Annotated in this window: 62 protein-coding genes, 1 tRNA gene and 1 other RNA gene (1 of these 64 running past the window's edge); 7 read left to right on the forward strand and 57 right to left on the reverse strand. The window is 32.4% G+C overall.

Going from position 1 to position 57671, the window contains the following annotated elements; all coding sequences use genetic code 11:
* The 4 genes from hydF to trxB form a co-directional block, all read right to left on the reverse strand.
* Nucleotides 1–1172, reverse strand: a 1172-nt coding sequence (hydF, locus tag ACQRC6_RS02180; protein ID WP_427847531.1) for a [FeFe] hydrogenase H-cluster maturation GTPase HydF, incomplete at its 3' end; no start/stop codon positions are given.
* On the reverse strand, nt 1172–2593 hold the full coding sequence (hydG, locus tag ACQRC6_RS02185; protein WP_427847532.1) for a [FeFe] hydrogenase H-cluster radical SAM maturase HydG: 1422 nt from the start codon (nt 2591–2593) through the stop codon (nt 1172–1174). The genes hydG and hydF, both read right to left, overlap by 1 nt.
* Before the next feature lie 18 nt (nt 2594–2611).
* On the reverse strand, nt 2612–3652 hold the full coding sequence (hydE, locus tag ACQRC6_RS02190; RefSeq protein WP_427847533.1) for a [FeFe] hydrogenase H-cluster radical SAM maturase HydE: 1041 nt from the start codon (nt 3650–3652) through the stop codon (nt 2612–2614).
* 190 nt (nt 3653–3842) lie between these two features.
* Nucleotides 3843–4796: a thioredoxin-disulfide reductase gene (gene trxB, locus ACQRC6_RS02195; protein ID WP_427847534.1), complete on the reverse strand. Its 954-nt coding sequence runs from the start codon at nt 4794–4796 to the stop codon at nt 3843–3845.
* Nucleotides 4797–4864: 68 nt separating this feature from the next.
* On the opposite strand from trxB, the gene ACQRC6_RS02200 reads away from it, so the two are divergent.
* Complete coding sequence (locus ACQRC6_RS02200) at nt 4865–5767, forward strand: DUF2207 family protein (protein ID WP_427847535.1); 903 nt, start codon at nt 4865–4867, stop codon at nt 5765–5767.
* 95 nt (nt 5768–5862) lie between these two features.
* Here ACQRC6_RS02200 and ACQRC6_RS02205 read toward each other — a convergent pair whose 3' ends face one another.
* The 5 genes from ACQRC6_RS02205 to ACQRC6_RS02225 all read right to left on the reverse strand — a co-directional run bounded on the left by ACQRC6_RS02205 (nt 5863) and on the right by ACQRC6_RS02225 (nt 7661).
* The gene (locus tag ACQRC6_RS02205; RefSeq protein ID WP_427847536.1) at nt 5863–6009 is read right to left on the reverse strand and encodes a YvrJ family protein; all 147 of its coding nucleotides are present in this window, start codon (nt 6007–6009) and stop codon (nt 5863–5865) included.
* 2 nt (nt 6010–6011) lie between these two features.
* Nucleotides 6012–6227: a DUF2922 domain-containing protein gene (locus ACQRC6_RS02210; protein WP_427847537.1), complete on the reverse strand. Its 216-nt coding sequence runs from the start codon at nt 6225–6227 to the stop codon at nt 6012–6014.
* 31 nt (nt 6228–6258) lie between these two features.
* On the reverse strand, nt 6259–6483 hold the full coding sequence (locus ACQRC6_RS02215; protein ID WP_427847538.1) for a hypothetical protein: 225 nt from the start codon (nt 6481–6483) through the stop codon (nt 6259–6261).
* Between the two features lie 72 nt (nt 6484–6555).
* Nucleotides 6556–7032, reverse strand: a complete 477-nt coding sequence (locus ACQRC6_RS02220; RefSeq protein ID WP_427847539.1) for a peptidoglycan recognition protein family protein — start codon at nt 7030–7032, stop codon at nt 6556–6558.
* A 44-nt stretch (nt 7033–7076) separates the two neighbouring features.
* Nucleotides 7077–7661: a sigma-70 family RNA polymerase sigma factor gene (locus ACQRC6_RS02225; protein WP_427847540.1), complete on the reverse strand. Its 585-nt coding sequence runs from the start codon at nt 7659–7661 to the stop codon at nt 7077–7079.
* A 216-nt stretch (nt 7662–7877) separates the two neighbouring features.
* On the opposite strand from ACQRC6_RS02225, the gene ACQRC6_RS02230 reads away from it, so the two are divergent.
* The gene (locus ACQRC6_RS02230) at nt 7878–8126 is read left to right on the forward strand and encodes a type II toxin-antitoxin system RelB/DinJ family antitoxin (protein WP_427847541.1); all 249 of its coding nucleotides are present in this window, start codon (nt 7878–7880) and stop codon (nt 8124–8126) included.
* A 153-nt stretch (nt 8127–8279) separates the two neighbouring features.
* Here the strand turns inward: ACQRC6_RS02230 and ACQRC6_RS02235 are convergent, their stop codons facing one another.
* The 10 genes from ACQRC6_RS02235 to ACQRC6_RS02280 all read right to left on the reverse strand — a co-directional run bounded on the left by ACQRC6_RS02235 (nt 8280) and on the right by ACQRC6_RS02280 (nt 19460).
* The gene (locus ACQRC6_RS02235) at nt 8280–10865 is read right to left on the reverse strand and encodes an S-layer homology domain-containing protein (RefSeq protein ID WP_427847542.1); all 2586 of its coding nucleotides are present in this window, start codon (nt 10863–10865) and stop codon (nt 8280–8282) included.
* Between the two features lie 441 nt (nt 10866–11306).
* Nucleotides 11307–11786 (reverse strand): ferritin, encoded by a 480-nt coding sequence (locus ACQRC6_RS02240; RefSeq protein WP_427847543.1) that lies wholly within the window; start codon nt 11784–11786, stop codon nt 11307–11309.
* Nucleotides 11787–11890: 104 nt separating this feature from the next.
* The gene (locus tag ACQRC6_RS02245) at nt 11891–13888 is read right to left on the reverse strand and encodes an MFS transporter (RefSeq protein WP_427847544.1); all 1998 of its coding nucleotides are present in this window, start codon (nt 13886–13888) and stop codon (nt 11891–11893) included.
* Nucleotides 13889–14019: 131 nt separating this feature from the next.
* Complete coding sequence (locus ACQRC6_RS02250) at nt 14020–14913, reverse strand: PSP1 domain-containing protein (RefSeq protein ID WP_427847545.1); 894 nt, start codon at nt 14911–14913, stop codon at nt 14020–14022.
* On the reverse strand, nt 14910–15848 hold the full coding sequence (locus ACQRC6_RS02255; protein ID WP_427847546.1) for an ATP-binding protein: 939 nt from the start codon (nt 15846–15848) through the stop codon (nt 14910–14912). The genes ACQRC6_RS02250 and ACQRC6_RS02255 overlap by 4 nt, the downstream gene beginning before the upstream one ends.
* A complete protein-coding gene (locus ACQRC6_RS02260; RefSeq protein WP_293557135.1) occupies nt 15848–16132 on the reverse strand; it encodes a cyclic-di-AMP receptor in 285 nt (94 codons plus the stop codon). The genes ACQRC6_RS02255 and ACQRC6_RS02260 overlap by 1 nt, the downstream gene beginning before the upstream one ends.
* Nucleotides 16133–16140: 8 nt before the next feature.
* Nucleotides 16141–16467 (reverse strand): cyclic-di-AMP receptor, encoded by a 327-nt coding sequence (locus tag ACQRC6_RS02265; RefSeq protein ID WP_293557134.1) that lies wholly within the window; start codon nt 16465–16467, stop codon nt 16141–16143.
* A complete protein-coding gene (gene tmk / locus ACQRC6_RS02270; protein WP_427847547.1) occupies nt 16464–17072 on the reverse strand; it encodes a dTMP kinase in 609 nt (202 codons plus the stop codon). The genes ACQRC6_RS02265 and tmk overlap by 4 nt, the downstream gene beginning before the upstream one ends.
* Complete coding sequence (locus ACQRC6_RS02275; RefSeq protein ID WP_427847548.1) at nt 17069–18421, reverse strand: aminotransferase class I/II-fold pyridoxal phosphate-dependent enzyme; 1353 nt, start codon at nt 18419–18421, stop codon at nt 17069–17071. The genes tmk and ACQRC6_RS02275 overlap by 4 nt, the downstream gene beginning before the upstream one ends.
* Before the next feature lie 52 nt (nt 18422–18473).
* Nucleotides 18474–19460: a biotin--[acetyl-CoA-carboxylase] ligase gene (locus ACQRC6_RS02280; protein ID WP_427847549.1), complete on the reverse strand. Its 987-nt coding sequence runs from the start codon at nt 19458–19460 to the stop codon at nt 18474–18476.
* Between the two features lie 56 nt (nt 19461–19516).
* Between ACQRC6_RS02280 and ACQRC6_RS02285 the strand changes: the two genes are divergently transcribed.
* Both ACQRC6_RS02285 and ffs read left to right on the forward strand, forming a co-directional pair.
* Nucleotides 19517–19606, forward strand: a tRNA-Ser gene (locus ACQRC6_RS02285).
* Nucleotides 19607–19609: 3 nt separating this feature from the next.
* Nucleotides 19610–19874, forward strand: an RNA gene (gene ffs, locus ACQRC6_RS02290) — signal recognition particle sRNA large type.
* A gap of 7 nt (nt 19875–19881) precedes the next feature.
* Here ffs and ACQRC6_RS02295 read toward each other — a convergent pair.
* The 3 genes from ACQRC6_RS02295 to ACQRC6_RS02305 all read right to left on the reverse strand — a co-directional run bounded on the left by ACQRC6_RS02295 (nt 19882) and on the right by ACQRC6_RS02305 (nt 21874).
* Complete coding sequence (locus ACQRC6_RS02295; protein WP_427847550.1) at nt 19882–20625, reverse strand: hypothetical protein; 744 nt, start codon at nt 20623–20625, stop codon at nt 19882–19884.
* Nucleotides 20603–21448, reverse strand: coding sequence for a 4-(cytidine 5'-diphospho)-2-C-methyl-D-erythritol kinase (gene ispE / locus ACQRC6_RS02300; protein WP_427847551.1), 846 nt, complete (start codon nt 21446–21448; stop codon nt 20603–20605). The genes ACQRC6_RS02295 and ispE overlap by 23 nt, the downstream gene beginning before the upstream one ends.
* Nucleotides 21449–21607: 159 nt before the next feature.
* Nucleotides 21608–21874: a Veg family protein gene (locus ACQRC6_RS02305; protein ID WP_427847552.1), complete on the reverse strand. Its 267-nt coding sequence runs from the start codon at nt 21872–21874 to the stop codon at nt 21608–21610.
* 311 nt (nt 21875–22185) lie between these two features.
* On the opposite strand from ACQRC6_RS02305, the gene mnmA reads away from it, so the two are divergent.
* Both mnmA and ACQRC6_RS02315 read left to right on the forward strand, forming a co-directional pair.
* Entirely contained in the window at nt 22186–23247 is a 1062-nt protein-coding gene (gene mnmA, locus ACQRC6_RS02310; RefSeq protein WP_427847553.1) for a tRNA 2-thiouridine(34) synthase MnmA, read from the forward strand.
* Nucleotides 23248–23262: 15 nt separating this feature from the next.
* Nucleotides 23263–23889 (forward strand): 50S ribosomal protein L25, encoded by a 627-nt coding sequence (locus ACQRC6_RS02315; RefSeq protein ID WP_427847554.1) that lies wholly within the window; start codon nt 23263–23265, stop codon nt 23887–23889.
* 79 nt (nt 23890–23968) lie between these two features.
* Here the strand turns inward: ACQRC6_RS02315 and ACQRC6_RS02320 are convergent, their stop codons facing one another.
* The 5 genes from ACQRC6_RS02320 to ACQRC6_RS02340 all read right to left on the reverse strand — a co-directional run bounded on the left by ACQRC6_RS02320 (nt 23969) and on the right by ACQRC6_RS02340 (nt 27453).
* The gene (locus tag ACQRC6_RS02320) at nt 23969–24658 is read right to left on the reverse strand and encodes an HAD family hydrolase (RefSeq protein ID WP_427847555.1); all 690 of its coding nucleotides are present in this window, start codon (nt 24656–24658) and stop codon (nt 23969–23971) included.
* 137 nt (nt 24659–24795) lie between these two features.
* Entirely contained in the window at nt 24796–25338 is a 543-nt protein-coding gene (locus ACQRC6_RS02325; protein ID WP_427847664.1) for an aminotransferase class III-fold pyridoxal phosphate-dependent enzyme, read from the reverse strand.
* A 317-nt stretch (nt 25339–25655) separates the two neighbouring features.
* The gene (locus ACQRC6_RS02330; protein ID WP_427847556.1) at nt 25656–26411 is read right to left on the reverse strand and encodes a hypothetical protein; all 756 of its coding nucleotides are present in this window, start codon (nt 26409–26411) and stop codon (nt 25656–25658) included.
* Nucleotides 26411–27097 (reverse strand): ABC transporter ATP-binding protein, encoded by a 687-nt coding sequence (locus ACQRC6_RS02335; protein WP_427847557.1) that lies wholly within the window; start codon nt 27095–27097, stop codon nt 26411–26413. Before ACQRC6_RS02335 ends, ACQRC6_RS02330 begins: the two co-directional genes overlap by 1 nt.
* Complete coding sequence (locus ACQRC6_RS02340; protein ID WP_293559344.1) at nt 27094–27453, reverse strand: GntR family transcriptional regulator; 360 nt, start codon at nt 27451–27453, stop codon at nt 27094–27096. The genes ACQRC6_RS02335 and ACQRC6_RS02340 overlap by 4 nt, the downstream gene beginning before the upstream one ends.
* 357 nt (nt 27454–27810) lie before the next feature.
* Here ACQRC6_RS02340 and ACQRC6_RS02345 point away from each other — a divergent pair, with 357 nt between their 5' ends.
* Nucleotides 27811–28938 (forward strand): antiporter, encoded by a 1128-nt coding sequence (locus ACQRC6_RS02345; protein WP_427847558.1) that lies wholly within the window; start codon nt 27811–27813, stop codon nt 28936–28938.
* Nucleotides 28939–29024: 86 nt separating this feature from the next.
* Here ACQRC6_RS02345 and ACQRC6_RS02350 read toward each other — a convergent pair whose 3' ends face one another.
* From ACQRC6_RS02350 to uvrA, 30 genes are all read right to left on the reverse strand, one after another.
* Nucleotides 29025–29663, reverse strand: coding sequence for a V-type ATP synthase subunit D (locus ACQRC6_RS02350; RefSeq protein ID WP_293559348.1), 639 nt, complete (start codon nt 29661–29663; stop codon nt 29025–29027).
* Nucleotides 29653–31044, reverse strand: a complete 1392-nt coding sequence (locus ACQRC6_RS02355) for a V-type ATP synthase subunit B (RefSeq protein ID WP_293559350.1) — start codon at nt 31042–31044, stop codon at nt 29653–29655. The genes ACQRC6_RS02350 and ACQRC6_RS02355 overlap by 11 nt, the downstream gene beginning before the upstream one ends.
* The gene (locus ACQRC6_RS02360; RefSeq protein ID WP_427847559.1) at nt 31041–32813 is read right to left on the reverse strand and encodes a V-type ATP synthase subunit A; all 1773 of its coding nucleotides are present in this window, start codon (nt 32811–32813) and stop codon (nt 31041–31043) included. The genes ACQRC6_RS02355 and ACQRC6_RS02360 overlap by 4 nt, the downstream gene beginning before the upstream one ends.
* Complete coding sequence (locus ACQRC6_RS02365) at nt 32794–33435, reverse strand: hypothetical protein (protein WP_427847560.1); 642 nt, start codon at nt 33433–33435, stop codon at nt 32794–32796. The genes ACQRC6_RS02360 and ACQRC6_RS02365 overlap by 20 nt, the downstream gene beginning before the upstream one ends.
* Nucleotides 33436–33750 (reverse strand): V-type ATP synthase subunit F, encoded by a 315-nt coding sequence (locus ACQRC6_RS02370; protein WP_427847561.1) that lies wholly within the window; start codon nt 33748–33750, stop codon nt 33436–33438.
* On the reverse strand, nt 33750–34169 hold the full coding sequence (locus tag ACQRC6_RS02375; RefSeq protein ID WP_427847562.1) for an ATP synthase subunit C: 420 nt from the start codon (nt 34167–34169) through the stop codon (nt 33750–33752). The genes ACQRC6_RS02370 and ACQRC6_RS02375 overlap by 1 nt, the downstream gene beginning before the upstream one ends.
* A 14-nt stretch (nt 34170–34183) precedes the next feature.
* Nucleotides 34184–36097 (reverse strand): V-type ATP synthase subunit I, encoded by a 1914-nt coding sequence (locus ACQRC6_RS02380; RefSeq protein ID WP_427847563.1) that lies wholly within the window; start codon nt 36095–36097, stop codon nt 34184–34186.
* Nucleotides 36098–36101: 4 nt separating this feature from the next.
* A complete protein-coding gene (locus ACQRC6_RS02385; protein ID WP_427847564.1) occupies nt 36102–37109 on the reverse strand; it encodes a V0D/AC39 family V-type ATPase subunit in 1008 nt (335 codons plus the stop codon).
* Complete coding sequence (locus tag ACQRC6_RS02390) at nt 37102–37425, reverse strand: hypothetical protein (RefSeq protein WP_427847565.1); 324 nt, start codon at nt 37423–37425, stop codon at nt 37102–37104. The genes ACQRC6_RS02385 and ACQRC6_RS02390 overlap by 8 nt, the downstream gene beginning before the upstream one ends.
* A gap of 407 nt (nt 37426–37832) precedes the next feature.
* The gene (locus ACQRC6_RS02395; protein WP_427847566.1) at nt 37833–37979 is read right to left on the reverse strand and encodes a FeoB-associated Cys-rich membrane protein; all 147 of its coding nucleotides are present in this window, start codon (nt 37977–37979) and stop codon (nt 37833–37835) included.
* Nucleotides 37966–40125, reverse strand: a complete 2160-nt coding sequence (gene feoB / locus ACQRC6_RS02400; protein ID WP_427847567.1) for a ferrous iron transport protein B — start codon at nt 40123–40125, stop codon at nt 37966–37968. The genes ACQRC6_RS02395 and feoB overlap by 14 nt, the downstream gene beginning before the upstream one ends.
* The gene (locus ACQRC6_RS02405) at nt 40126–40368 is read right to left on the reverse strand and encodes a FeoA family protein (RefSeq protein WP_293559370.1); all 243 of its coding nucleotides are present in this window, start codon (nt 40366–40368) and stop codon (nt 40126–40128) included. It abuts the gene before it with no gap.
* A 2-nt stretch (nt 40369–40370) separates the two neighbouring features.
* A complete protein-coding gene (locus ACQRC6_RS02410; RefSeq protein WP_427847568.1) occupies nt 40371–40601 on the reverse strand; it encodes a FeoA family protein in 231 nt (76 codons plus the stop codon).
* A gap of 385 nt (nt 40602–40986) precedes the next feature.
* A complete protein-coding gene (locus ACQRC6_RS02415; protein ID WP_427847569.1) occupies nt 40987–41997 on the reverse strand; it encodes a zinc-ribbon domain-containing protein in 1011 nt (336 codons plus the stop codon).
* 10 nt (nt 41998–42007) lie between these two features.
* A complete protein-coding gene (locus ACQRC6_RS02420) occupies nt 42008–42559 on the reverse strand; it encodes an NYN domain-containing protein (RefSeq protein WP_293559376.1) in 552 nt (183 codons plus the stop codon).
* A 5-nt stretch (nt 42560–42564) separates the two neighbouring features.
* A complete protein-coding gene (gene rlmB, locus ACQRC6_RS02425) occupies nt 42565–43272 on the reverse strand; it encodes a 23S rRNA (guanosine(2251)-2'-O)-methyltransferase RlmB (RefSeq protein ID WP_427847570.1) in 708 nt (235 codons plus the stop codon).
* Nucleotides 43269–44030, reverse strand: a complete 762-nt coding sequence (thyX, locus tag ACQRC6_RS02430; protein WP_427847571.1) for an FAD-dependent thymidylate synthase — start codon at nt 44028–44030, stop codon at nt 43269–43271. Before thyX ends, rlmB begins: the two co-directional genes overlap by 4 nt.
* The gene (locus tag ACQRC6_RS02435; RefSeq protein WP_427847572.1) at nt 44027–44434 is read right to left on the reverse strand and encodes a Mini-ribonuclease 3; all 408 of its coding nucleotides are present in this window, start codon (nt 44432–44434) and stop codon (nt 44027–44029) included. The genes thyX and ACQRC6_RS02435 overlap by 4 nt, the downstream gene beginning before the upstream one ends.
* Nucleotides 44419–45816, reverse strand: a complete 1398-nt coding sequence (gene cysS, locus ACQRC6_RS02440; RefSeq protein WP_427847573.1) for a cysteine--tRNA ligase — start codon at nt 45814–45816, stop codon at nt 44419–44421. Before cysS ends, ACQRC6_RS02435 begins: the two co-directional genes overlap by 16 nt.
* 36 nt (nt 45817–45852) lie before the next feature.
* Nucleotides 45853–46347 carry an NUDIX hydrolase gene (locus ACQRC6_RS02445; RefSeq protein WP_427847574.1) on the reverse strand — a complete coding sequence of 165 codons (495 nt, stop codon included), beginning with the start codon at nt 46345–46347 and terminating at the stop codon, nt 45853–45855.
* A 196-nt stretch (nt 46348–46543) separates the two neighbouring features.
* Nucleotides 46544–47887: a methylaspartate mutase accessory protein GlmL gene (gene glmL, locus ACQRC6_RS02450; RefSeq protein ID WP_427847575.1), complete on the reverse strand. Its 1344-nt coding sequence runs from the start codon at nt 47885–47887 to the stop codon at nt 46544–46546.
* The gene (locus ACQRC6_RS02455) at nt 47884–48510 is read right to left on the reverse strand and encodes a cyclodeaminase/cyclohydrolase family protein (RefSeq protein ID WP_427847576.1); all 627 of its coding nucleotides are present in this window, start codon (nt 48508–48510) and stop codon (nt 47884–47886) included. The genes glmL and ACQRC6_RS02455 overlap by 4 nt, the downstream gene beginning before the upstream one ends.
* An 8-nt stretch (nt 48511–48518) precedes the next feature.
* The gene (locus ACQRC6_RS02460) at nt 48519–50198 is read right to left on the reverse strand and encodes a formate--tetrahydrofolate ligase (RefSeq protein ID WP_427847577.1); all 1680 of its coding nucleotides are present in this window, start codon (nt 50196–50198) and stop codon (nt 48519–48521) included.
* Between the two features lie 8 nt (nt 50199–50206).
* Entirely contained in the window at nt 50207–51100 is an 894-nt protein-coding gene (ftcD, locus tag ACQRC6_RS02465; protein WP_427847578.1) for a glutamate formimidoyltransferase, read from the reverse strand.
* A 70-nt stretch (nt 51101–51170) separates the two neighbouring features.
* The gene (gene hutH / locus ACQRC6_RS02470; RefSeq protein ID WP_427847579.1) at nt 51171–52709 is read right to left on the reverse strand and encodes a histidine ammonia-lyase; all 1539 of its coding nucleotides are present in this window, start codon (nt 52707–52709) and stop codon (nt 51171–51173) included.
* Between the two features lie 449 nt (nt 52710–53158).
* The gene (locus ACQRC6_RS02475; RefSeq protein ID WP_427847580.1) at nt 53159–53881 is read right to left on the reverse strand and encodes an amino acid ABC transporter ATP-binding protein; all 723 of its coding nucleotides are present in this window, start codon (nt 53879–53881) and stop codon (nt 53159–53161) included.
* Complete coding sequence (locus ACQRC6_RS02480) at nt 53874–54566, reverse strand: amino acid ABC transporter permease (protein ID WP_427847581.1); 693 nt, start codon at nt 54564–54566, stop codon at nt 53874–53876. Before ACQRC6_RS02480 ends, ACQRC6_RS02475 begins: the two co-directional genes overlap by 8 nt.
* 45 nt (nt 54567–54611) lie before the next feature.
* Nucleotides 54612–55466 carry a transporter substrate-binding domain-containing protein gene (locus ACQRC6_RS02485; RefSeq protein ID WP_427847582.1) on the reverse strand — a complete coding sequence of 285 codons (855 nt, stop codon included), beginning with the start codon at nt 55464–55466 and terminating at the stop codon, nt 54612–54614.
* 109 nt (nt 55467–55575) lie between these two features.
* Nucleotides 55576–56385, reverse strand: coding sequence for a L,D-transpeptidase (locus tag ACQRC6_RS02490; protein ID WP_427847583.1), 810 nt, complete (start codon nt 56383–56385; stop codon nt 55576–55578).
* A 1-nt stretch (nt 56386) separates the two neighbouring features.
* Nucleotides 56387–57671: the 3' portion of an excinuclease ABC subunit UvrA gene (uvrA, locus tag ACQRC6_RS02495; RefSeq protein ID WP_427847584.1), read on the reverse strand. 1532 nt of this gene lie beyond the right edge of the window; the window shows 1285 of its 2817 coding nt (coding positions 1533–2817); the start codon falls outside the window, past its right edge; its stop codon occupies nt 56387–56389.

The raw sequence follows: 57671 nt of genomic DNA on the forward strand, positions 1-57671 counted from the left end.
TAATCTATTTTATCGAGTATCCCCTTAAAATATGCAATGGCAATGCCATAATTTGTAATGGGGATACTTTTTTCTTTTGCACTTTTTATCCTATTTCTTATATTTTTTGCATTTAACATACAGCCGCCACACTGAATAATCAAATCATAATCTGAAATATTTTCAGGAAAAGCCGATCCACTACTTACGTCAACTTTTAAATTTTCTCCAACCTTTTTGCGAATCATATTTGGTATTTTTATCCTTCCAATGTCTTCTTCTGCTGGAGCATGAGTGCAACATTCGGCGATTAAAATCTTTGAATTTTCATCTAAAGATTTAAGAGCCTCTACTCCCCTTAAATACTCCTCGATGTCGCCCTTCAACTTTGCAAATAAAACTGAAAATGAAGTGAGTTTTACATCTTCCGGTTTCTTTTCATAAACTTCCAAGAAAACCGAAGAATCTGCAATGATTAAGTCCGGCTTTTTATTTAAAATTAAAAGTACATCGGAAAGTTCCTCTAGCTTTACCATCATTACAATCGCATTTCTGTCCAAAAGTTCACGAATTGATTGCACTTGTGGCAAAATCAATCTATTTTTTGGTGCTGCAATATCCTGAGGAATTACAAGTAAGACTAAATCTTTTTCCTTCACCCTTCCATCAAAAAGTTTTTCTTCTTTTTTGGGTTTGAATTTTAAAAGTTCTTCTAAAAATATATCAAAGCCAATTTTCGCAGTTGCAGAAACTTCCACCACGGGAAAATCCCTAAAATTTTCTCTAATTTTTTTAATTTCACCCTCACGCAAAATATCAATTTTATTTATCAATATAATAACGGGCATGTCCTTAAATTTTTTTATCAGCTCTTTTTCCCTTGAATTATCGGTATCAGCCACTACCACAACTGCTATATCAGTCTTTAAAATTACCTCTTCAGTCCTCTTTAGCCTTTTTTCTCCAAGCTCTGTTGTATCAGTTATGCCAGCTGTGTCCATTAAAAGGCAAGGCCCTAAAGATTTTATTTCCATAGATTTGTACACAGGATCAGTTGTAGTTCCCTCTTTATTTGACACAATAGATATATCTCTATTTGCAAAGGCATTTATTACAGAACTCTTCCCCGCATTTACTTTCCCAAAAAAACCAATGTGAATTCTATTTCCCGAATTAGTTTTGTTAAGCTCCATTAAAATCTAAAATCTCTCTTTCCCACAGTTTCCATTTCATTGATGTATTCTGTCGCCCTTTTCTTCACAACTTCATTGGGAATTTTTTTAAGCTCTTCCTCGATTAACTTCTCGCTAAGCCCTTTAGTCCTTTCATTTCCGTAATCTAGCATATATTCCTTTAAAGTCATAAGAGCATTAGGTTGACAACAATTTAAAATTTGACCTGACTTGCAAAGTTTCATAAATCTGTCGCCAGTCCTTCCCGCTCTATAACAAGCTGTACAAAAACTTGGAATGTAACCAAGTTCAATTAACCAGTCTATAACCTCCTCCAAAGTTCTATTGTCGGAAACATCAAACTGTTGTGAATTATCCTCTTCTTTTTCCTCTTCAACATAACCACCAACAGAAGTTTTTGAACCGCCAGAGATTTGACTTACCCCTAGTTGAAGCACACGCTCCCTTACCCTTTTTGACTCTCTTGTAGATATAATCATTCCAGTGTAGGGAACGGAAACCCTTATAAGTGCAACTATTTTTTCAAAAATATCATCGGAAAGTTGATTTTTAAACTCATGAGGGTCAATGTCGTCAGCTGGTTGTATCCTCGGCACAGAAATAGTATGAGGTCCCACTCCAAAAGTCGCTTCCAAATGTTCCGCATGCATTAAAAGTCCCACGAGTTCATATTTATAAGTTTCAAGCCCAAATAAAACTCCCATGCCAACATCGTCTATGCCAGCTTCCATAGCTCTATCCATTGCCTCAGTATGATAATCGTAATTGTGTTTAGGTCCCGTTGGGTGCAGCTCTTCGTAGGATTTTTTGTTGTAAGTTTCTTGGAACAAAATATAAGTTCCAATTCCAGCATCCTTAAGCTTCTTATAATTTTCCACAGTAGTCGCTGCAATATTGACATTGACTCTTCTTATTTGACCATTTTTATGCTTAATAGAATAAATAGTTTTTATAGAATCTAAAACATATTCTATGGGATTGTTCACAGGGTCTTCTCCAAGTTCAATGGCAAGTCTTTTGTGTCCCATGTCTTGAAGAGCAATTACTTCTTTTTTTATCTCTTCTTGAGTTAATTTTTTTCTTCTAATGTTTTTATTTTTTGAGTGGTAGGGACAATAAGTGCAACCATTTATGCAATAATTTGAAAGATAAAGTGGCGCAAAAAGTACAATTCTATTGCCATAATGGTCTTCCTTTATTTTCTTTGCCAATTTATAAATTTCATCTTGTATAGCATCATCTTCACTTAGAAGAAGGACAGCCGCCTCTCTATGACTTAACCCCTTTTCCTTTTTTGCCTTCTCTAGAATTTTTTCAAGCACCTCTCTATTGTTTTTATTTTCTTCAGCAAAAGCAATAGTGTCCATAATCTCATCGTGATTAATAAATTCTTCTGCAACTCTTGAATCTACCTTATACATTTCTGCCTTCTTTCTTTTCTACCTATAATCTCCCCTTGAAGAAGAGATCCTATAACCAATCCTCTTTAATTTATCCTCTAAACCTTTAAAATCATCAGAGTTTTCAACTTGTGTCCCAATTTTATTGTCATAAAGTTTATAATTTTTTCTGAGCTTTTCTGCCCCTACATTTGGCATCAAGACATTTGCCCCTGCTAGTATTCCCTTTTCTCTGCCAAAATCATCAATGCTTCCAAGAGCAGTAGTCGCTGGCAAAAGCAATTTTTCATCTGAAATTCTAATAATAGCGAGCATTTTTAAAACATCGGAAAGCTTTCCCCTTTCATAATTTCTAAAGGGAGTGTCCTGCTGTGGTATGAAAGGCCCAATACCAACCATTTGAGGTTTTAACTTTAAAATAAAATTTAAGTCGTCATATAAATTTTCTAAAATTTGAAAGGGCGAACCAATCATCATTCCACAACCCGTTTGAAATCCCAGTTCCTTTAATTTAAAAATAGAGCTAATCCTATTTTCAAAACTCATGGACTTTGGATGCAGCTTTTCATAATGACTTTTAGAAAAAGTTTCGTGACGAAGAAGATACCTATCAGCACCCATGTCCTTGAGTTCTTCAAAATCGCAAAAATCTCTCTCTCCAAGGGAAAGAGTAATTGCAACATCTCCAAACCTTTCCTTGATTTCTCCAATAATTTTCTTTAGATAGCTAAGAGTATAAAAATCATCCTCGCCACCTTGCATGACAATGGTCTTAATGCCAAGAGAAACAGAATGCTGTGCCAAATTTAAAATTTCTTCCTTGGACAATCTAATTCTCGTAGCATTTTTATTTGCATTTCTAAGACCACAATAAAAGCAATTATTTTTGCAATAAGTGCTTATCTCTATTAGACCTCTTATGTAGATTTCCCTGCCAAAGTTTTTTACTGCCAAATTTCTCGCAAAGGCGTAAAGCTCTTCTGCATCTTCATCCTTTAAATTCATCAAAAAAGAAAAATCATCAAAGGAAATATTTTTAGTTTTATAAAAGTTTTTGCAAATTTCTTGTATTTTTTCCATAATATCCTATCTTGGTTAAAAAGTTCACAATCTATTATAATACTTATAAAATTAATATCAAGTAAATAGCACAAATTTATTAAATTACATTTTTTTAATGCATTATAAAAAAATTTTGAAATAAAAAAATAAAAATTGCAAAGCATGGCATTAAAAAACATTGATTGACTTCAACCAATGTTTTTTTATTTTATTCACTTTCTTTAAAACCTTCGTATAAGTTTCCTTCTTCTTCGTCAATGTATTTTTGTGCATTCATAGCTGCAACTGCACCGTCGCCCGCAGCATTTATAACTTGACGGACACTTTTCTTTCTAATGTCGCCTGCTGCAAAAACTCCTCTAACATTTGTCCTCATCTCGTCGTCAGTCTTGATGTAGCCATCCTCAGTTATTTCAACCTTTCCCTTAAACATTTCAGTCTTAGGAATATATCCTATGAATACAAAAATTCCAAAGGGTTCATCAGATTTAATTGACCTTTCTTCGCCAGTTTTAGTGTCCTTTAAAATCATTTCAGTGACAATTTTGTCGCCCCTTATTTCCTTAACAGTTGAATTCCAAATAAAATCAATTTTTTCATTATTAAAAGCCTTTTCTTGAAGAGCCTTTGTCGCTCTAAGCTCATCCCTTCTGTGAATGATGTAAACTTTTTTTGCAAAATTAGTAATAAAAAGTGCCTCTTGAATAGCAGAGTCCCCTCCACCAACTACATAGACAGTTTCATCTTCATAAAAAGCAGCATCACAAGTAGAACAATAGCTTACGCCACGTCCCTTGTATTCTTTTTCGCCAGGCGCACCAATTTCTCGTGGAGAAGCACCTGTGGCAATAATAATTGCCTTTGCCTCATAAGTGTCGATGTAACCCTTAATCTTTTTAACTTCGCCTTCTAGTTCAATGTCTACAACCTCGTCCATGACAATTTTTGCACCAAACTTTTTAGCTTGGTCAGCCATTCTCTTTCCAAGTTCAACACCAGTAATAGAATCGATGCCCGGATAATTTTCCACATTAGTAGTTTCAGCTATTTGACCGCCTTCGATTCCCTTTTCTATAATTAAAGTTTTCTTTTTACTTCTCGCTGCATAAAGACCTGCAGATAAACCTGCTGGGCCTCCGCCAATTATAATAATATCGTACATTATATCCCTCCGTTAGATTTATTATACCCAAAATAATTTTTTTGTATATAATAGAAATAGGTGATCACATGGATTTTAAAATAAATTTATCAAATACATACTTTTTGACAATAAATATTTTACTAATACTTTTGTCCTTTATTATGAGTTATCTCCTCATGAAGAGAAAAAATGAAATGCCAAAAAATAAAAACATGGACCTTGAGTTTTACGAGAAGGGCTACCTATACAAAGGACCTAATTTTATTTACAACACAATTATCGCAATGATAGTAAAAGCTTGCGGAAGTGGCAATTTAGAAATCGAAAAAAATTTTTATAAAAATAAAAAAGGAGAAGAAAAAGTAGAATTTAAACTAAAAAATGTAAACTTCCCTGCCCTAGATTCCGCAGAAAAAAAACTTTTTGACATACTTTTATCCTTTGGCGAGGGCGAAGTTTCAACGAGAACTCTGGACAAACTTAGAAGAAAAGAACCCGATGATTACAACAAAAAATTTAACGACTTCTTGAGCTTTTTAGAAGATGAAATGGTGGCAAAAAAACTTTTTACAAGAGAAAAGAAAACCTTTAAAATTCTCCTTTCCTTTGTAATCTTCTCCCTATTATTTTTCTTTGGCGTAATCACAGTGTATAACGAAAACTTTTTTGGAATAGCAAGCATAATTCTATCCCTATTTTTTTACGCAACATTAATAATAAGCTTCTCCAAAATGACTGAACTAGGCAATAAAAAATTTAGAGAACTAGAAAAAGTAGAAAAGAAACTGCTAAATTGCAATGGAGATACAGAAGAAGAATTTCTCCTCGCCCTATGCTTTGGACTAAAAAAAGAAAATATAAAAATAATTTATGAAAACTTTATAGAAAAAACAAATACCAAAGACTACTGCCCAATATTTTTTGACCCTAACTTTTACAAAACCTTTAAGACAGCACTAGTTGGCGACCACCTATTAGTTAGAAATTAAATAAAATAGAAAGCCTTAATTTTGCACAAAAAAATAAGGCTTTCGCCTATGTAAAAAATTTAATCAAATAATTTAATTAAATTAATAAGCAAGACCTACTTGCTAAACTTTTCAATAGCATTACTTAACTTCACAATAACTTCCTTTAGTTCCTCCATCTTTTTCTCCAACCTCACTAAGAGATAACAAGAAATAGCAATGGGAAACCCAATATTTGAAATACTAGTCAAAAGATCTTCCATAATTAAAGTTCCTTTTCAGTTCTAGTAATTATAGAAGCGCCATTAAAAGTTTTCACAAAACCTTGCTTGCCATTGATGAGATTATTATTAGTAATAATATCTCCAACATTCTTTACATCCTCTTTTGTAACCCTTTCCCTAGGATTTAAAACAGAAATATTGTAAGGATTGCCACCCTCATCAGCAAAGGCAATTCTAAGTGTCATTGTACTTTTCATAAAAATTCTCCTTTCTTAATAAATCAAAAAATTAAACTTCCTCATTAAAAACTTCTTCAGTAATCTTAGAAGCAGAAGCAAATGTACCATCTACTAAAGAGCCAATACCCTTAGACAAGTTATAAAGAACATCATTAGTAGCTTCAGTATTAATATTTCTAACAGTGATACTTCTCTTCTTCATGCTGCCATCAGCATTAGTGTTAGTATTAACAGTCTTTAACATTGCTTTCTTTTCGCCAACCTTAACTGCCATTATTTTCACCTCCTACTATATATATAGAAAAAATAGTCAAAAGTTGCTATGACAAAATAAAAAAATTTTAAACTACAAACTTTCCTTAAACTCCCACCACTTTTTCCAATTATTATCACTCATAGAACGAGGACAAATCTTGTGGGAAGCATCAAAATGTCGCACGACATGATTCATGGGAATACCATAAAAATTCATGAGGAACCTAATGACAATGCGAGCATTCTCAAGAGCCTTTTCATAATTGCCATCACTATTCACGCAAATTTCCACACCAATGGAATTAGTATTAGTAATGCCATACTTGCCATGACCGTCGCCACAGTGCCACGAAACATTAGTAGTCTCCACAGTCTCCACAATCCTTTTGTCGTCCACAAAATAATGAGCAGAAGCATTTCTATTGCCACCATTAAAATATCTATAATGAGCCATTGCATCAGCACCAGCATTTTTATTACCAGTATCGTGTACCACAATATAGATAGGCTTAACCATGCCCCTTCTCTTAGAAAAATTAAACTTAATAAGTCGCTTCTCGATTAACATAAACACCTCCTAAAAATATTGTAATTGAAAACTAAAATTCTTCCTTACTTATAATAACAAGAGATATAATCACGCATATTTTTAATAGCATTCCTCTTAAGATTGACCACAGTCCACTTAGAAATACCAAGAAAATTAGCAATATCACAAAGACCAAGCCTCTCATAGAAAAAAAGCCTAATCACAGTCTCCTGCCTTGGAGTTAGAGAATCCATAGCCTTCTTCAAGATGCCAAGCCTCTCACGCTCCAAATAGTCGCCCTCAATGTCCACACCAGCGTCAATAGAATTGAAAACATCTAAATTATCTTCCTCATCATCCTTAGCCACCTCGTGAACATCACTATTCACATTCAAAAGATATTTATAAGTGTTGAGATAATAATATTTAAGAGATAATTTTACATACTTTAAAAAAGACCTCTTGTTGTCAAAATCTTCAATGCAGGAAAGCACAACTGCCCTCCCATCAGAATAAAGATCCTCAAACTCACTAAACACTGGGCAATAACTTTTGATAGAAGATCTAATTAGAGGCTCTAGCATATCTAATACCTTTACCTTTGACCTCTCTTCGCCTACAAGGGCAGACCTCAAAACTCTGTTAAAATCTTTATAATCATTCATCATAGCTCCCTCCTATTTGTTCTATGATGTAATTATAATTCTTTTGTTTTTCTTTGTCAAACATATATTTAAACTTATTTTTAAATTTCTTTATTTTTAAATAAAAATATTTTTTAAAAAAATAAATACAGGTAAATGCAAAGGGTTTATGTTAATAAAATGTGTAAAATATTGAAATTAATGTGTAATACTTGTATAATTGCATTGAGAGGTGATGAAATGAGCAAAGTTAATTTGACAATAAGCATTGACGATAAAGATAAAGAGTCCTTTAACAAATTAGTTGCAGAAATTGGGATAAATACATCTTCGGCAATAAATATGTTTATAAAACAATCTATAAGAGAACAAAGACTGCCCTTAAATTTATCGCTAAATGAGAAAGAGAAAAATTTTATAGACACAGAAAAAGTTTCTGAAAAAATTATGGATAAGTATGATTTTGCCTTTAAGGAATTAGCAAAATGAGTATAAGAGCAAACTACAATTCATTGTTTTATCCAAGACTATATCAATAAAGTTACAATAATATTAGACCCTACCTAAATAATAAAAATATGTAAAAAAAGAAAAACCCGAAGTTTCCTTCGAGTTTTTTCTTTTATTTAACATTTAGACTAATTATTTAAAAATAACTGTATAAGTGTCAGTTGTTTTAACATCACCTTTTTCAAGATAAACAGTAATATCTACTTTTTTACCCTTTGCATCTTTAAGTGTAAAATCAGTATTTCCTGCAATTAGTTCTTGACCAAAGTTAGCAGCAACGATAGTTTTTAAATCATTTGTAGTTAAATCTTTTGTTGGTATTTTAGCTTGATCCCCAATTTTGAAAGCTACAAGATTGTGGTTATCTATTAAATCTTTTAAAGCAACCATAGCTCCTGTTCCCTTAATGTCTTTAATACCTTTTGTATCATCCTTAATTGTTACAGTAGCTGTTTTATCAGCAGCATTATATTCAACTGTTGCAACATCATTAGGTGCTGTTATATTAGCATCTTTAACAGCCTTAGCTACTTCATCTCTAAGAGCTTTTTCATCAACATTTTTCTTAGCTTTTTCAATTAAAAGTTGATCTTCATTGTTTAATTTAATATCAGTTGCAATGAATTCACCTTTGTAATTTCTTTCGAATACTTTGAAAGCAATTTTTTGACCTTCAAAACCTTTAAGAGCTTCTGCTTCTTCATTTGTAATTACATAAGTTGCATATCCATATCTGTCAGCTTCGTCAAATAGGTTGTAGTCTAATCTAACTAACATGTATTTTTCATTGCCTACTGTCTTAACGCTTTCTAATTTTCCAACTCTTTGAGATTTATCAGCTACTGGAAGAATTCCTACGATAGAATCTCTAGGTTTTACATCACCAAGAAGTGAAATAATTTCAGCAACATTGCTGTTTTTGTTTTCTACTTTAAATTGGATAGCATTGCCAACTTCAAGTTTACCATATCTCTTAGCAGAGAAAATGTCAGCATCTCTAATATCAAGAGTTGTTCTTGCACCATTTATATCTTCAATTCTGATGAATTTCTTATCAGAGTCAACTTCTATAATCTTAACGATTGGGAAATCTTTTGAAGAGTGGTCAATTAGAGTCTTGTAGAAAGATCCTGCTCTTACATCATCAAGTTCGATAACATCAAATTTATCGCCATATTCTAATGGGAATCTTGAAGTATCATTTACATTGTTTCTATCAATTATTGTACCGTCTGTTTTTTCAATAGTTGTTATAAAGTTAGAACCAGAAGTTTCAAGTACTCTGTATTTTTCACCTTTAAATGATTTATTTACAAGGTTAAATACTACAACTTTTGCAGTGTTTCTGTCAGCATCATCATATTTGATAGCTTTCCAGTTTCTGTCAAGTCCATCAGTATCAAATCCAGCGTATACATCAACGATTCTGTAGTTATCGTAGTTTTTATATCCAAGAAGTGCAAGTGCTTCATTTACATTAGCAACTTTCTTCATGATATTATTACCAGGGTTAGCTACATAGAATTCAGTTTTATCGTTAATTTTTAGTGTAACAGTGTTTGCATTATTCTTAGTTTTAACATTGTGGAAAGTAATCTTGTTAGCATCTACTCTGCTTTCGTTTTTGAAACCAATAGTAGCATAAGCTTCATTGTCTAATACAACTTGTTTGTCATTAGAAGGATTTTTAGCACCCTTAGCGTCAAACCATCTTGTTTCTACAGTGTTATCAGCAACACCTCTCCATACAGTGTTATTATATGAAACTGATGCTGGAGCATTGTTTCTAGCAAGTTCTGCTGGGTTACCAAGTTCAATAATGTGAGTTACTTCGTTTTTGTCATTAGTAAGAATTCTTACTAGAGAACCTAAATAGAAATCAGTAGCTTTTAGGTTAAGTGAGCTTAATTTTTGAATTTGTTGTCTATTTGCATCATTACCAGTTACAAATACTGTATCTCCAGTAACCTTGTATTCCATTTTAGAATCTTGGTTAAGTTGAAGAACGTCTTTAGTTAAATTAGAGATAATACCTCTAGTTTCGTTAGCAGGTACTCTCTTGAATTCTTGCATTTTGTATAGAGCATTGTAAACCATTGTGAATGCATCTGCTCTATTAGCTGCTTTGTTAGAATCAGCGATTGTTACATCGTCAAGAATTCCAAGTTCAGCTGCCCAAGTCATCCAAGAAGATGCCCATTTAGCATTTTTAACCATGTCAGCTGTTAGGTCTTTTTTAGCAAGAACTACTAACATTTTAGCTAATTCAGCATAAGTTACGTCGTTTTCAGGTTTGAATGATCCGTCAGGATATCCAGCTAGCATTGCAATTCCGTTAGCATCAGATGGTACAGTAGTTCCAACTGTGATAACTCCGTTTGCCCAGTGCTTAGCATCTACGTCAGAGTAGATTTTCATTGATCCTTGTAGTTGTTTAGATAATTCTTCATTACCATTAGCTAGTACAAGTAATCTTGTGATTTCGGATCTCTTGATATTTTTATCAAGTCCGTAAGTTCCATCTTCGTAGCCTTCAACAAGTTTTTTGTCGATAATGTATTGGATTTTATTATCTTTTCCAACTACTTTTTCAACTTTTTCTCCAGCTTCAGCTTTTTTAGCTTCTGGCTTTGTTGTTGTTTCAGCGGCGAAGACACTTGTGAATGTTCCTAGTACCATTACTAGTGCTAGTACTAGAGAAATAATTTTTTTGTTCATTTGTCTTTCGACCTCCTTAAAAATTTTGTAGATTCTACAAAAGTCTCAAACTTTTGTCGCCGAGACTGAACAATCTCGACTTAGAGGTGACAAATAAATATCGCCTTATTCCGACTTTATTAAATTGTCATGTTCCTCTTATGTTTCTATTATACACTAGAAATTTCCTTTGTAAAATTACAATTCCATTACATAAATCAAGTGCGTGATATTTTTTTGAAATATTTATGTAATATTGATTTTGCTTTAGTTATTTTTAGTGCTAATAGAAAAGGGTCTTGCGACCGTAAGTAAAATTATAACAAAAGGGCTGTTTTTTTGCAATTCATTTTTTGTCGTGGTGCATTTTGCCCGTTTTTTTAATATTTTCTTCTTTTATTTTTTATTTTATTTTGCATTTCATAAAAAAAGATACCCTAAGGTACCTTTTTTGATTTTAAATTATCTCTTGGCAAGTTCTCCGTCAAAGATATATAGTCCTGCCCAATTTTCATCTATTCTTTCTAGTCTTTCGATTATTCCTCTGAAGTTATCTTCTTCTTCAACTTGTTCGTCAATATACCATTGTAGAAGTGATGTTACTCTGCGGTCCTTTTCTTCTAGTGATAGGTCTACAAGTTCGTTTATTCTTCTTGTTACTTCTTGTTCATGTTCATAAGCTGCTTTAAATGTTTCTGTGAAGTTTCCAAATTCTACTTGTGGTTTTTCTATTCCTTCAAGTTCTGGTCTTGAGCCTATTTCAAATAAGAATTGTCTCAATTTTTCTGCGTGTGTAAATTCTTCTTCTGCTTGTTTGTTGAAGAAGTGAGCAAATCCGTCCATGCCCTTGTCTTTCATATAGTTTGCCATTGAATAGTAAATATATCCTGAGGATATTTCAAAGTTATATTGTTCGTTTATTTTTTTTATTAGTTTTCCCATAATAAAACCTCCCATGATTTTATTTTTGTAACTTTTGCTATGCTTATATTTAAAGCATCTTTACTCATACTTTTATGTTACCCTCATTTTTCCTTTTGAAACAACTAATTGGAAATTCCCAAGTTGTCTATTGATATTTTTGTGTTGTCTTTGATTTGAAATTCTATTTTATTTATTTCTTCTATATTTAACTTGTCATTTTTCTTTTTAAAGTCTTCCATTGGGATTAAAACTGTTTGGGGGCTGTATCTATCTACATAATCACCTGTGAGATAATCTGTTTTGTAGATAAAAGATTTTGTCATTGGCGTCAAGTTTTTATATTTTGATAAGTTTAGCGAAGCGGCATTGCCCCAAGTGTCTTGAATTTCTATATCTACTGAATCTGAATTGTCTATATAGTTTAAATTTTCTATGTCAAATTGCAAAAATTTTCCAGTTGGTATTTTTTCTGTAAATCTCATCCCATAACTTGATTTTTCTTTGCTATCTAAGAAAACTGCTGTGGTGTTGGAATAGCTTTCGCCATATTCGTGGCTGTCTTCATAAATGTCATTTAAGTTGTCAAAATTTATTATCCCGCCCTTTATCGATGTGGTTGTCAAGTCATAGTCTTCTTCAAAGTCTGCGATTTTCATAAAGGTTGAATCCATATATCTATTGTAGTAATTTGTCTTTGGCAAGTCGCCGTAATCTTTTGAACCTTCTCTAAAGATTTCTCTGTTGTAACTTTTTTCAAAGGCGTTTTCTAAAAAATTTAGAGTGTATATAGAAAGAATTTCTCTTTGGTCATCTCCGTCTAAAAGTTCTTTTCCATTTAAGAAAAATCCTTCCGCAGGGTCTATGTCGCTGTCGCCCCAAAGTGAATTAAAGTTGCCATGATTTGCATAGCCGAGATATATTGCCGATTTAAAGTTGTCCTTTTCTCCCGAAAAAAATACATTGTCGTAGAGCAACATCCCTTCGAAGCCATCTACGTCAGCATCGTCGCTGCCGCCAATTGTAAGATAATCTACGTCTTTTAAAACTATGCTCTTGTCTGATGGTTCGTATTGGTCGTAAGTTGGAGAAACTGTGATTATACCCTTGATGTTAAAGTTATATTTGTGAGAAATATTTCCATCGTCGGGATGAAAATTTAGTTGGTTAAAGTTGTAGGCGATTGCTGCCGCTTCTCCGCCACGAGAATGTCCAAGTAGTGCGATGTTTTGTGGGTCAAATCTATTGTATAGCAGGCTATCTTTTGTTTTATTTCTCCATAAAATATTTTTTATGTTTTCAAGTAAGAGGACTGCTCTTGCGTCATTTTCGTTGGAAAGTCCAAACTTAAAAAATCCATTTAACATATTTTGGTCCACAGATACTACTGCAATGCCCCTCTCTGCGAGGTAATGTCCCAGATAATCGTAGCCTAAATAATTTTTAGTTGTAAATCTGTGATTGCCATGGACTACAAATAAAAGTGGCGCTCTCGCCAAATTTTTTGGTGCGTAAATTCTGCCCTTAACTTCTGTTTCTTTTAAAGTTTTTCCAAATAACTTATCTCTAACTTTTTTTGTGTTGCCGCTATAATTTACGTAATCACGCAAATTTACGGGGTTTCCCTCGTAATCTATTACTTCAACTTTATATTTTGCTGGTTTTGATGCAATTTTATTTTTTTCGCCATTTAATTCATAGACTTCTCTGCTGTCAAATCCTGGGAAAAACATAAAATAAAGTGATGCAAGGATTATAATCATGCTTGGCATTAAAAATAATAGTGCTTTTTTCTTTTTATTTTTTGTAAAACTAATTAGGGACTTTGAAAAAGCAAGGATCACTAAAAAAGCTACTGCAATAAATATTATTTCAAAGTGTTCTAGGTCCACATAGTATAGACATTGGTCGTAAAAATATTTTATCCCCCAAATTAATATTGCATATAAAGCAAGATTTTTCGTCCTAATTCTTTTTAATAGGATAAATATAATTTTAAGTAAAAATTCCGCTAAATTGTAAAAAACAAAAAATAAAGAAGCAAATATTATAAAGGCTAGTGCCTTTGGTATGTTAAAGTCTTCTATGTAGTAATAGAAAAACATAGCTGAAAATAAAGACATTATAGCAATGACTATAAGTCTAAACCCTCTTGCTCTTCCAAAATGTTTTTTGAAAAAATTATTTATTTTGTTTGATATCTTTATTAAAAAATTATTTATTTTCATAATAATAGGATAAGCATCGCTTATCCTTAATCCCTCTCTAATTCTACAAGTTCACTTTCGTCGTATTCTTCTACATTAAGTGATACTGATTCATTTATAAAAGTTTTGTTAAACTCGCGAGTTCGTTTTATTTCATCGAGTTCTAAATAGGTTGTTTCTTTTTCGTCTTCAAATTCATACATAACTTTCACAAGTTCTTGTATTGTGTAAGTGGAAACTACTGTCGCCTTGCCTCTACTTGTCTTTACAATTTCGCCTGCTCTTGGCATTTTCTTGTTAATACATTCGTAACCTTCTTGTTCGTATTTTAGGCAACACATAAGCCTGCCGCAAATTCCAGAAATTTTGGTAGGGTTCAAACTTAAATTTTGGTCCTTTGCCATTTTTATTGAAACTGGCGAAAATTCGCTTAAAAATGTGGAGCAACAAGTTGGTCTGCCACAACATCCAAGTCCACCGACGAATTTTGCTTGGTCACGAACTCCAATTTGTCTAAGTTCAATTCTAGTTTTAAAAATTGAGGCGAGATCTCTTACTAATTCTCTAAAGTCCACTCTGCCCTCTGATGTGAAGTAAAACAATAATTTTGAGCGGTCAAAGGTGTATTCGCAGGAAATTAATTTCATATCGAGTCCATGTTCTGCTACCTTTTGTTCACATATTATAATTGCTTCTTTTGCTTTATTTCTATTTTCCACATTGATATTTTTATCTTCTTGATTTGCAACTCGTATTACTGGTTTAAGTTCGCCCTTAATGCTTTCTTCTTCTACTTTTTTTAAAAGTTTTACTGCGCCAAATTCGAGTCCACGCACAGTTTCTACTATTACATAATCGCCAATTTTTAAATCTATATCAATGGGATCAAAATAATAGATTTTGCCAGTTCTTTTAAATCTAATTCCAGCTATTTCTATCATCTAATTCCCCCTAATTCAATTAAAAGTGTTTCTACATTTAAGTCAAAATTTATATTCTTCTCTTGACGCTCAAGTGCCTTTATAATTGCGTCATAGGATTTTATTACTTGCGATACACTGACGTCTTCTAATTTTAATAAATCTATTTTGTCTATGTTTGCAATTTTTTCTTCTCTGCCATTTTTTATATATATTAAGTCCATATACCATGTGAGCATAAAGTTCAAAATATTTTCAAAATCTTCTTTATTGTCCTTGAAAAAATTTATCTCGTCAAAAATAAATTCTGTCTTCCTTATAATTTTGTCAATTAATTTTATTACATCTTCTCTCTTTGACAGAAGTTCAGGATCTTCGTAATATCTAAGGGCAAGGCTCACACTCCCATTGGAAAGTCGTGAAAAAAGTTTTGCATTTTTTTCTGTAATATTTTTTTTAATTAAAAAGTCTTCTATTCTATCTCTTGTAACATCAGCAAATTTTAAAATCCTACACCTTGATATGATTGTGGGAAGAATTTTTTTTATGGTGCTTGATATTAATATTAAAATCAAATAATCCTCAGGTTCTTCCAAGGTTTTTAAAAGTGTATTTTGTCCTTCTACTGTAACTTTGTCAAAATCGTCTATGATTACAATTTTGTGGCTACTGTTATAGGGTTTTGAGAAAGAATTTTCGATTATTTCTTCAATTTCTTCTTTTTTTATTATGCTTTTGCCCTTTACTATAAAAAGGTCGGAGTCTTCATATTCTTTTATTCCGCTAAAAAATCTAAGGGCTTCGCTATTGTCCTTTAATATTGCTCTTGCAAAATTTTTCGCATGAGAAAACTTTCCTATTCCCTTTGAGCCGCAAAAAAGATATGCGTGGCTATAAGATTTGTTTTGTAAATCTCTTTCTAAGCTATTTATTATTTCTGAGTTTTCTAAAAACATTAAATTCTCTTTGAATCTTCCAAGTCAACTACAAATATTGTGGCTCCAGAAACTTTGAAGTCCCCTTCTTTAATGTGAATGTCTTCGGGTTCAGTTAGCTCTTTAAAAATTGCGTAAATCCTATCGAGTTCACTTTCTTCACAACCTAACAAAAGTGTGGTATTGCCCGATTTGAAGAAACCGCCTGTTGAACTTAGTCTTGTAACATATATGTCTTCGTCTAAAAATTTATCTATTAGTGCATCTGTGTATTTCTCTTGCACTATTGCTATAATCATTTTCATAATATCACCTAAAACTTTTTAAAATCAAATACATCGACTACAAAAATTGTCGCTCCACCAACTTTTACGCTTATTGGCACTGGAATCATAGCTTGACCTGGAATATTAATTGGTTGGATAGTTCTTTTTACTTCTCTTGTCTTTGAATTTTCTTCTAAAATTTTCATAAACTTATCCTTGTCTTCGTCGTCAATCCCTGAAATAATTGTAACATTCCCAGATTTTAAAAATCCGCCAGTGGAACTTACTTTTGTAACTTTAAAATTATTCTTGTTAAGAGTTTTTATTAAATTTTCGCTATCTTCATCTTGAACTATTGCGATTACAAGTTTCACACAACCATCCTCTCTTTTAGAACTTTCATGCAGTCGCAAAAAACTTCTTCTATACTTTTATTTACATCTATAAAATAATAATTGTCCTCTTTTTCTAAATTGTTGTAGTAGTCGCGAACTTTTTTATGAAATTCGTCGGGTTCTCTCTCTAATCTGTCATAGCAGGATTTGTCTTTTCTGTGAAGAGTTACTCCCCTACTTCTAAATATAAATACAATGTCGGGTTTTATCCTTCCCGTTGCAAAATTATTTATGCTTAAAATGTCTTCTAGTTTTTGTCCCCTTGCGTATCCTTGATAGGCTAGGGATGAAAGGACATATCTTTCGCAGAGAACTGTAATTCCGCTTTTTAAGGCGGGAATTATTTTTTCGTAAGTGTGTTGGGCTCGTGATGCAGAATATAAAAGTGCCTCTGTCCTCATGTCCATTTCACTTAAATCTTTGTCTAAAATAATTTCTCTTATTTTTTCAGAAATTCTAGTGCCGCCTGGTTCTCTAGTCTTTATTGTTTTTACTTTGTTCTTTAAAAGTTCTTCATAAATTAAATTGCAAATTGTTGATTTTCCAGACCCGTCTGGCCCTTCAAATGTAATAAATGTGCTCATTTAACTACCTCAATTTTATCTTCGTGAAGTCCTATTATTTCAATTCCTTCGTTTAAATATCTGTCTATACTTTCTATAATTTTAGGGTCAATGACCTCGCCAAAACTCACTAATGGTACTCCTGGTGGATAGGCTGCTATTATCTCTTTAGAAATTCTGCCCTTTGCCTCTTTATATGAAAGGTATTCGCCTCTCGCTAAAAATGCTTCCCTTGGCATCATTTTTCTCTTTGGAATTTCAAATTTTAGTGGCAAAATCTCTTTAAAGTCATTGTTATCGTAACTTAAAATTGCATCTCTTAATTTTTCTATTTCACCTTTAGAATTTATTGGAGAAATTAGGGCAAGGGCGTAGTATAAATCGCCCATTTCAAGTCTAATGTTTTTGTTTTTTAAAAAGTCTTTTAGGATTTCTTCGCCGCTCATATTTCCAATTCTAAATAAAAATTTCATTGGGTCTAATGCTATTATAGAGTCGTGGCTTAGATCTAAATTATAATTTATTTCTCTTTTTAGATTTTTAATATCTTCTATTCTATTTTTTAGTTCAATTCTTCCAACTTCGTCCATGTATTTTAATCCTGCTTCAATGGAAAGCATAAATAAATAGGATGGCGAAGTGCTGTTATAAATATTTATAAATTTTAAAAGTTCATCGTGAGAAAATCTATCTGTCCCTCTGTGAATTAGTGCAGTCTGTGTAAGCGAAGGTATCATCTTGTGCGTTGAATTTACAACTAAGTCAGCGCCTGCATCTATTGCAGAATATTTTTTTAAGTCTGAAAAGTATAAATGTGCTCCATGGGCTTCGTCTACAATCACTGCGATATTATTGTCGTGCAAAATTTTTATTATTTCTTTTAATTTTAAAATTCCGCCAAAATAATTTGGACTTACAAGGACGCAAGCTTTGATATTATTTTTTTTGATTTTATCCCTTAGTTCTTCTTGGTCTATTCCAAAATACATGGCACGCTTTTCGTCGTAAATTGTATTTAAGTAAATTGGGTCTAAATCATTTAAAATAAGGGCGTTGTAAATGGACTTATGTGCATTTCTCTGTATTAAAATTTTATCTCCAGGAGATGTAGCCATAGAAATTGCAATGTGAAGTGCTCCAGTAGAACCATTTGTCGTCATAAAGGATTCTTTTGAGCCAAATAATTTTTTTATCTCTAAGTGCAAGTCCCTTATTGCTCCCTTTGGATTTAGGAGATTATCTGTGTATAATATCTCTGTCAAATCACTTTTTATGTTCAAGTCAAAAAAGTCCTTGCCCTTGTGGCCTGGCATGCCAAAAGAGATTGCATCTTTAATTTTGTCGATTTCATTTTTTAAAGGGCTTTTCATCTTTTCTCCTCAACTTTCCTTAATTATACTATAATTTTTAATCATTTAAAAGTTAGCCCTTTTTATAAAAATCTCCTTTAATGGAAACTTCGCCACTTGAAAGGGTAATTTTTTCTTCTCCAGTGTCTACTATTAAATTTCCCTTTTCGTTTATGTCGATTCCCCTTGCGGAATATTTTTTGCCATTTAATTCAAAGGATAGTTCTTTTCCAATTACTAGTGAATGTTTTTTGTAATAATCTATGACTTCTTCGTCTTTCTTTTTATAATTATTTTCATAAAAGGCGTTTAAGATGCTAGATAAAATTTCATTTCTTATGGCATCAGTTTCGATGTAGCCTGCAATGTCCTTTAAATCTTTGAAACTATTGTCCTTTGGTTTGTTTACATTTATTCCTATTCCAACAATTACTGATTTGACGCTTCTTGATTCAAAATCTGCATCGAGTTCTGATAAAATGCCACAAATCTTTTTTCCCTTCAAAAATAAATCATTGACCCATTTTATTTGAGGTTCTTTGTCCGTAGATTCTTTTATCCCTTGAAGAGCGGAAACTGCTGCTTTAACTGTAATTAAATCAAAGAAGGAAAAATCAAAAAATTCCTTTGGATGTAAAATTATGCTAAAGTAAATTCCACTTCCCTTTGGCGATTCAAAAGTTTTGCCCGTCCTTCCACGACCTCCCTTTTGCATATCTGATACAATTACAGTAAAATCCTTGACATCGCTGGAATATAATCTTCGCTTTGCTTCGGTGTTAGTTGAATCAATTTCGTCAAATACAATTATGTCTATGTCCTTTAATTCTTCACGAAGTCCCTTTCTTATTCCTTCTTCAGATAATTTGTCATCTGTTTCTAAAAGTTTGTAGCCAAGTTTCGTTTGGGATTCAATTTGAAATCCACTTTTCTTTAAATTATTTATTGCCTTCCAAATTGCTGTCCTTGAAATATTTAATTTTTCTGCCAATTCTTGACCAGAAATATAATTTGCTCTGTTTTTTTCTAATTCTCTTAATACAATATCCTTAGTTTTCAATATATCACCTTCTTGACATTTTTATAAATCTACTGTAAAATAACTTTCTAGGTTATGGAGAGATGTCCGAGTGGCTGAAGGAGCCCGCCTGGAAAGCGAGTATACATGAAAATGTATCGGGGGTTCGAATCCCCCTCTCTCCGCCATCGCCATGCTAAGCGGGAAATTAGCGATGTCCTGTACCTGCAATTCGCTACAGCAGGGCCGAATTCCCTATCTAGGATTTTAATTTTATCGCCTGCCCCATATAAGTGGTGTTGATGATTGGGTCCTGCGCAACAGAAACTTATGAACCGTGTCAGATCTTGATCGAAGCAGCACTAAGTAAGATCTTTTGTGTGCCGCAAGGGTCGCCTAATTTGAGCTAACTGTATGGGTAACGGATGAGGTTAACTTTCGACATAGGGTGCATGGCTACATATTAGTCCCATTTATTTGGGACTTTTTTTATTTTCCTTTTTAGTTTTGATACATTTAAGATTTCTCCATCCTTTAAAACATTTTTTTCTCTCAAATATTTTTCACTTCTTGAATAAAATTCTCTCTTTGAATTTGTTACATAAAAATAATCTCTTATGTAATTTTCCTTTTTATATTCATAATCCTCTAAAATAGCATCTGTATTTGAAAAAACTTCTATTCCATTAAAATATTTTTTGAAAAAATCCTTCTTCAGATGAAGTCCACTTGACGCCAAAAAAATTAAATCGTAGTCAGTAAAATCAAAATCTTGAAAATATTCTCCACAAATTTTTTTTACAATTTCATCTGCTATCCCATCATTTGAGGCATTTATAAGGAGGGGTACATTTAGGTACTTTACATAAGACTTCGTGAAATTATCTAAAGTTTTTTCTTCTGAAGTAAGTTTTGATGAAAGGCATAAGATTTTTCTGTCGATAAATTTATTTTTTAGAGATTTTTCTCCAAATTCTGCATTTTTAAAATCTTTAAAATAATTTATGGCGTCAAAATCCATGACATAAACCTTTTTGTCCTTTTTAAAAAATTTTTTTATATATTCAATTCTCTCATTTACAGCGTCCCTTTTGTAAAGCCCATAGTATTCAAACTTGTCGTCAATATAATAATTTAAAAAGTCGCGATGTTCTTGGTATAGACCTACAATGCCAGGTCCTGTGTCAAAAACTGCCAAAGCCTTCACCTACTCTCACTTTATATGTATATCTGTAAATTTTACTAAAATAAAAATATGCCTCTTCTAAAGATTTTTTGTCTTCAAATATTCCAAAGATGGTAGCACCGCTTCCACTCATTAGTGCCGCAGAGTTAAATTCAATTAATTTATTTTTAATCTCCAATAAATCTCTGTGCATATTAAAAACTACATCTTCCATTTTATTTCTTAGAAGAAAATTTAGTTTATCAATGTCTAATTTATAAATTGCATCTAAAATTTTGTGAAAATCAATTCGCTCATCATCTATCTTTATTTTGTTGTAGGCGTCCTTTGTTGAAATGCCATAACCTGGATTTATGATTAATATATTTTCAAGATATATTGGTCTTATATCTTCTAAAATATCACCAATGCCGCTGGCAATTTTTGTTCCACCAGTCATCATATATGTAAAATCTGCTCCAAGACTTTTTGACATCTCTATTAGCTCATCTTTAGAAAAATTTAAGTCATATAATTCGTTTAAGGCGTAAAAAGTAGCTGCACCATTGGATGTGCCGCCAGCAAGCCCTGCTGCGATTGGAATTTTTTTATTTATCTCAATTTTAAAGGGGATGTCATATCCAACTTTACTTTTTAAGGTTTCGTAAGCTTTGTAAATTAAATTGTCTTTTATATCAAAGTTAAAATCAGTTAATATTTCTACTTTATTGCTTTTTGAAAAACTCATCTCATCGTAAAGATCTGTCATTACCATTAGAGTTTTTATGTCGTGGTATCCATTTTCCCTTTTGCCAATTATGTCTAGTGATAAATTTAACTTTGCATAGGCATTCTTTTTAATCATAATACACCTCAAATTAATTATAATTCATAATTTATTTTTTTGCATCAATGTATATTAAGGCTTTTTGCTTTATTTAGATTTTATTATAAAATTTAATCTTCCTTTAAAATTTTCCCATAAATTTAGGCAAAAAAATAAGCTGCCTAAGCAGCTAATATTTTATGAAATCATCTTTGCGTCTTTATAACTTACATCTTCGTCTAAAACTGTAACTTTTACAGTTGATGTAAGTACGTCAGAATATGTGTAACTTGCAGTTACAAGTTCTTCTCCGTTAAAAACTTCAAGTACAAAAAGACTTGGATAAATTGCCTTTAAAACACCCTTGCGAGTAACAATTTTTTTTCTGCCCTTATTGGCACTTACAATAACTTTCTTTCCAATATGATTTTCAAGTTCTTTCTTGATTAATTGCATTTGATTCATTTGACACTCATTCCTTCCAAAGACTTTTAATACTAGATTATTATACTATAAAAATTTAATTCTGTCAAATAAATCTATAATTCTACTCCATATAGTTTTTTTTGTCAATAAAATTTTACCCTAATTTTCAAATATTTTTCACAAAGTTTTATCTTTGCCCTAATATTTTTTATCCAAATATTATTCCACAAAAAATTTTTTATTTTTTACTCAAAAAGCCTTAAGAACTTGTATTTTGTTAAATAAGTCTAGATTTTTCAAGTCAACTATTGTATAATTATGTATTGTTATTAAGTGGATTGGAGGTATTGATGCAAAAAAACAAAAAAGTCATTCTCGGAATGAGTGGCGGCGTGGATTCGTCTGTGTCTGCAATTCTCTTAAAAGAAGCTGGCTATGATGTTACAGCTGTTTTTATGAGAAACTGGGCTGAAGATGACGGAATGTGTACGGCAAGAGAAGATTACATTGATGTAGTTTCTGTCTGTTCACAACTTGACATAAAATACTTTACTGTCAATTTTGAAAAAGAATATAGAGATAGAGTTTTTTCTTACTTCCTTAGCGAATACAAAAAGGGCAGAACTCCCAATCCAGATGTAATGTGCAATACTGAGATTAAGTTCAAGGCATTCCTCGACTATGCAATGGATTTTGATGCTGATTATATTGCAATGGGTCATTATGCTAGGACAAAAAATGTCAATGGTAAAACTTATCTTTTAAAGGGAGTCGATCCTAATAAGGATCAGTCTTATTTTTTGTCAAGGGTTAGGTCTGATGCACTTGCAAAGACTCTCTTCCCCGTTGGCGATTTAACCAAGGATGAGGTAAGGCACATTGCTAAAAAATATAATCTCTCTACTGCTTCAAAAAAGGATTCTACTGGAATTTGTTTTATTGGCGAAAGAGATTTTAATGAATTTTTAGACCAATTTCTTTTTACTAAGCCTGGCAAAATTGTGGACGAAAAGGGCAATGTAATTGGAGAACATTCTGGTCTTATGCACTACACAATTGGTCAAAGACGTGGAATTGGCATAGGTGGCGTTGGAAGTGGTGAACCCTTCTTCGTTGCCGACAAAGATTTGAAAAATAATCTTTTAATTGTCGCACAGGGAATTAATAATCCAGCTCTCTATAAGGATGAATTTGAAATTGAAGATATTTTTTGGATTACAGAAATTCCTTCTCTTCCCATTGATTTATCTGTTAAAATAAGATATAGGGCAAGCGATGAAGATGCGACTCTTGAAAATAATAATGGTAAATATGTTGTTAAACTGAAAAAATCACTTAAGGGTGTTACACCTGGTCAAGTATGTGTTTTTTATCAAGGCGATGTATGTCTTGGTTCAGGTATTATAAAATAAATTTTGGAGGTATATATGAAATTAGTTTTAAACAAAAGAGATGCAAAGGGCAAAAACAAAGTTGATAAACTTAGAGCTAAGGGTGAAATTCCTGGAGTTCTTTATTCAAAGGGAGAGGAAGCAAAATTAGTATCTGGTCTTGAAAAAGATTTACTTAAAGCTTATTCTGAAGAAGGATATTCAAATATTTTTGAAATCGAAGTTGACGGAGAAACTACTTCTGTTCTTTTCAAAGAAGTTCAAATGCACCACATTAAAAATGCAATGGTTCACTTTGACCTATTTGAAGTTGATATGAACACTGAACTTACTGTTGAAGTTCCTGTTGTTCTTGAAGGTAGAGATGAAGTTAAAGTTCAACCATCTTCATTAATCCAAGTATTAAACGAAGTACAAGTAACTTGTCTTCCAAAATACCTTCCTTCTGAAGCTGTTGTAAATGTTGTTGAAATGCAAATTGGCGATGTTAAAACTGTTGCTGACCTTGACATATATGGCGATGAAAATATTAAAATCGACATCGACGCTGAAGAAACTGTTGCAACTCTTGTTGAACCAACAGAAGAAAAAGAACCTGAAGAAGGAGAAGAAGTTTCTGTAGAAGTTCCTACTGTTGCTGAAACTGAAGAAAAAGCTGAATAATAATTTGTATTTTAAAAGGGCTCTTGAAGCCCTTATTTTTTTATCAATTTTTAATTTTAATTTTGATTTTTATTTTACTCTATAAAAATTTTAAAACTCCTCTTGGGTCCTCTGAAATATTAGCAGTATATTTTTCTAACATCTCTCTGGAACCAGTGCCACATAGTACGCCTAATTTTATGGTGTCCCTTCCAAAAATCATATCCACCTTTGAATCTCCAACAACAATTATTTCATCGTCTTTAAGAGAATACTTCTCCTTAAAAATTTCTAGGCTTTCTGTACTTGGTTTCTTTTTATATAAATCTGCTGCAGCATAAAAATCAATAAATTTATCAAGTTCCAAATACTCCATAGAAAATTTCGCCTGCCTATAATTATCAGAAGTGAAAAGTCCAATAAGAATCCCCCTGCCTTTTAAGTCAGCAAATAAACTTTTTAGGTCGCAGGTTTCTTTTATTTCCTCTTTATTCTTTTTTAAAAATTCCAGTAGAAAATTATCAATGTCTTTGTAGATTTCCTCTTCACTTTCCTCCATGTATTCCGAAAAAATAATCGCCAAATCCTTTATAGTTTCGGATGAAAGAATAGAGTTTTCTTCTACTTCATTATTTTCCACTATGCCAATCTTTTTAAAAAGTTTTTTCTTTGAATCTTCGCTTAAATTTTTTCCCTTTAAAAATTCTAAAATTGAATCCACCCAAATTTCAGAAAATTTAAGTAGCGTCCCATCTTTATCAAATAAAATTGCCTTAATCATAATAATCATTAAATTCCTTTCAGTTTTATCCCTTTATATTATATTTAATTCTATATGAATTTTTTTATTGTGAAAAGCCTTTATGGCAATTTTATTTTAGTTCATCATGCTTTTAGCCTTTTTATGAGTTTATATTTTAAAAAATTTTATTTATTTTCAAACCATTCTTTCATAGTCCTCATAACTTTTCTAAGTTCTTCTTCATTAATTACATAGGGAACCATGGAGTAAATATACTTTATAAAGGGTCTCGCAAAAACTCCTCTTTCATAGGCAAATTCTTGGAAACCTTCAATGTCCTTTCCGTCTTTAACTTCAATACATACACAGCCACCCATTACTCTTACATCTTCTATTTTTTTATGAGTAAAGCCTTCCATTTCTTCTCTTTCAATTTCTTCTATTCTCTTAATCTTGTCCATAAATTTTTCTTCTTCAAAAATTTCTATTGCACGAAGTGAAACAGCACAGGCAAGAGGATTTCCCATAAAAGTAGGACCGTGCATAAGAGCGTGAGTTGGATCATCGTCATAAAAAGCATGGAAAACTTTTTTGTTTGCAACTGTTGCGGCATGGCCAATATATCCGCCAGTTAAGGCCTTGCCTAAAACTATTATATCTGGCAATACTAAATCTGCTACAAATCTGTTTCCAGTTCTTCCAAAACCAGTTGCAACTTCGTCAAATATTAAAAGTACAAGGTAACATCCCCTTTTTCTTGTTAGCTTTTTTTAATATGTTAACATTGCTTTTTTTGCATTTCTTATTTAAAATTTTAGAAATAGATATATTTAATTTTTTATAAATCGAGTAGGACTAATTTAATATCCATCTCACAACATAATAAATACACTTCTTCTTTCTTAGATGTCGCCTTGTAAAACTTGCAAATCGCTATGGATTCGTCGGCAAATGCACCTTAGGGATTTGCACCCCAGCATTGAAATATACTCATCGTACTAAAAAAAGCTCACGAGAAAATCCCATGAACTTTAAAAAATTATTATTAACTTACTGAAATTCTTTTTTTGTGAAAATAATACACTCCAAAGAGAAATAATATAGTTTCTACTGCTAATAGTGCTAAAAATCCTATGCCCTTAAAATTAACAAATACATCTCCATTGTTCATAAATAATTCCATTTTTGTGAAGAAATCAAAGGTATCTAACAATTTAGTTGCAAATCCTTCTAATATTCCTAGAATTATAAATACTATAACTGGACCGCCAAATCCAAATCTTCTTAGTTTCTTGCAACCTCCAAGACTTATTGAAAATACTATTCTCGCAATGCAATTAAATAGGAATATTATTGCTATGCCTGCTGCTATTAATAAATTTTTTGTTCCAATTTCATTTATTACACTTGATATTTCACTCCACGAAATTGTCGATACTTCTGTACCAGCTAATGTTAAGAATACAAAAATTGCTCCAAGATACAAGGTATAAATTGCAAACATCACAAAGTAATATATAAATCTCGAAAATGTCTTTGCTGAAGGACTAATAGGTATTGATTCATAAAATAATGCACTGTCTCCAAAAAACATATTGTAGTCGCCAACTATTACTGTTACTGCTGCTGCAAAATATCCAAAGGACAAGGCCGTAATGCCAATAATAAGTGAACGCACTGCTAAATTGTAATTAACACTACTAAATAGTAATCCAAACACTATAAGTGCAAGGGGTAAAACTGGTATGAACCAGTAGTTTTTAAAATGATTTTTTATTTGATGTCCTAATAATTTTCCCATTAAAATACCTCCGTAAAGTAATCTTCTATGCTCATATTTTTTTCACTTCTTATCTCGTCAACTTTTTTATTTATCATAATTTTGCCTTCGGATAAAAATAGCACTCTATCAAGAAGTGGCTCAATTTGATTTATTAAATGAGTTGACACAATTATTAAACTGTCTTCTTTAAAATTATTTAGTATAGTTTGGATTATCATCTTTCTAGCTGATGGATCGACGCCAGAAATTGGCTCGTCCAAGAGAAATATTTCTGCATCTCTTGAAAGGCTAAGGGCAATTTGCATTTTCTCTCTCATTCCCTTGCTCATTTCCTTTACCTTTGACTTATTTGGCAACTTAAATTCTTCGTAAATTTTATAAAACTTATCTTCGTCAAAATCTTTGAAGAACAATTTGTAAGTATTTACAACCTCTTTTACTGAAAGTTTATCGCTTAATGCAAATTTGTCCGGTTGGTAAGACAAGATGTCTGCAGTTTTATAGGATATTTCTTCTCCGTCTATTAATATACTTCCCTTATAAGTTTTTTCTAGTCCTGCAAGTATTCTAAGTAATGTAGATTTTCCAGTACCATTTGGACCAACTAGTCCAACTATTTGCCCCTTATCTAACTCCAAGTTCAAGTCGTCAAGGACTTTGCTTTTGTAGTTCATAGTTAAATTTTTTATTTCTAATTTGCTCATGACTCCCTCCAATATTCATCTAAAAGTGTAAGTGATTTTTCCTTTGTCAAGTTGAGTTCTTCGGCAACTTCAATTAAGTCGTCGCAGGATCTATAAAAAGCTCCCCTTGCAATTTCTTCTATCAAACTCTCGTCGTCAGTTATAAATCTTCCCGTAGTCCTATTTGATTTTGCTAGTCCTTCTCTTTCTAGGTCTTGAAGTGCTCTTTGCACTGTATTGGGATTTACGCCATAAGTTTTTGCTAAATTCCTTACAGTGTCCATCTTTTCTCCACTTTTCCACTGACCACTTGAAATTTTTAATTTAAAGTCTTCGAGAAGTTGTAGATAAATAGGTCTATTGTTATCAAATTCCATAAAACCCTCCTTATATGTAGAGTTATTGATTTTACTTTAGTCTTGACTACATTAAAATTCTTATTTTTAATCTTATAATTTTTAGTTTACTTAAATCAAAGATAAATCTTAAACTGCATAATATTAAAATAATTTTTGTACCGTTGTATCAACCCCTTAATACAATAGTTATTATATACGCCTTTTTATAAAAATGCAATAGATATTTAAAAAAAATTTACTTTTAAACATTTTTTATTATATATTCTTAATTTTCATTTAATATTAACAATCTTATAGTATAATAAATTGTTATTCTTTACTTATATAATACCTTTATGATAATATATAATTAACTTTTATATAGGAGGTACAGTTATGGAATTATTTACAATTTTTTTAATCATGTCGTTGGGTTATCTAATTGGCCGAATTAATTTTTTTGGAATTAAATTTGGAGCCTCAGCGATTTTGATTGTCGCATTATTCTTTGGACATTTTGGATTTGAAGTACCTGCTTTTTTATCTAAAATTGGTCTTGTTTTATTTTTAACGCCTATTGGTCTTATGGCTGGTCCCGATTTTGTAGAAAATATTAAGAAAAATGGAGTGTCTTTTCTTTTAATATCATTTATAGCTGCAGTAGTAGGAGGACTTACTGTTATAGCTGCTGTTAAGATATTTAAACTCCCTATTTCTCTTTCCCTTGGATTAGCAACAGGAGCTCTTACTTCAACTTCTATGTTGGGGACAGTAAATGAATTGACAGATTCTATTTTACCAGGCGTTGGTTATGGTATTGCTTATGTTTTTGGTGTTGTTGGCGTTGTACTTTTCGTTCAAATTGTTCCTAAAATTTTAGGTGCAGATAGAGAAGTTGAAAATGCAAAACTTGAAATTCATAGTTCTAAATCTTCCAATAGGAAAATCGTCGATGTTTCTAAACTCATCACAATTGAAAAAAGTGGACTTTTCTCAATTGCAATTGCAGCATTTCTTGGTATTTTAATTGGAATGATTAAAATTAAAGCTGGCTCTGCTAAAATTTCTCTTGGAAGTGGCGGAGGTTCTTTAATAGGTGGTCTTATTTTAGGACATATTGGAAATATTGGCAGAATAAATCTTCGTGCTGATAAGGGTATCTTATCTGCTATTCGTGATTTAGGACTTGCCTTTTTCCTTCTACCTTCCGGTTTAAAAGCTGGATCTGGATTTGTTGAAGTTGTAAGTCAGTATGGCATAAAATTATTCTTTGTGGGAGTTCTTATGACTCTTATTACTACAATCGTGTCCTTTTTACTTTCATACAAAGTATTTAAACTTCCTTTGTTTGGAGCATTGGGAGCAACTACTGGAGCTATGACAAGTGCTCCATCTCTAGGGGCTCTTTTAACAGTTACAGAAGATGACAGAGTATCTTCTTTCTATGCTGCAACTCAACCAACTGCAACAATTTTTCTGGTATTTTTACCACAAATAATTGCACTTTTAATTGGTATTGATTAAAAATAGTATAGCAAGCAAATATTTTATTGAACTCAAAAATTTTTGCAAACAAAAACTCCTAAAGTTTTAAGCTCTAGGAGTTTTCTTTATTTTACTTCTTCTTTATTTTTTCTATTCTTTTTATTCTTTACTTTTTTTAGTCTAAAGAAATCTTCTCTTTCCTTTTCTGCCAAAGTATCTTCAATTTCTTTGATAATATGATTGTACTTAGGTATTTGAATTTTATCAAGGGCATTTGCCCTCTTGGCAGTCTTTTTTATTTCATTTGCAAGTCTAAAGACTGATGTTTCTATTTCTGCAAGTTCATAAATAACTGGCAGAATTTCTGAAATATTTATCTTAGCCCTGTCAAAGGCTGCATTAGATTGATGAATGGAATAATCTGCCTTAACTACTTTCTTTTCATATTTTATTTTTGGAAGTTCAAGTCCCATGACTGAACGAGAGATTACTTCGTATTCCTTTTCCAAGGGAGCAGATTCTCCCATGTCTTTCAATGAAAGTGCACCCATGGAAATAGTTGCCATGACAAGTTCAGAATAAGAATCTGCAAATTTTTCTTCTATCTCAGATTGAAGCTTCTTTGCATTTTTATTTAAGTCCATCATTTCTTTAATTAGGACAGTTCTTTTTTTGTCTAGAAGGTCGTAGCCCTTTTCTGCGAGGACAAGTGCATTTTTAGATGCAATTAAATTTGCCTTAGTTGGAGTAACTTTAATTGCCATTCTTATCACCTAAATATTTTTCTTTTAACTTAGGATCAATTCTATCAATCATTTCAGGTGGAAGGATCTTTAATAATTCCCAACCTAAATTTAGTGTTTCTTCTATATCTCTATTTTCATTTTGATCTTGTGTCAAAAATCTCTTTTCAAATTCATCTCCAAATTTTAAAACTAATTTTTCGTCATCGGAAATGTCATCTTCGCCAATGATTTGTGCAAGAGCTCTAGTTTCTTGTACCTTTGAATAAGATGCAAAAAGTTGTGAAGATAAATCTGGATGGTCTTCTCTCGTGTAGCCTTCGCCAATGCCATCCTTCATAAGTCTTGAAAGTGATGGAAGTACATCTATTGGTGGATAAACTCCCTTTGAGAACAAATCACGGCTTACTACAATTTGACCTTCTGTGATGTAACCTGTAAGGTCAGGAATTGGATGTGTAATATCGTCATTTGGCATTGTTAAAATTGGTATAAGTGTTACAGAACCCTTGGAGTCCTTAATCATACCTGCTCTTTCATAAAGTGCAGCAAGGTCAGAATACAAGTGTCCTGGATATCCCTTTCTTGAAGGCACTTCTTCTCTTGATGATGAAACTTCTCTCAATGCTTCTGCATAGGATGTGATGTCAGTCATTATTACAAGAACTTGCATATTCTTTTCAAAAGCTAAATATTCGGCAGCTGTAAGAGCACATTTTGGTGCAATTAGCCTTTCCATAATTGGATCATCTGCATAATTTATATACATTACTACCTTGTCAATTACTCCAGAGTTTTTAAAACTTTCTCTAAAGAAATCGGCTTCGTCATGCTTTACGCCAATTGCTGCAAAGACAATGGCAAAGTTATTTTCTCCGCCTTCGTCGACAATTTTTGCTTGTCTAACTATTTGAGCAGCGACTTCGTTGTGTGGAAGTCCTGAACCAGAAAATATTGGCAACTTTTGACCTCTAATGAGGGTCATTAGCGCATCAATTGAAGATATACCTGTTTGGATAAAGTTCCTTGGATATTCTCTAGCTGATGGGTTAATTGGTCTACCATTTATGTTATATACGTCCTTGGAATAAATTGCACCACCCTTGTCAATAGGCTTTGCCGTTCCATTAAATACTCTTCCTAATATTTCTTCTGAAAGTGGAATTTCAAAGGGATGTGCAGAAAATTCTACCTTAGTATTTTTTGTCGAAACACCTAAGTTATTACCAAAAACTTGTACAATTGCCTTGTCGTCGTCAATTTTTATAACTTGACCAATTTCTGAACTTTTGCCATCTTTTGACATTATTCTTACAACTTCACCATAACTAACTCTGTGAAGATTTGAAAGTTCTAGCAATGATCCTTCAATTTTATCAAGTGTTAAATATTCTTTTTTCATTCTACATCACCATAAGTTGCGCTAAGCTCTAAATAAAAATCGTTAATTTCATTGTTTAAGCTTACAAATTTCTTTAAATCTTCATTTTCTATATCGTATTTCATGTTAATTACTTTTCCGTAAATAGCATCGTTTTTTATTACTGAAATTGGAATTTTTAGTTTTAAAGCTTCCTTGCCTCTTTCGTAAAGGTTATCTATTGTCTTTAACATTTCAAATTGTTTTTCAAGTGGCACAAAGGTGTCAATTGGATTAAAGGCGTTTTGTTGTAAAAATCCAACTTTTACAACACGACAAATTTCAAGTACGAGCCTTTCTTCGTCTGGAAGCACATCTTCCCCAACTAGCATTACAATTTCATTTAACTTTGCTTCTTTGTGAAGTAAATCTAAATATTTTATTCTAAGATCTGGCAAATCTCCATCAAGTCTCATGTCGTAGTAATTTTTTAGTAGTGGGATATAACCTGAATAGGAATTCATCCAATTGATTGCAGGATAGTGTCTTGAATAGGCAAGTTCTTTATCTAATGCCAAAAATACATTTACAAATCTCTTTGTATTTTCTGTAACTGGTTCAGAGAAATCTCCTCCAGCTGGTGAAACTGCACCAATAAGAGTTACAGAACCTTCGTTGCCTGATAAAGTCTTTACATAACCTGCTCTTTCGTAGAAACCTGCAATTCTTGATGGAAGGTAAGCAGGGTAACCTTCTTCTGCTGGCATTTCTTCAAGACGACCGGAAATTTCACGAAGTGCTTCTGCCCAACGAGATGTTGAGTCGCCCATTAATGCAACGTGGTATCCCATATCTCTAAAGTATTCAGCCATAGTTACGCCTGTGTAAATTGACGCTTCACGAGCTGCAACTGGCATATTAGATGTGTTGGCAATAAGAATTGTCCTATCCATAAGAGCCTTGCCAGTGTTTGGGTCAATTAGCTTTGGAAAATCTTCCAAAACTTCTGTCATTTCGTTACCTCTTTCACCACATCCAATGTATATGATGATATCGGCATCGCAATATTTTGCAATTTGGTGTTGCGTCATAGTTTTTCCAGTACCAAATCCTCCTGGAATTGCAGTTGTACCTCCCTTGGCAATTGGGAAAAATACGTCAAAGACTCTTTGTCCAGTTACAAGTAATTTATCAATTGGAAGTCTTTCCTTAACAGGTCTAGGAATTCTAACAGGCCAGTTTTGGTACATCTTAACTTCATTAATCTTTCCTAATTCATCCTTTACCTTCAATAAAACTGTTTCAATATTGTACTTACCATTTTCGAGAATTTCTACAACTTCTCCATTTATTCCCGGTGGAATCATAACTTTGTGAGTTATGATATCAGTTTCTGGAACTTCCGCAAAAATTTGTCCTTGATGAACTTTGTCGTGTAGTGAAACTTTAAAGGTTACGTCCCAAAGTTTTTCTTCATCAAGGGAAATAAGTCCAATGCCTTCTGGCATAAAGGATCCGTGTTCTTTTTTTATAACTTCAAGTGGTCTTTCAATACCATCGAAGATACCTCTAATCATTCCAGGTCCAAGTTTTACTGAAAGAGGCGCACCAGTGGAAATAATGTCTTCATCTCTTTTTAGTCCTTCAGTTTCTTCGTAAACTTGAACTGTGCCAAGGTCGCCATCAATTGAAATAACTTCGCCAATTAATTTTTTTTCGCCAACAAGAACCATTTCTCTGATTTTATAATCAGCCATGTTCCTTCCAATTACTACGGGTCCGTCAACTGATTTAATTATTGCCTTTTCCAATGACTTCACCTCTTTCTTTTAATTTTTCGTGTAACATTGAGCCGATTTCATATCTCATGTCTTCTAATTTATTTTTTAAAGACAAATTTATATTATAAGTTTGTTCTATATCAGAAATTATAAATCCGCCAATATGATATTCGAAAAGCTCGTCGATTTTTAGTTCAACGCCCTTTTCCTTTGCAATTTCTTTAAATTTTTCAATGAGTTTTTCATTTTCATTGTTTTTTACATAGAGATAAATGCTTTTTTCATCTATTTCTTCTAAAATATTTTTAAAATTTTCAGCTTCTATATTCACATATTCTTCTGTTTTTGTAAATTCTAAAAGTTTTTGTGAAAGTGTTTCAAGGAGTTCCTTTAATAGTTTTTCATCTTCTTCTAAGAATAAAACTCTCTTTTGCTCTTCAACAGAGGCAATGAGTTCATATCCTCTTCTATTTGCAAGAGTTACTCTTCTATCTATAAAAGCTTCTTCATCTTTTTTTAGAGATTCAATTTTTTCAGCTAAAATCTTTTCAGCCTTTTCTTTTTCTTCTCGAATTCTCTTTTCACACTCTTCCTTTTGCTTTAAAAAAACAATTTTGTTGAATATGGCAATTTTGTTTTCAAGTAAAATCATTTAATCACCTACAGCTTTCACACCGACAGCTTCTCTGACATATTTTAAAATAAAATCATCTTCCATTTTTCCGTCTAGATCAGGAATAGTTACCACTAGGGGAAGTTTCCCAGTAAGTTTAAATTCCAAGACTTCTTCCTTAATTTCTTTGAAAGAAGAGTATGTCAAAATAATTATTCCTATATCTTCAGTCTTTGTATATGTTTTAAAATTTTTTAATAGTTCAGGTCTGTCATTACATTTAACAGACCTTACACCTGCAAGGCGAAGGCCGTTAATAATATCTTCATTTGATGTTAAAAGAATTGATCTCATTATAGTCTTCCAAGAATCATAATTGAAATGATAAGACCATAAATAGCAATACCTTCTGCAAGTCCTAGGTAGATCATTGATTTACCAAGAATATTAGGATCTTCTGATACAGCTCCAATTGCTGCAGAACCTACATTTGATACAGCAACACCAGCACCAAGTGATGCAAGTCCAGTTGAAAGACCTGCTGCTAAAAATCCGAGTCCATTACCGCCTGTTGAAGCAGTTGCTGCAGATGCCATTTGTGGTACAAGAGATATTAATCCAAACACAAAAATTGGTGCAAAAACAAATAGGTTTAATTTCATAAAGGCGCGTGCAAACTTTTTATTTGCATCTGTTCCCTTGTAAATAAAATAAAAACCTGAAACTACCATTGAAAAAACTGTCAAAACTGCTAAAATAATAATTTTTTCCATCTTTAAACTCCTCTTTAATAAATTCTATCGGCTTCAAAAAGTACGCCGTCACCACTATAATACTTACTAAACATTTCATAATACTCAAGTCTTAGAGATTGAATAAATACAATTAGACCTTCAAGTCCTAAAATCAAAATATTGCCAAAAATTAAAACTGCAATATTTCCTCCACTTGAACCAACCATTTCTCCAAGGGTTTTAAATGCCAAGAACAAACCAACATGGTTTATTGCAAAGGCACCAACTCTTATAAAGGAAATAATTGAACTCATAGTAGATAATAAAGCCTCAAGTAGTCCAAAGGAAGACTCAATATAATAATCTGAGGCAGAACCCTCTCCTTCTTTATTAAATAAAATTTTGAGAATAGGTCTTTTCAGTAGCATAATTATTAGACTTATAACTAATATTCCTAAAGAAATATTCATAGGAATAAGAGATTTTGCTCCCATTACATTCATTCCAATATTAATCATCGCTACAAAAATTAGAACTCCCAAAAAACCTTCTTTAGAGAAAAAGGCTTCATCAGGTTTTCCACTTTTTAATCTATTGTAAATACCTATACCATAAGCTATGGCAAGTAGAATAATGCCAAAATATATTGCAATTACAAGAGTGTCGTTTATATTCTCAAAGGGTCTAAACCACATTGCCTGAATGATTTCTTCACTTCCAAAAACTGATCCATACATCAAACCAAAAAACATTGAGGATGCACCCATTCTAAGAAGAAGTCCGCCAAAATCCTTGTTCTTCTTTCTTAATATTAGTCCGGCAATTGCAAATACAGCCCCTTGACCCAAGTCGCCAAACATTGCTCCAAAAAGAATCATGTAGGTAATTCCAAAAATTACAGTTGGATCAAATTCGCCATAATTCGGCGTTCCGTACATATTTATTAATAGCTCAAAGGGCTTGAAAAAATTTGCATTTTTTAACTTTGTCGGTGTCTTCATGTTTTCGCTTTTTGGGTCGAAATACTTAATATCAATGTCCCTATATTTGGATAATTTTTTTTCTAATTTGCTCTTATCAGAGTCACCAATCCAGCCTGAAAGATAGAAGTACTTGTTTGATTTAAGCATGTATCTCTTAGCTTTTTCAATTCCTTCATAGCTAAGCATGTGAGCGAGGGTAGTCTTTAACTCCTCATTTCTACTTTCCAAAAGATTTTTCTTATACTCTTCTATTTCAAAAATCTTTCTCTTTACATTTTCCTCTTCTTCTTCAAGGTTCTTATAAATTAAGTTTGCAGTACCCTCTACATTTTCACCAAGAAGTTCCACTTCTGTAAAGTTTAAGCTATTTAGCAGTCTATCGACATCTTTTTCAGCTTCCCTTGGATAGATTACAAGGAAAAGTTCACGATTATCCACAGTACCTGTGTGATAAATCATGGCAAGGATATTGCCATAGTTTTTCTTTAATCTTTGTCTAGCATCTTTGTCCAAGAAACCAAATCTAGAGTTGAAATATTTTAAATCTGCAATGTCTTTTAAGTCAATATCAACATTTTTAAATAATTCATAATTCTCTTTTAAAGTATCAAGTATTTTTAAATTTTCCTTAGTCTTTTCGTACTCATTGATTTTATCACTGATGTTTTTTACGAAAGAATCTATGTCTTCCTTTACATTTACCTTTTCAAAGTAAGACTCATCAATCTTGTCAAAGCCTAAGAAATCCATAATTTCAGTGGCTTTCTTAGCTGTGGATTTATGGGATTGATCTTCTTCAATAGGAGAAATATAATTAAGTTCAAGATTTCTCTCTAAGTTTTCTTCATTGTCCAAACTAAAGGTGAATTTATTTTCTGCTATATTCGCTTCAGTGGACATAAATTGCATACATTTTAAATTCAAAATGTCTAGGACAACTGAATCCATATCACTAATATTGCCAATGATATTAGCGACCTTCATTTTTTCAACGGCCAATTTCTTCACTTCCCTCTCTATCAACAATCATGTATTTTAACTTTTCCTTTTTATTAAGACCAAATCTAGTGCCTTCAAGAATTCTTTCGATATTGGCAATTTCATAATCTAAAAGAACCAAAAAACTCATGAACTTACCTATACCATCGGTCCTTCTAAAATTTTTCCTTACAATAGAATACATAATCTTTTTAGCAGTTCTACCAGTAACAATAACTCTTCCCTGTGCAAAAAGGGCTCCATATTTTGAATTTCTTATTTCTTCTTCAAATTCCCTTTCATCTAAATAAGAAAGTTTAAGAAGTTTTTCTGAATTATAATTTCCACCAAAAATAGTGAAGTTGAAAATTTCTTCAGGCGAAATATTATAATATTTCTTTGCTCTATAAATCCAAATAATATTGAGCAAATCAATTTTTACGCCAAAAATTTTTTTAAACTCTTCTACATCCTCTTTGGAAAAAGATTTTGTTGTCTCAGTTAAATTTCTGTAATAAAATTTTTCTAAATTCATCTCAATAGAAAAAAGAGCATCTTCGTCCTTATATGACTTATAGTTTTTTAGATACTCATAATAATATGTGTCCTTTAAATTGTCTATAAAAGATTCAAAGGTTTCCTCTTTAAAGTTGATTTTTTTACCTAAAATGACAAGTTTATCAACCTTTGGTTCTTTATTCATCCTCAAAGACCTCAAAATCTTGACGATCTTTTCAATATTTATTCTCTCCAAGTAGGCCTTCAAAAAATCTGCATATCTCAGCGGCAAAAATCCACGAAGTTTTGCAATTTCACTTCTTCTGTACTCTTCCAAAAAGACTTCAATTTCATAAATATCTGAAAAAGAGTCTATATTAGGAAATTTCTTTTCTTTTAAATATGAAAGACAGAATCTAACATTGTCCCCTTCTGCCATCTTTTCAAAATCTTCATAATCTAAAAACTCTGAATACATTTTTGAAATTTTAGCATTTAAAGCCTTTAAACCGTCAAACATTTGATTTACTTCCAATCACTATGTCAAAGGCATTTTGAATGATTTTGTCAGAATTTTCATTGTAAAATTCTTCAATTTCTTTTAAATTCTTTTCATTTTCTTTTTTCAAATCTTCAGCTTTTTTTTCAAAACCAGCTAAAATTTCATCACTTTTTTCTTTTCCAATAGCCTTTGACTTTTCTATTGATTCATTTTCAATATCAGTCAACTTTTCTCTCAATTCTTTTTTAATACTTTCAATTTCTTTTTCAGTATTATCGACGAGCTCTCTAGTTTTTTTATCTATTGCTAAAATACTATCTATGCTTTCTTTCAAAAATATCACCACTCTTTTTATTTCCTTGTGCATTTCTCATTATATTACTTTGAAATTCTAATTCAAGGGATTTGCACTAGATTTGAAAATTTCACTAAAGTTTCACATTTCATATAATGAATGAAAATTTTATATAGTGAGAAATATTATTTATAAATCTTTTCCAATGATTTGAAAGAAAGATTTTCTACTAAAATAGAATTTATATTCAATCTTTTTTGCTTTATAATTTGTAATAATGAATTTATAAAAATATAAATTTTTATTAAAGTGAAACATTAAAACTCCATTAATCCCAGCTTTTATTATTTATAAATTTAAAAAATTTATAAAATTTATATAATGGTAGCTTTTAATTAAGAAAAATCGACAAAAAAAGAACACCTCCTAAGAGGTGTTCTCAAAATTTATTTTTTCCTTTCATCTATGGCACATGAACTGTGGCATGAATCACATCCACAATCGCATCCACCTTTTTTACTTATTACCCTTTTTGCCGCAAAGGCAATTGCTAAAATTATTACAAGGGCAACTATAATATTAATTGGATTCATACTTTACCACCTTGTCTTTTTTCTTTTTAATCTCTTCATCTTGTATTTTTGATCTATCTTTTCTAAATAAAAGATATACATATACTAATAACACAAGTATTGCAATTCCAGTCATTATATTAAAAGATCCGCCTTCTAATAATCTTCCAAATTGATAAATCATAAAAGCAACTGTGTAGGAAAATACAATTTGATAACCTATGGCAAGTCCAAACCACTTTTTATCGCCCATTTCTTCTTTTATTGCTCCCATTGCTGCAAAGCAAGGAACTGTAAGTTGATTGAAGAATACAAAGGCAAAAGCTGATGCAACAGTAAATTGTGAAGCTACAAGTGATATCATATTGCTATCATCTGCTCCAACTTCTCCAATTCCTGCTAAAACTCCATAAGTTCCAACCACAACTTCTTTTGCGACAAGTCCTAAAATTGTGGCAACACTTGCAATCCAGTTTCCAAACCCAAGTGGTGCAAATACTGGTGCAATAGCTTTACCTATTGCTGCAAGAATTGAGTCCCCTCCATCTGATTCAAAGTCCACAAATTCCCCTGTAACTGATATACTTTTTAGTATCCAAATTACAACTGTCGCAAGAAGTATTATTGTTCCAGCTTTTACAACGAAAGCTTTACATCTATGCCAAGTTGCTTTAAATACATTGTGTGCACTTGGCATATGATATTCAGGAAGTTCCATTACGAAAGGAGCAGGATCTCCTGAAAAATATTTTGTCTTCTTTAAAATTATTCCTGATATTATTACAGCCAAAATTCCACCAAAGTACCATAGAGGTGCATACCACCAAGTGCCACCTAAAAATCCTGCAAACATTGCAATTACGTCTAGCTTTGCACCACATGGCATAAAGGATGTTGTCATAATAGTCATTCTTCTGTCATTGTCTGACTCAATAGTTCTCGTTCCCATAATTGCAGGTACTGAACAACCAGTTCCCATTAGGATTGGAATGAAGGACTTACCAGATAAGCCAAATTTTCTAAAAATTCTATCTAGTATAAAGGCAATTCTTGCCATGTAACCAATGTCTTCTAAGATTGCTATAAATAAAAATAGTACAGCGATTACTGGTAAAAATCCTAATACTGCTCCAACTCCTCCTATGATTCCATCGACTAATAATGAAGTCAATATAGGTGATGTGCCAGCATTTTCTAAAAATCCCCTAAAGTTTTCGCCAATGATTTCTCCAAAGAAGTTATCATTAACCCAATCAGTAACTGGTCCTCCAACATAATTTATTGCCAAGATATAAACTAGGGTAATTACTCCAACGAAAATTGGAATTGCCAAAAATCTATTTGTAACAATTCTGTCGATTTTGTCAGAAGTAGTCATTCCCTTTCTACCTTTTTTAACAGAATCTTTTGTAACTTCTGATACAAAATTATATCTTTCATCTGTGATTATGCCTTCGCCATCGTCGTCGTATTTTTCTTCAGCTTCTTCTATAATTTCATTTAACCTTCTAATTTCCTTTCCATAGAGAGGAAATTCTTCTAGTATTTTTTCATCTTGTTCAAAAAATTTAACTGCTAGCCAACGCTTTGCAGGATTATCTTTTATGACGCTAAAGTTTTCAATTTCTGTAATATATTTTTCTATTTCATCGTTAAATTCATAACAACAATTTGTGTTTGTGTTAACAGCTTTCTTTGCTGTATCAATTAATTTATCAATATTTTCATTCTTTAGTGCAGAAATCTCAACAATTTTACATCCAAAATTTTTCTCTAGCAACTTAATGTCAATGAAGTCATTATTTTTTCTAACAACATCCATCATGTTAAGTGCAATTACAACTGGAATACCAAGTTCTACAAGTTGTGTAGATAAAAATAAGTTCCTTTCAATATTTGTACCGTCAACAACGTCAATTATTACATCAGGTCTTTCATTTATAAGGTAATCTCTTGATACAACTTCTTCCAAAGTGTAAGGAGAAAGAGAATAAATCCCTGGCAAATCTGTAAAGTGTACATCCTTATCTTTTTTATACTTACCAGTCTTTTTTTCAACAGTTACTCCAGGCCAGTTACCAACGTATTGATTTGAACCAGTTAAACTGTTAAATAAAGTGGACTTCCCACTATTGGGGTTTCCAGCAAGTGCAATAGTTATAGCCAATTAAATCTCCTCCTTTTCTATCTCTTCAATTGAAATTAACTCAGCATCTGCACGCCTTATGCTAAGTTCATAATTTCTAATATTAATTTGAACTGGGTCACCAAGAGGCGCCACCTTCCTTATGTAGATTTTCGAATTTTTTGTAATGCCCATGTCCATTATTCTTCTTTTTAAAGGACCAGAGCCATTTATTTTTTTTACAGTATAGTATCTACCAACAACTGCATCTTTTAATGTTTGCAATCCTACATCTCCTCTACCAAAATCTTTTTCGCAATGTCTTTTCCAATTGCAACCCTTGCATCTTTAATAGAAACAATTAAATTGCCATCGTTCTCGCTTATAACTTTAATTATCGCCCCTCTAACAAATCCAAGATTCGCAAGGTGCGATTCAGTAACGTCACTATTTTTTAAACTTTTAACTTTAAAAACCTTAAAGTTTACATTTAGAGGCGCCATTATTAAACTAAGCATCTTAACACCTACCTGCTTTTATAAATACTTTTCAATATTTGAATTTGATTATCAATTTCTGTATTAATTATACCATAGCAAATTGAAAAATTAAATCAATTTAATTATTTTTTTATTTTAATTATATTAAGATTAGTTTATTTAATTTCTTATTTTTGGTTTTATATTAATTAATGATTTTTAGCTTTCATCCTTTTAATTTTGTTCTTAACATCGACATTTTTTAAATTTTCATTCTTTAAATTTTGAGTCTAATTTTCATTCATCATTTTTTAATTAATTTAAAATTTCTAAAATTTTTCACCAATAAAAAGTCTTAACTTTTAATTTCAAGAGTATAAAAAAGACAGCCCTTGATAATATCAAAGTAAGCTGTCTTAAAATTTTATTTTATTTCGCCATTTAATGTTCTATAACTAATCCATCCATTTCCAATATTGCACCAAGTTCTTCCATTGGCTCTCCTAGTGTCGTATACGTAAACAGAGTCGCCCTTATAAAGAGTAAATTCAATTCCATAATCAAATCCCGGTCCACTTCTTACATTGGCTTTTCCCGCAGTTACAAATTGGTAAGTGTCGATTAAGCTTGATGCTTCCACTCTTTTCAATCTTGCAATTTGCGCTTCTAATTCATCAGCTCTAGCCTTTTCCTTTAAAGTTTCACTACTTTCTTCATCTTTTTTGTCGCTATTTTCCTTTTGTGAATTTACATCTTCAAGCATTTTTTTAAATTCGCCATTTTCAGGGTCAACTGCAATGTAAGAATTTAATCTATTAATTGCACTGCTAAAATTATTATTTCCCACTAATTGTGCAATTTCAGATCTAATTGCAGAATAATTCTTTTCAACAAGGGCATCTCTCTTTGACTTTAAATCTTCGTCATCACTTTCAAAATCCTTTAAAAAAGCAAGTGAAGCTTCGTAGTCCCTTCCTTCAAATTTTTGATTGGCTTTATTTATTAAATCTTTGGATTCCATGCTCTTGTCTATTTTATTTATTTCATCTAAATATTTTTTATCTGAGGACTTTTCATAAAGTTGGCTATATTTTTCTCTTGCCTCTTTATAATTTTTTGCTTCTAAATTCGCCTTTGCCGAATTTTCTAATTGCTTAAATTTATGTTTTCCAAATCCAAAATTAAATAAAAGAGAAAAAACAATAAGCCCAATTACCACAAAGGCAAAAATAATTCCCTTTTGTTTTAAGCCCATGGAATTGTCATTAAAGGAATTATTTTTTACAATTTTTTCTTCATCCTCGTAATCATAGTCAAAATCCCTCTCTACTTTTTGAGTTCTGGAAAAATCTAAATCTTCTCTCAAATCATGACCACATTCCATGCAAAATGAGGCGTCTTCTGAATTTTCTTTTCCACAATTTTTACATTTCATTTAAAACCTCCTAGCTATTTTTATTTTTCTTAGAGATATCTATTTTTATTTTTTTTAGCTGATGGATAATTTCTTCGTCAAGGGCACTGACTTTTTCTTCCTTTAGTTTTTTTGCCACGTGAATAACTTTGTTTTTTGAGTTTTCAACTTCAGCTTCAAGTTCTCTTGCAGAAATTCTAGTGCCACCTCGAGACAAAATAATTTGCTGCTCCACATTGTCGCTTGTGGCAACACGCACATTAGTGAGCTTTCCTATCTCGTCAAGCTGTCTTTCGATGTAGTGATCCGCTGTCTCAAATTCTTTAGTAAAAATAATATCAATCCCATCTCTGTGATAAGTCTTGCCACCTGATTTTTTCACCAAATAAGCATCAAAAACAAGTATTATGTGTTCCTTTGTGCTATGAGAAAATTCAATCATTGTGTCTATTAATTCATTTCTCGCATCTTCAAGAGAAATATTTTTTAATTTTATTAAATTTTGCCAGGAATTTATAATATTGTATCCATCTACAAAGAGATAATTTACATCCCTTTTGTACCTGTTCATGTGCCTTTTCATCTTTATTATCTAAACATTTCGTACATCACAATTGCCGCTGCAACTGATGCGTTGAGAGAATCAAAGTCAGAAAAGTTTGGAATAGTGATGATTTTGTCAGAATTTTTCAAAACATTTTTGGAAACGCCCTTGCCTTCGTTTCCTATAACTATGGCAACTTTACCTGAGAAGTCGCATTGTCTTATGTCTTCACCTTCTAAGTCCGTTGCGTAAATCCAAAATCCTGCATCCTTTAATTTTTCTATCGCTTGAGAAATATTTGTAACTTTTGAAACATCTATGTCGTAAATTGCGCCAGCAGATGCTTTTACAACAGTGTCATTAACTGTGGATGCTCTTCTATTTGGAAAAATAATGGCATCTACTCCAAAAAAGTTTGAACTTCTTGCAATTGCGCCAAAATTGTGTGGATCTTCAATTTTATCCAAGATGAAAATCTTCGCATTTTCTTTGCCCTTAAGTTTATTTATAAGCTCTTCAAGTTCAATGAATTCAAAATCACTTACTAAAGCCACAACTGCTTGGTGATTTTTTGTGCCAGCAAGTTCTTCCAATTTTTCATTATCACTTGTAACTGTGGCCACTTTTAAATCTCTTGCCATTCCAATAATTTTTTTTATGGAACCAGTGGCATTTTTCCCAATATAAACTTTTTCTACTTCTTCATTTTTTAAAGCCTCAATAACTGGGCCTCTTCCATAAATATATTTCATTTTAAATTCTTAAACTTCTCTCTAATTTCTCTTGCTTTGCCACAAGTCATTTTGCCTTCTGGGCATGGACCTGTAACACAAGCTGGACCTTCGTCTCTAAATAAAAGCGGTGCAACTTTCTTTACTTCTCTTAACATTTCTGTGGCAAGCTCTCTTATTTCCCATTGAGCTCTTTCACAACATCTAAGTGTAAAGAAGTGTTGAAGTGTTCTCACATTCATAGTTACAACAATTTTTGTTTCACAAGCATTTGGAAATACATATCTCGCATCTTCAATAGACATTTTTTCCACAGCCTTTTTTGCCTTTTCTTCATCCATTCCCTTTTCTATAAGAGGTTTTGCATTTTCATTTACGAGAATCTCTACTAATTTATCGTAATCTTCTTGGTCTCTTTTCATTGCTTCTATGAAAATCTTCTTTGCCTCTTCGTTTTTTTCAATTTGTGGTGGAATAATGTATTCAAAACTATCTAGCTTTACATACCTTTGTGATTGTTGTGAATAGGATGCAATTCTGTGTCTTACAAGTTGATGAGTAAGTGTCCTGGAAACACCTTCAATTGCAAAGGTAAAGCTAACGTGTTCAAGTGGTGAAAGGTGAGAAAAAGACATAAGCCTATTTAAAAATTTTTCTGTAGATTCTTCTGTCAAATTTTCTGTAATTTCTTCAACGCCAACTCTTGAATAGCAGAGTTTTGCTGCAGCAGCAATGGTTTTATCTGGGTCCATTGTGTGTGAAATAATTTTTACCTTCATTTAGTCATCTCCTTAAATATTTCCCTGATTCTTTCGTATTTCTTTAAAAGATAGAGATAACCAAAGAGCGCCTCAACTCCTGTTGCTATCCTATAATCTATTGGGTCAGCATTTTTGGGAATTGTATGAGATTTAGCATTTCTTCCTCTTTTAAAGACTTTAAATTCTTCCTCTGTAAGTTTGTCTTCTATATTTTTAAAAAGTTCTTTCTGTGATTTTGCACGAACAAATTTAATACTTTCTCTGTGAAGCTTCTTTGGATTTTTGCGGACATCGAGTATTTCACTTCTAACTAAAAGTTCAAAACAAGCATCGCCAATATATGCAAGTGCAAGGGGGCTAAGCTCTCGAACTTCGCCCTCTGTATAATTTTTAACTTCTAAAAAACTTAAATTCTCTTCCAAGTTGTTCCACTTCTCGTATCTTCTATTTCAATGCCCATTTTCTTTAACTTATCTCTAATTTCATCGGATTTGGCAAAATCTTTATTCTTTCTAGCTTCATTTCTTTCTTCAATTAGTTTTTCAATGTCCTCAGAAATTTCTTCTCTCTCGCCTTCCATAATTCCCAAAACTCTTGTAAGTTTCTTTAAAAGTTCTAAAGTTTTTTCTAGCATTTCCTTAGAATTATTTTCGTCAAGATTTAAGTTAATATCCTTTACTAAGTCGAAAATTGCAGTAATGGCATCAGCTGTGTTTAGGTCATCATCCATGGCATTTTCAAACTTTTCAACGTGCTTGTCAAAGGATTTATATAATTTTTCTTCTTCTGCTGAAATTTTTTCTACACTTGATTTTTCTATTGCATCTTCAAGTTTATACTTTGCATTGTATAGCCTCTTGCTTGAATTTTTTGTTTGTTCCATAACTTCTCTTGAAAAATTAATTGGTGAACGGTATTGAGTCGTCAAAAGGAAAAATCTCAAAACCTCAAGGTCAAATTCTTTTGAAACTTCTCTTACTGTAAAGAAATTGCCCTTAGATTTAGACATTTTTTCGTTGTCAACTGTAATCATTCCATTGTGTAGCCAATAATTTGCAAAAGGCACTCCATTGCAAGTTTCTGATTGTGCAATTTCATTTTCATGGTGTGGGAATTGTAAGTCTTCGCCACCAGTGTGGATGTCAATATTGTCGCCGATAAGATCCTTTGCCATTACTGAACATTCAATATGCCAACCAGGTCTACCTTCTCCCCAAGGTGCTTTCCAAAAAGGTTCCCCCTCTTTTTTGTTTTTCCAAAGTGCAAAGTCCATTGGATTTCTTTTGTTGTCGTTGATGTCAACTCTATGACCAGAAATTAAATCTTCAATATTTTTCTTTGAAAGCTTGCCATAATCCTTAGCATAGCTTATGTCAAAATAAACATCTCCATTGGATACATAGGCAGCTTTCTTGTCTATTAAAGTCTTAATAAAGGCAATAATTTCATTTATATGTTCTGTCGCCCTTGGATTTAGTGTTTCATAATCGTAAAGGTGAAGTCCATTTGCATCTTTTTTAAATTCTTTAATAAATCTCTCTGAAATGTCAGTTACTGTTACACCTTCGTCATTTGCCCTGTTTATAATTTTATCGTCAATATCTGTAAAATTAACAACAAATTTTACCTTTAAACCTTTATACTCAAAATATCTTCTCAAAGTATCGAATACAACAAGGGGTCTAGCATTGCCAACGTGAATAAAGTTATATACTGTTGGCCCGCAATTGTATATTCCAACTTCTCCTTCTTTAATTGGCACAAAATCCTCTTTTTTTCTCGTTAAAGTATTGTATAATTTCATAAGTCCTCCTATAAAAAAACGCCTCAATCGAGACGATTATTTAAAAATACCTTCAAAAAATTTTTCGTAGTAATCCAATCCTATAAAAGTTTTGTCTTCAACCATTTTCTTTATCTTTGCTGGATCCGCAATATCAACAGCCATTACCTCTTCAGCTTGAAGAGTAATATCATCTAGGGAAATATTTTTGTGTACCAGATAAATATAAAAAATTGTGTTTTTATCTATGATGATCCTCTTTAAGCGAAGTTCATCAGAATCTATGTCAATTCCAAGTTCTTCTTTAAACTCTCTAATCATGCCTTCCTTTGGCGTCTCTCCTGAAATAACAGATCCACCTGCAGAGCAGTACCACATTCCAGCAAAAGATTTTTTCTCGAGAGCTCTCCTTTGAATTATAAAATTACCATCATCTCTTAAAACCCAACCTTCAACAATAATATGATATTCGTTATTTTTTAACCGCTCGCCTTTTCTAATGACGCGTCTCTTCCATTTTCCCTTTTTATTATATACATCCCAATATTCCACGACAAAACTCCTTATGATTATTTTACACCATTTAGTAGTTTTTTAAAAGATGAAGAATGCTTTATTTAACCAAATCTTAGCTTTAAATAAAAATATTGCTAATTATTTTATATGCAGAATATCTATGCTTAGCCTTTACCTTTACAATATAAAACAAAAAAAAGTTGCCACATTTAGTTAGCAACTTCTTTTTGATTTATATTTCTTCTAAATATTTATTTAATAATTTGTAGGAAGCTTCTTCATCTACGGTACTAATTAGTCCAGCTGATGATAAAATATATCTTTTATCTAAATAATACTTTATCTTCCTATTGATTAGATATTTATCGTCTAAATCCTCTATTGCTGAGAGAATTTTTTTCGGCTCATTGGAATTAATGAGGGATCCACCAGTTCCGATAAACATTTCAGCCGGTCTTAAATCCTTCCCGTATTGTTCATAAATCGTCCTAGTAGGAGTTTTGACTTTTTTTATGTGACCAATATGTCTCATAAGTGAAGTGTGTGTAGCAATATAACATAGGACATTGTCAAAGAATAAATCTTCGTCATTATCTGGAATATAACTCGTGTGATTAAAACGATACTCTGTTTTTTCCTTTGCGTCCTTTATTCCAAAGGAAAGGAAAGGTTCTTCACCAACTGATTCATAAAGAGCAGTTGCTGAATATCTCATGCCCATATCGCCTTCCACAGTTCTCTTCTCAAAAGGTTCTTCAATTGGAGGTGAGATTACATTTTCTTCTCCATAATATGTTTTGCCAATTGAATGAATGTCTGTCGTTGCTCCTCCAATATCCACAGATAAAATAACTTTATCCAAATATTTCGCATAGACTGACATTGCTTTTTGAACTGCAACTGGAGTTGGCAAGAGTATTTCAAAATCTCTACTGAGCAAATCAATTCCCTTAGCGTGAGCAATTGTCTTTATAAAAAGGTCGCCAATTGTCTTTCTAAGGGGTCTATAATTTATTGTATTTGTAGTTGGCATTACATTTTCTGTGAAGTCACAAGGAACATTTCCCTTTTGGAAGATGTCCCTTATTTCTTCATGAGTGTCAATATTACCTGCCACTACAACAGGCGTCTTAATACATCCCTTTGCAAGTTTTTTTGTATTGAAAATGATATTTTCTTTATTTCCATGATCAGTGCCACCACATAAAACTATAATATCAGCACCAGAGTTTTTAATTTCATCTACATACTCGTCAGTAAGCTCATAAGAGTATACCTTTAAAATTCTTGCACCACTTGATAGCGATGCAAGCCTTGCTGCATCAGTGGTAAGATTTTTTGAAAATCCTATTGCTACAACTTTTAGTCCTCCAGATGCTGATGAGCAACCTAATACTTTATCATATTTTACTTCAGTAACTTCACTTAATTTTTTAAAGGCATTGTTAAAGCCTTCTCTGACATCAGTTTCTACAGTGGTGTAGCTAGATGCACTCCCGAGAATTTCATTTTTATCAGTATCCACTAAATTAAGCTTAGTATAAGTTGATCCAACATCGACTAAAAGATATTTCATGTTAATTTTTCATCTACAACTTTCATGATTTCAGCGTGGTTTTTTTCCACAACTTTTCTTGTATCAGCCATTTTTTCTTCTAATTCATGTCTGTAATCTTGATCTTTAAGTGAGTTTAAGTTGATGATTACATTTAAGAAAGCTCCGTGAACTGCGGCTTCAATATTCAATAAAGCTACTGCAACATCAGTGATTGCATTTGAATTTCCTTTTTCAGCTAATTCTCTCGCATAGTCATAAAGTTCTGTAACTTTAACCCCAAGTCCTAGAGGTACATCAATTGCATTTCTGTAACCTTCTTGAATTTTTTCAGATCTAGCTTTCTTTTCTTCTTCCGTTTCCTTTGGAAGCTTCATAGCGTCCATAACTCCGTTAAAAGAGTTAGCGTCTTTATCAATGCCATCGACAAATTCATCTTTATATTTTAATAATTCAGCTTGAATTTCTTCCATTCTATCAGAAACGTCCATATATTTTTTCTTTCCAATAGTTAAACCTGCAACCATTGCAAGAAGTGAAGCAGCCATTGATGCATTAAGTGCAGCAATAGATCCACCTCCTGGTGCTGGTGAATTTGAAGCAGTCTCATCTGCGAATTCTACTATAGTTAAATCTTTAAGCATTTTTCCTCCTAGAATAATCCAGTGATAACTCCGTCATTATCTATATCCATTTTATTGGCTGCTGGTACCTTTGGAAGTCCAGGCATTACCATAATGTTAGATGTTTGAACAACTATAAATCCTGCTCCTGCTGAAACTCTTACATCTTGTATTTCTATATCAAAGTCAGTAGGTGCTCCCATTATGTTTTTATCATCTGTAAATGAGAATTGTGTCTTAGCTACACAAATAGGAAGTTTATCAAGTCCAAGTTCTTCAAGTTTTTTAACTTGTTTTTTAGCGGCAGTAGTAAATTTAGCTTGTCTACCTCTATAAATTTCTTTAACAATTGTATTTACTTTGTCAACTATGCTGTCATTTTCATCGTAAATAGGTTTGAAATCAGCTTTTTCTTCGTCGATTAATTCAACAACTTGTTTAGCTAAATCTTCTGCTCCTTCTCCACCTTTTTCGAAACATTCGCAAAGTGAAATTCTAACTCCAAGTTCTTTACAAAGTTCTTCTAATTTTGCTATTTCAGCTTCTGTGTCATCAGCAAATTTGTTGATTGCAATAATAGCTGGTACGCCAAATTTTTTGACATTTTCAACATGACGTCTTAAATTAGCAAATCCCTTTTCAAGTGCTTCAATATTTTCAGTCTTTAGTTCTTTTTTGTCTACTCCACCGTGCATTTTAAGAGCTTTAATTGTAGCTACTATAACTACTGCATCTGGAGAAAGGCCAGACATTCTACATTTTATGTCCATGAATTTTTCTGCACCAAGGTCAGCACCGAAACCTGCTTCTGTAACAGCGTAATCACTTGTGTTTAGTGCAAGTTTTGTAGCTAATATTGAGTTACATCCATGAGCAATATTTGCGAAAGGTCCACCATGAATAAAGGCAGGTGTGTTTTCAAGAGTTTGAACTAGGTTTGGTTTTAATGCATCTTTAAGAAGCATTGCAACTGCTCCTTGGATTTCTAGATCTGCAACTGTAACAGGATCTCCATCAAGGTTGTATCCAATTATCATTTTTGCTATTCTATTTTTTAAGTCTTCTATGTTTTCTGAAAGACAAAGAACAGCCATTATTTCAGATGCAACGGTTATCATGAAGTGGTCTTCTCTAGGGAAACCATCAGCTTTCTTGCCAAGAGAAATAACTACATTTCTAAGAGATCTGTCGTTCATATCAAGAACTCTATTCCAAGTAATTTGTCTTGCATCAATTCTTAGAGCATTGCCTTGGTGAATATGGTTATCTATGCAAGCTGAAATAAGGTTATTTGCAGCTGTCATTGCATGAAGATCTCCAGTAAAGTGCAAGTTAATATCTTCCATTGGAACTACTTGTGAATATCCGCCACCTGCAGCTCCACCTTTAACTCCAAATACTGGTCCAAGGGATGGTTCTCTAAGTGCTACTGCAGATTTTTTTCCAATTCTATTAAGGCCTTGAGTAAGTCCAATAGAAACTGTTGATTTACCTTCGCCAGCTGGTGTTGGGCTAATTGCGGAAACTAAAATTAGTTTTCCGTATTCATTTTCTTTATCAATTCTTTTGATAGCTTCCCAAGATATTTTTGCTTTATATTTTCCATATTGTTCTAAATCGTCTTTTTCAAAACCAATTTTAGCAGCAACTTCTTCAATAGGAAGCATTGTTGCTTCATCAGCTATTTGTATGTCTGTTTTAAATGCCATATATTTAATTACTCCTCAATTAATAATGTTTCAAGAACTTGTTCTTGTTTGAATCCTTCAATTTGCATATAGTAAGCTGCTGAATCAACTAGAGCTTGTAGTGGAAGAAGTCCAATAAGTTCAGTGTTGACAACAGTTACGCCGTATCTCTTAGCTTCTGATTTTACCATTTCAAGAGCTTGATAAATTGCAGTTTTTTCAAAGTTTACTAGATTCATTGATACTTGAGTTTGACCTTTTTCTTCAAGTTCAAGTCCAATAGCCTTAACAAATCTAAGTCCTCCACCAATGTGACGAACAGTTTTTGCAATTTTATCAGCAATAGCTAAGTCACTAGTGTTTAAGTTAACGTTGAATGCAACTAAATGGAATCTTGCTGCAACAGCAGTAGCTCCTGATTTTACATTCATTTCTTGAGGGCCAAAGTCTGGTTTCCATTCTTCTTCCTTAATTTTTTCGAAGAATCCTTCGTATTGTCCTTTTCTAACTTTTGCTAGATTTTTTCTTTCTGGAGTGGAAGCTGCATCTTCATATAGATAAACAGGAATTCCCATATCGCCAATTGCTTTACCAACTTTTTTAGCATATTCAACACATTCTTCAGTAGTACATTCAGTTACAGGAACGAAAGGTACAACGTCAACAGCTCCCATTCTTGGGTGAGCTCCCTTGTGTTTTGACATATCAATAATTTCAGTAGCAACTTTTACAGATTCAATAACTGCATCTATAACTGCTTCTGGTTCTCCAATTACTTCAACAACTAGTCTATTGTGGTCAGCATCTGGTTGATAATCGATTAATTTAACATTTTCCTTTGCTCTAAAGCATTCTGTAATTTGTTCAACTTTCTTAAGGTCTCTACCTTCAGAATAGTTTGGAATACACATTACTCTTTTCAAATGATTTCCTCCTATATGTTATTTAAACTTTTTTCTTACCTTACATATTATATATGATGTTTCTTAATTATTAAAGTTCTACTACTTTTTCTACTTCCTCAAGAAGTTTTCCGGAATTAACTAATTCTTGAGCTTTTTCAAGTTCTTCGTAAATTTCAATCTTAGAATCTTCTTCGATAAATGCTACTTTATTTCTAATTACATCGTGAGCAACTTTTGTACCTTTACCAAGTTCAAATTTGTTATCTTCCATTTCCATTCTGAAGTCAAGAGCTTGAGCTGCTATCATAAGTTCAGTAGTTAAAATTCTTGCAGTATTTTTAACAACTTCTCTTGCTTTTCTTGAACCCCAATTACCCATAGAAACGAAATCTTCTTGGTTTTCACAAGATGTTATAGAGTCAACGCTTGCTGGGTGAGATAGTGTTTTGTTTTCAGATGCTAATGCAGCTGCAGCGTATTGAGTAATCATAAATCCGGAATTAAGTCCTGGGTGTTTAACTAGGAATGAAGGCATTCCAGAAAGTGTAGTGTTAACCATTCTTTCAATTCTTCTTTCAGAAATATTGCCAAGTTCAGAAACTGCAATTGCTAAGAAGTCAAATGGTTGAGCCATTAATTCTCCATGGAAATTACCGCCAGAAATTACTTTGCCATCGTGAGTGATAATTGGGTTGTCAGTTGCAGAGTTAAGTTCAATTTCAACTTTTTCTTTAACATATTCAAGAGTATCTTTAGAAGCTCCGTGAACTTGTGGCATACATCTAAATGTATAAGCATCTTGAACTCTAAGTTCAGCAGTGTGAGTTACATAAGTTGAACCTTCAAGAATATTTCTTAAATTTTCAGCAGTCTTTAATGAACCAGCGTGTGGTCTAATTGTGTGAAGTTCTTCCCAGAATGCGTCGATAATTCCTCTTGAAGATTCACAGGACATTGCTCCTGCGATGTCAGCAATCTTAGAAAGTTGAAGTGCATCGTAAAGTGCAAGTGCTCCAGTTGCAGTAAGAACTGTAGTACCATTGATTAGTGCAAGACCTTCTTTTGCTGCAAGTGCAATTGGCTCAAGACCAGCTTTTTGCATAGCTTCTTTGCCTGGAAGAAGTTCTCCCTCATAATATGCTTTGCCAAGTCCAAGCATTGGAAGAACCATGTGTGCAAGTGGTGCTAAGTCTCCAGATGCGCCAAGAGATCCTTTTTCAGGAATAAATGGAACAACATTTCTATTTAACATTTCAAGAAGTAATTCAATAGTAGAAAGTCTAATACCTGAAACTCCCTTTAACAATGAGTTAATTCTAATAAGCATAACTGCTCTTACTTCGTCTTCAGGAAGTGGATTGCCAAATCCAGAAGCGTGAGTTCTAATAATATTTTCTTGAAGTTGAGCTGAATCTTCTTTAGAGATGCTTACTCTTGAAAGAGAACCAAATCCTGTGTTGATTCCATATACTACTCTTTCTTCTTCTACAATTTCTTCTACGTATTTTCTTGATTTTTTTACATCGGCGATTGCCTTTTCATCAATTTCAGCCTTTACGTGATTTCTCGTCACGGCTACTAATTGTTCTAGGCCTAGATCATTACCTGTTAATACTACTTTGTTCATAATTGTACTCCCTTTCTTTAAATTCATTACATTTTACTTACTAATTCAAAAGAAAATATAAAGATGAAGATTATGTCATCCTTTGAAAAGCAGTTACTATAAAAAATTTCCTTCCACAAGCAAGTTTAATTACTTGCAAATGTTTTCTACCATGATTCTATTCCAAATATAAATCATTGTCAATAATTTTACATAAAATTAAACTCTTTTATCATAAAAAGTACAATGTTTTATCTCTTTTTTTAAGTAATATGCTCCTCTGATTTCTCGCTTGAAACAATACCCAATCAATATTTATAACGAAAATTTACATTTCAAAAAATAATTTTAAAAAATTTAAAATGCTTTATTTTCATTTATTTTTATCTATGAATTGTATTGGTTTAATTTTTTGAAAACTATTACAATAAAAAATGACTCAACAAACTGAGTCATTTTCATAAAAATTTTTAAAGCACCTTTGCTAAAAAATTTTGAGTTCTTTCATTTTTTGGATTGCCAAAAACTTCTTCCGGGCTTCCTTCTTCGACAATGTAACCATCGTCCATGAATAAAATTCTATCGCCGACTTCTCTCGCAAATCCCATTTCGTGAGTTACAACTACCATGGTCATCCCTTTTTTTGCAAGGTCTTTCATTATGTCAAGAACTTCTCCTACCATTTCTGGATCAAGGGCAGATGTGGGTTCGTCAAAAAGCATTACTTTTGGATTCATCGCAAGTGCTCTTGCAATTGCAATTCTTTGTTTTTGTCCTCCAGATAAGGACTTTGGGTAAGAATCTCTTTTATCTGGAAGTCCAACACTTTCTAAGAGTTCCATTGCCTTTTTTTCTGCTTCCTCTTTTTCAATTTTCTTTACGAGAGTTGGTGCAAGAGTTATGTTGTCAATTATGTTTAAATTGTTGAATAAATTAAAGGATTGGAATACCATTCCCATTTCTTCACGAACTTTATTTATATCAATATTCTTTGAAGTGATTTCTTCATGGTCAACAAAAATTTTGCCACTTGTTGGCTCTTCTAAAAGATTTAAACATCTAAGAAAAGTTGATTTGCCTGAACCTGATGGTCCTATCACAACTACTACTTCGCCATCTTCTATTACTTGATTTATTCCCTTTAGGACTTCAAGTTTTCCAAAAGATTTAGTCAAATTTTCTACCTTAATCATTTGCAAGTCTCCTTTCCAAAAGTCCCATTGCCTTAGACAAGCTAAAGGTCATTATAAAGTAAATGCAAGCTGCAAATATAAAAGGTCTTACAAGTTCAAACGTAGCTGAAGATATGCTCTTCCCTGCGTACATCAATTCTCCAACTCCAACTGTGTAAGTTATTGAAGACTCCTTAATAAGCGTTATAAATTCATTTACGAGTGCAGGCAATATATTTTTTATTGCTTGTGGCATTATTACTTTTATCATCGCTTGTTTTTTATTTAGTCCAAGTGATCTTGCCGCTTCCATTTGTCCAGAGTCAACTGAAGATATACCAGATCTTATAATTTCTGCAACATAGGCAGCTGAGTTTAAACTTATTGATAATGAACATAAAAACATCGGTGCAGTTAAAAGTGTAAATTGTTCTGGTATTATTTTTTTTAGTCCAAAATATACAATCATAATTTGTACTAGCATTGGCGTTCCTCTTACGATTTCTATATAGATACTCGAAAGTATATTTAATATTTTTATTTTTGATATCTTCATTAGTGCAAGTATTATTCCAATGGTAAAACCTAAGAGAACTCCAATTATTGAAAGTTTAATTGTGGTTACTGCTCCATTTAAATAGGTAGGAAGATATCTACTTGCGAAAGCAAATTGTTTTGCTATAATTCCCATATTATCCCTTTCCATTTTAAAATTAAAAATTCCCCACAAAATGCAGGGAATATTTAATTACTATTTAATAGCTTCTTTGTTAGATAGTTCAATATACTCATCAAACCACTTTTCCATTTGGCCTGAATCTTTTAATCCTTTAATAACTTCGTTAACAGCTTTCGTTAAATCGTCATTGCCCTTTTTTACAGCTACTGCAAATCCACTTTCATCTGGAATTCCTAAATTATCTATAATAACAAGTCCATCTGTTATTGAAGCAAATTGTTTTGCTGGAAGTTCAGATAAGAAAGCTGCATCAATTGATTTGTTTTTAAGTTGTTCAATGATTACATTATTTAAATCGAATCCCTTGCAGTTGTCTCCAAACTTTTCTGTCGCAAATTTTTGTTGAAGTGAACCAAGCTGTGTGCCAATAATTTTTCCATTTAAATCATCAAAAGTTTTAAATTTATCTTTGTTTTCTTCTGTTACTAGTAAAACTTGTTTACCCTTTGAGTATTCGTCAGAAAAGTCAACTTGTTTCTTTCTTTCGTCATCTGCGCCCATTCCTGCAAGAACCATGTCCACATCTCCAGCTTTAAGAGAACCAAGAAGTCCTTCGAAAGCCATATTTTTTACTTCAAGCTTAACTCCAAGTGAATCAGCAATTGCTTGTGCAAGTGCAATATCCACACCTTGATATTTTTCTGAACCATCTTGGAAAGATGTCCATTCCATTGGTGGAAAATCTGCTGAAGTTCCAAGAACTATTTTGCCCTTTTCTTTAATGGCATCAACTGTAGGTCCAGTAGTTGCCACTTCAACTTTTATCGTTTCCTTTGTTTCTGACTTTTTTTCTTCTTTTTTTCCACATCCAAATAAAAATAAAACTGTCATTGCTATAATTGCAATATTAAAAATTTTCTTTTTCATAAGTCCTCCGATTTTTCATAAATAGTTCTTTAAAGCTCTCGCTTTGATTTTAAAAAACATTATAACTCAAAAACAGTTCATTTTCAATTGTTTTCATTACTTTATTTAATTAAAATTCTAAAAGGTCCTGTGCTGGAATATTTTCTATTGATTGAACTGGATTTTCTTTTATAGTTTTTTTCTCTTCTTTAGGCTTTTGTTCTGTCGGTGGATTTATGACTTCTTTTTTAACTCTTGAATATTGATAAACTCCCCAACTTTCAAGTTCATTATCTGTTCCTATCCAAACTGGTGCACCTATATACATATTTGGAAACACATAGTTTTCTACATCGTAGTTAAACATTCTTATGCAACCATTGGAATAATAACCGCCAATTTGATTGGGTTTAATATTTCCATGAATTCCATATCCACTTGCTCCAGGAATACTTAAACCCATCCATCTTTCTCCTAAAGGATTGTTGGGGTCATCCGCCTTTGCAGATTGGTATTTTCCATTCATTCCACCCCACGCTGGATTTTTATGCATATTTTGAATTTTCCCCTTAGCTGATGGTGTCGGCGTGGCATTTGTTCCTAAAGTTACAGGATATTTTCCAATGGACTTGTCGCCCTTATACATTGTGAGAGTTCTCCTAGATTTATTTATTGCAATCCACTTTCCCTTAGTAGGTGGATTGGCAATCATGTCGTAAGCTTCATAATTTTCAGTGTATAAAGCTTTTTTAGTTTTTTCATTAAGGCTTCCAGTAACTGGCAAATTCATGCTAGCTTGCCATCTTTTTAATTCATCTCTTTTTTCCACGCCACTTTTATCCATAAAATTATTTTGTCTAACAAAGCCCTTTGCAAATACAAAATTTAGCAATAGACTTGCAGCTAAAATAAAAATTCCAATTTTTTTAATTTTATTCAAATTAAACCTCCAATTTACTTTTTAAGAATTCTCCAGTATATGAATTTTTACATTTTATAATCTCTTCAGGTGTTCCAGTAAATATAACCTCTCCTCCACCTTCTCCGCCTTCAGGTCCAAGATCTATAATGTAGTCAGCGCATTTAATTACATCTAAATTATGTTCAATTGTAATTACAGTGTTACCTCTGTCTACAAGTTCCTCTAAAACTTTTATAAGTTTATTTATATCTTCAGAGTGAAGACCAGTTGTTGGCTCATCTAAAATGTAAAGAGTTCTTCCCGTAGCCCTCTTAGAAAGCTCTGTTGCAAGTTTAATTCTTTGTGCCTCTCCACCTGATAAAAGTGTAGAGCTTTGTCCAAGCTTAATATAAGATAATCCTACATCTCTTAGAGTTTCCAGTTTTCGCAACACTCTCTCGTGATTTTGAAAATAGTCAATGGCTTCTTCTACTGTCATATCAAGCACATCGTAAATATTTTTGCCCTTGTACTTAACTTCAAGAGTTTCACGATTGTATCTCTTTCCATGACAAACTTCACATGGAACATATACGTCAGATAAAAAATGCATTTCAACTTTTAATATTCCGTCACCTTTACAAGCTTCACATCTTCCGCCCTTTACATTAAAAGAAAATCTTCCCTTTTTGTATCCGTGCATCTTTGCTTCATTAGTACTTGCAAAAATATCTCTTATTATATCAAAAGCACCCGTGTATGTGGCAGGATTTGATCTCGGCGTTCTTCCTATTGGAGATTGGTCGATGTCTACAATTTTGTCAATATTCTCCAATCCCTCAATTCTTTCGTGTTTTCCAGGTTTTATTCTTGATTTATTTATTTTTTGTGCAAGACTTTTATACAAAATTTCATTTACAAGTGAGGACTTGCCTGACCCAGAAACTCCAGTTACGCAAATAAATTCGCCAAGAGGAAATTCCACGTCAATATTTTTTAAATTATTTTCACGCGCACCAATTACCTTTATTGTTTTGCCATTGGACTTTCTTCTCACTTTTGGAACTTCAATTTTCCTTCTACCACTTAAATAGGCTCCAGTAATTGATTCCTCCACTTTCATAATTTCTTCAGCTGTCCCTTGTGCAACTATTCTTCCACCATTTACTCCTGCAAGTGGCCCAATATCCACAATTTCATCGGCAGCAAACATCGTGTCTTCATCGTGCTCTACAACTATTAAAGTATTTCCTATATCCGTCAAATTTCTCAGTGATTTCAAAAGTTTTGCATTATCCCTTTGATGAAGACCTATGCTTGGCTCG

This window comes from Peptoniphilus sp. SGI.035 (genome assembly GCF_050315115.1).
In the GTDB taxonomy this organism is placed as follows: domain Bacteria; phylum Bacillota; class Clostridia; order Tissierellales; family Peptoniphilaceae; genus Peptoniphilus_A.

Coding starts and splice junctions, on each gene's coding strand:
- hydG (WP_427847532.1), bottom strand. CDS start 2,593: ATGTATAAGGTAGATTCAAGAGTTGCAGAAGAATTTATTAATCACGAT.
- hydE (WP_427847533.1), bottom strand. CDS start 3,652: ATGGAAAAAATACAAGAAATTTGCAAAAACTTTTATAAAACTAAAAAT.
- trxB (WP_427847534.1), bottom strand. CDS start 4,796: ATGTACGATATTATTATAATTGGCGGAGGCCCAGCAGGTTTATCTGCA.
- ACQRC6_RS02200 (WP_427847535.1), top strand. CDS start 4,865: ATGGATTTTAAAATAAATTTATCAAATACATACTTTTTGACAATAAAT.
- ACQRC6_RS02205 (WP_427847536.1), bottom strand. CDS start 6,009: ATGGAAGATCTTTTGACTAGTATTTCAAATATTGGGTTTCCCATTGCT.
- ACQRC6_RS02210 (WP_427847537.1), bottom strand. CDS start 6,227: ATGAAAAGTACAATGACACTTAGAATTGCCTTTGCTGATGAGGGTGGC.
- ACQRC6_RS02215 (WP_427847538.1), bottom strand. CDS start 6,483: ATGGCAGTTAAGGTTGGCGAAAAGAAAGCAATGTTAAAGACTGTTAAT.
- ACQRC6_RS02220 (WP_427847539.1), bottom strand. CDS start 7,032: ATGTTAATCGAGAAGCGACTTATTAAGTTTAATTTTTCTAAGAGAAGG.
- ACQRC6_RS02225 (WP_427847540.1), bottom strand. CDS start 7,661: ATGATGAATGATTATAAAGATTTTAACAGAGTTTTGAGGTCTGCCCTT.
- ACQRC6_RS02230 (WP_427847541.1), top strand. CDS start 7,878: ATGAGCAAAGTTAATTTGACAATAAGCATTGACGATAAAGATAAAGAG.
- ACQRC6_RS02235 (WP_427847542.1), bottom strand. CDS start 10,865: ATGAACAAAAAAATTATTTCTCTAGTACTAGCACTAGTAATGGTACTA.
- ACQRC6_RS02240 (WP_427847543.1), bottom strand. CDS start 11,786: ATGGGAAAACTAATAAAAAAAATAAACGAACAATATAACTTTGAAATA.
- ACQRC6_RS02245 (WP_427847544.1), bottom strand. CDS start 13,888: ATGTCTTTATTTTCAGCTATGTTTTTCTATTACTACATAGAAGACTTT.
- ACQRC6_RS02250 (WP_427847545.1), bottom strand. CDS start 14,913: ATGATAGAAATAGCTGGAATTAGATTTAAAAGAACTGGCAAAATCTAT.
- ACQRC6_RS02255 (WP_427847546.1), bottom strand. CDS start 15,848: ATGTTTTTAGAAAACTCAGAAATAATAAATAGCTTAGAAAGAGATTTA.
- ACQRC6_RS02260 (WP_293557135.1), bottom strand. CDS start 16,132: ATGAAAATGATTATAGCAATAGTGCAAGAGAAATACACAGATGCACTA.
- tmk (WP_427847547.1), bottom strand. CDS start 17,072: ATGAGCACATTTATTACATTTGAAGGGCCAGACGGGTCTGGAAAATCA.
- ACQRC6_RS02275 (WP_427847548.1), bottom strand. CDS start 18,421: ATGAAAAGCCCTTTAAAAAATGAAATCGACAAAATTAAAGATGCAATC.
- ispE (WP_427847551.1), bottom strand. CDS start 21,448: ATGATTAAAAAGAATGCCTATGCAAAGTTAAATTTATCACTAGACATA.
- ACQRC6_RS02305 (WP_427847552.1), bottom strand. CDS start 21,874: ATGAATCAAATGCAATTAATCAAGAAAGAACTTGAAAATCATATTGGA.
- mnmA (WP_427847553.1), top strand. CDS start 22,186: ATGCAAAAAAACAAAAAAGTCATTCTCGGAATGAGTGGCGGCGTGGAT.
- ACQRC6_RS02315 (WP_427847554.1), top strand. CDS start 23,263: ATGAAATTAGTTTTAAACAAAAGAGATGCAAAGGGCAAAAACAAAGTT.
- ACQRC6_RS02320 (WP_427847555.1), bottom strand. CDS start 24,658: ATGATTATTATGATTAAGGCAATTTTATTTGATAAAGATGGGACGCTA.
- ACQRC6_RS02330 (WP_427847556.1), bottom strand. CDS start 26,411: ATGGGAAAATTATTAGGACATCAAATAAAAAATCATTTTAAAAACTAC.
- ACQRC6_RS02335 (WP_427847557.1), bottom strand. CDS start 27,097: ATGAGCAAATTAGAAATAAAAAATTTAACTATGAACTACAAAAGCAAA.
- ACQRC6_RS02340 (WP_293559344.1), bottom strand. CDS start 27,453: ATGGAATTTGATAACAATAGACCTATTTATCTACAACTTCTCGAAGAC.
- ACQRC6_RS02345 (WP_427847558.1), top strand. CDS start 27,811: ATGGAATTATTTACAATTTTTTTAATCATGTCGTTGGGTTATCTAATT.
- ACQRC6_RS02350 (WP_293559348.1), bottom strand. CDS start 29,663: ATGGCAATTAAAGTTACTCCAACTAAGGCAAATTTAATTGCATCTAAA.
- ACQRC6_RS02355 (WP_293559350.1), bottom strand. CDS start 31,044: ATGAAAAAAGAATATTTAACACTTGATAAAATTGAAGGATCATTGCTA.
- ACQRC6_RS02365 (WP_427847560.1), bottom strand. CDS start 33,435: ATGATTTTACTTGAAAACAAAATTGCCATATTCAACAAAATTGTTTTT.
- ACQRC6_RS02370 (WP_427847561.1), bottom strand. CDS start 33,750: ATGAGATCAATTCTTTTAACATCAAATGAAGATATTATTAACGGCCTT.
- ACQRC6_RS02375 (WP_427847562.1), bottom strand. CDS start 34,169: ATGGAAAAAATTATTATTTTAGCAGTTTTGACAGTTTTTTCAATGGTA.
- ACQRC6_RS02380 (WP_427847563.1), bottom strand. CDS start 36,097: ATGAAGGTCGCTAATATCATTGGCAATATTAGTGATATGGATTCAGTT.
- ACQRC6_RS02385 (WP_427847564.1), bottom strand. CDS start 37,109: ATGTTTGACGGTTTAAAGGCTTTAAATGCTAAAATTTCAAAAATGTAT.
- ACQRC6_RS02395 (WP_427847566.1), bottom strand. CDS start 37,979: ATGAATCCAATTAATATTATAGTTGCCCTTGTAATAATTTTAGCAATT.
- ACQRC6_RS02410 (WP_427847568.1), bottom strand. CDS start 40,601: ATGCTTAGTTTAATAATGGCGCCTCTAAATGTAAACTTTAAGGTTTTT.
- ACQRC6_RS02415 (WP_427847569.1), bottom strand. CDS start 41,997: ATGAAATGTAAAAATTGTGGAAAAGAAAATTCAGAAGACGCCTCATTT.
- ACQRC6_RS02420 (WP_293559376.1), bottom strand. CDS start 42,559: ATGAAAAGGCACATGAACAGGTACAAAAGGGATGTAAATTATCTCTTT.
- rlmB (WP_427847570.1), bottom strand. CDS start 43,272: ATGAAATATATTTATGGAAGAGGCCCAGTTATTGAGGCTTTAAAAAAT.
- thyX (WP_427847571.1), bottom strand. CDS start 44,030: ATGAAGGTAAAAATTATTTCACACACAATGGACCCAGATAAAACCATT.
- cysS (WP_427847573.1), bottom strand. CDS start 45,816: ATGAAATTATACAATACTTTAACGAGAAAAAAAGAGGATTTTGTGCCA.
- glmL (WP_427847575.1), bottom strand. CDS start 47,887: ATGAAATATCTTTTAGTCGATGTTGGATCAACTTATACTAAGCTTAAT.
- ACQRC6_RS02455 (WP_427847576.1), bottom strand. CDS start 48,510: ATGCTTAAAGATTTAACTATAGTAGAATTCGCAGATGAGACTGCTTCA.
- ACQRC6_RS02460 (WP_427847577.1), bottom strand. CDS start 50,198: ATGGCATTTAAAACAGACATACAAATAGCTGATGAAGCAACAATGCTT.
- hutH (WP_427847579.1), bottom strand. CDS start 52,709: ATGAACAAAGTAGTATTAACAGGTAATGATCTAGGCCTAGAACAATTA.
- ACQRC6_RS02475 (WP_427847580.1), bottom strand. CDS start 53,881: ATGATTAAGGTAGAAAATTTGACTAAATCTTTTGGAAAACTTGAAGTC.
- ACQRC6_RS02480 (WP_427847581.1), bottom strand. CDS start 54,566: ATGGAAAGGGATAATATGGGAATTATAGCAAAACAATTTGCTTTCGCA.
- ACQRC6_RS02485 (WP_427847582.1), bottom strand. CDS start 55,466: ATGAAAAAGAAAATTTTTAATATTGCAATTATAGCAATGACAGTTTTA.